Origin of the sequence: Faecalimonas umbilicata, assembly GCF_004346095.1 — a bacterium.
Taxonomy (GTDB): Bacteria; Bacillota; Clostridia; order Lachnospirales; family Lachnospiraceae; genus Faecalimonas; species Faecalimonas umbilicata.
This window is the reverse complement of sequence record NZ_SLZV01000008.1, coordinates 57,672-101,616: the sequence shown is the minus strand read 5'-3', so window position 1 is coordinate 101,616 and position 43,945 is coordinate 57,672. Positions and strand designations below refer to the sequence as shown.

Genomic DNA, 43,945 nt, shown 5'->3' with positions numbered 1-43,945 from the left:
AATAAATACTGAGGAGGAGCGAAGCTGTCAGGGAGATCAATAAAATGAAAAATAAAACAAAAAGTAATTGACAACTAATAGTAATTAGATTATACTAATCAACAGATGAAAATGTTTATCAATTTCAACATAGAAAGAAGATGATAGTATGCCGCTGACGATGGTAAGTGTAAATGAACCGAACACGATCATAAGAATCGGGGGAAAAGAAGAAACACGTCGATTTCTTGAAAATCTTGGATTTGTTCCGGGTGGGGTTGTGACAGTCATTTCTGCAAATGGAGGAAATATGATTGTTGAGATCAAAGGTGCCCGAATTGCGATTGGGAAAGATATGGCGAATAAAATTATTGTTTAAAACACTGTGAGACAAACAATCGTCATAGAAGTGCAGAATAAAACAGATTTAGAAAATAAGATCTGATAGAAAGGAATGAGAAAAATTATGAACACATTGAACAAGATACCTTGCGGCAAGACGGTGAAGGTAAAAAAGTTGACAGGGGAGGGACCGGTCAAGCGCAGAATTATGGATATGGGAATTACAAAAGGGGTAGATGTTTTTGTGAGAAAGGTAGCGCCTCTTGGAGATCCGATTGAAGTGACGGTCAGAGGATATGAATTGTCGCTGAGAAAAGCAGATGCCCAGATGATAGAAGTAGAATAATTTTTTTTGCCCACCGGTTAGCGAATGCTAACGAAAGAAAGGTGAAACAAACAAAGGGAATTAGCAAAAAAAGGAATAAGAAAAAAGGAGAAGTAGTATGTCAGTAAAAATAGCACTTGCAGGAAATCCAAACTGCGGAAAGACAACGTTGTTTAATGCACTGACAGGTTCCAACCAATTTGTCGGGAACTGGCCGGGAGTTACGGTAGAAAAAAAAGAGGGGAAGTTAAAGGGACATAAAGATGTTGTGATCATGGACTTGCCGGGAATTTATTCTTTATCCCCATATACACTGGAAGAAGTTGTGGCAAGAAATTATCTAATCGGGGAGCGTCCGGATGCAATTTTAAATATTGTGGATGGAACGAATATTGAGAGGAATCTGTATCTTTCCACGCAGCTGATGGAACTTGGAATTCCGGTTGTGATGGCAGTCAATATGATTGATGTGTTGGAGAAGAATGGCGATCGTATCCATATTCAGGAGCTCAGCAAAAAACTTGGATGTGAGGTTGTTGAGATTTCTGCATTGAAAGGAACCGGCATCAAGAAAGCAGCAGAGAAAGCGGTGGGACTTGCGCGGCAGAACAAAGCGGTGGTGCCTGTCCACGAGTTCTCCAAAGAAGCAGAGCTGATCATTAAAAAAGTAGAAGAAAAGCTAACCGGAATTGTAGAAGAACAACAGAAACGTTTCTTTGCAATAAAACTGTTAGAAAGAGATGATAAGATTGGATCGCAGATGGAACGCGTTCCGGATGTCAGTACAGAAATCCAGGAAATGGAGAACGTGTTTGATGATGACACAGAGAGCGTGATCACCAATGAACGATATACGTATATTTCCTCTATCATTGGATCTTGTGTGACGAAAGGATCTAAGGAAAAATTGACAACTTCCGATAAGATTGACCGTATCGTGACAAACAGATGGTTGGCATTGCCGATTTTTGCGGCAGTGATGTTTCTTGTCTATTATGTATCTGTGACGACAGTAGGAACGTGGGCGACAGATTGGGCAAATGACGGTGTATTTGGAGATGGATGGAGCTTTTTTGGAATCTCGGTTCCGGGTGTTCCGGTTCTTGTAGAAAGTGCGTTAAATGCAATCGGTTGTGCAGACTGGCTGCAGGCATTGATTCTGGATGGAATTGTTGCCGGTGTAGGAGCGGTTCTTGGTTTTGTTCCGCAGATGCTTGTGCTCTTTGTGTTCCTTGCATTTTTAGAAGCATGTGGATACATGGCGAGAGTTGCGTTTATTATGGATAGAATTTTCCGTAAGTTTGGTTTATCAGGAAAATCATTTATCCCGATGCTGATCGGAAGTGGATGCGGAGTTCCTGGGATCATGGCATCCAGGACAATCGAAAACGACAGAGATCGAAAAATGACAATTATGACAACAACTTTTATCCCATGTGGAGCAAAGCTTCCAATTATTGCACTGATTGCAGGGGCGCTCTTTGACGGTGCCTGGTGGGTAGCGCCGAGTGCTTACTTTGTGGGAATTGCGGCGATTATTTGTTCTGGAATTATTCTGAAAAAGACAAAGATGTTTGCGGGCGATCCGGCTCCGTTTGTTATGGAACTTCCTGCATATCATATGCCGACAGTCGGAAATGTGTTGAGAAGCATGTGGGAAAGAGGATCTTCTTTTATCAAAAAAGCGGGAACGATTATTTTGCTATCGACCATCGTACTGTGGTTTTTGATGAATTTTGGATGGAGTGACGGCTCTTTTGGAATGTTGGAAGCAGAACAGCTTGACAGCAGTATCCTTGCGAAGATAGGAAGTGTGATCGCACCAGTATTTACACCGCTTGGATGGGGAGACTGGAAGATGGCAGTTGCAGCAGTAACGGGTCTGATTGCAAAAGAAAATGTAGTAGGAACCTTTGGTATTTTGTTTGGATTTGCGGAAGTAGCAGAAGATGGAGCAGAGATATGGGGTGCACTTGCAGGAAGCATGACAGCAGTTGCGGCATATTCTTTCCTGGTATTCAATCTGCTTTGCGCTCCTTGCTTTGCAGCGATGGGAGCGATCAAAAGAGAGATGAACAATGCAAAATGGTTTTGGTTTGCAGTCGGTTATCAGACATTGTTGGCGTATGTTGTTTCTCTCTGTGTTTACCAGATTGGAACTTGGATTACTACCGGAACATTTGGAATCGCCACAGCGGTCGCATGTTTGCTTGTGATTGGATTTATGTATCTGCTTGTACGTCCATATAAAGAAAGTAAGACACTTCATGTCAATATGAAAGCAATGGCAGGTGCAAAATAGAAATAAGAAAGACTGCCGGTTCGGAGGAACTCTCTGAGGCAGTCTTTTTTCATAGGAAAGAGATCGGTTATAAACTGAAAAATTATTAAAAAGGAGGAAGGAATATGGGAACAATTGTTGCAGGAATGATCGTTGTAGGGTTAGTAGCGCTCGCAGTGAGAAGCATGGTAAAAGATAAGAAAAATGGAAAATCACTTCACTGTGGCGGAGATTGTAAACATTGTGGTGGGCACTGTCATTAGAGAGAAATAGTTTTCATTTTGGAAAGGACGGTATGAGCCAAAACATGACAGGACAGATTAAAAAAGTAAATGAGACAGGCAACTATCGGCGGACAAAGATGAAAAAAGAGATGGTTCTTCAGAAACTGCGGGAGCAAGGCTGCAGGATTACACAACAGAGGCAGATCCTTTTGGATATTATATTGGAAGAAGACTGTTCTTCCTGCAAGGAAATTTTTTACCGGGCATCTAAGCTTGATCCGGGAATTGGGACGGCAACGGTATATCGTCTTGTCAATAAGCTGGAGGAGATTGGTGCGATTAGCAGGAAGAATATGTATAAAATTGCCTGCGATGAGGAAAATGGCAGCAGAGAAGTATGCAGAATTGAGATGGAGGATCATACTGTACGGTACCTGTCATCAAAAAACTGGAATGAAGTGATTCTTGCAGGGCTGAAAAGCTGTGGATACATCGGAACGCAAAAAGTAAAAGCAGTTGTGATTGAGTCTTGTGTTTGAGACTGATCGTGATAGGACTTTAAAAGATAAAATTTCTCAATAACAGAAAAATAATGGAAATTATCCGCAGGCAGGATTATAATGACAAAAATATTGTAGGAGGGAAGAGGCAGATGAAAAACCATAGATTTTGGGCATGGGCAATGGTCGCATGTCTGTTCATGACACTCTACACAGGCTACAAACATAAATAAATCTAGGAGGGATAAAAATGTTAGATTGTTTTAAATGTATTAACATGAAGAAAACAGGAATCTTTGCGGCAGGAGTTTTGTTTGGTACAGCAGGAGTAAAGCTGCTTGCGAGTAAAGATGCGAAGAAAGTGTATACAAACTGTACCGCAGCAGTACTCAGAGCAAAAGAATGTGTGATGAAGACAGCAACAACAATCCAGGAGAATGCAGAGGATATTTACGAGGAAGCAAAGGAGATTAACGCAAAACGTGCTTCGGAAGAAGAGGCAGACGTATTTGAAGAGGTCGAAGAAGTTGCGTCGGAAACTTGTACTGATGATGAAACGGACAGAGAACTCTAATTGCAGAGAACAGGATGGAATTAACAGAGAGAACACTTGCGGATTTCTTGCCAAAAGGCGAACAGGATCAGCAGGTGTTTCCTTTTAGTTGTTCTACATATGGAAAAGAGGTAAACAGTGAGATTTAAGATAAAACATGAAATAGAGGGACGAATGCGGGTGCATTTTCTGGGAAGTGCAATGACATACCGACAGGCGGATACATTACTTTATTATCTGGAAAATAAAAGTGAAGTAATCTCTGCGAAAGTATACGAGCGCACTGGGGATGCGGTCATTCGTTACAAGGGAAATCGACGTAGAATATTGGAAATGCTGCGTAGCTTCTGTTATGATAAGGTAGTTGTTCCGAATGAAGTACTTGAGACATCAGGGAGGGCGCTGAATGCAGCATATCAGGAAAAAATTATAGATAAAATTTTATTCCGATGGATGCGTAAGTGGTTTCTGCCTTATCCGATGACGGCACTGTATACGGCTGCAATGTCTGTCAAATATATTTATCAGGGATTAAAAATACTGTGTAAAGGAAAAATAGAAGTTCCGGTTCTTGATGCGACTGCCATCGGCGTTTCGATTCTGAGAAATGACTTTGACACAGCATCTTCCATTATGTTTTTCCTTTCTATCGGAGAATTGCTGGAGGAGTGGACACATAAAAAGTCTGTGGATGACCTTGCGCGTATGATGTCGCTCAATGTAGAAAAAGTATGGATAAAAAAGAATGATCAGGAAATCCTTGTTGCGGCATCGGCCGTAAAAAAAGGAGATTTAATCGTTGTACATATGGGAAACGTTATCCCGTTTGACGGTACTGTAATAGAAGGAGAGGCTATGATCAATCAAGCTGCGTTGACTGGAGAGTCTGTTCCGGTAAGGAGAAGCAGTGAAGATTCTGTCTATGCCGGAACGGTATTGGAAGAAGGAGAGATTACCCTGCGTGTGGAGAAGACTGGTGGTTCGAGCAGATTTGAAAAAATCGTGACGATGATTGAAGCATCCGAGAAGTTAAAGTCTTCATTGGAAGGAAAGGCAGAACATTTGGCGGATCAGTTGGTTCCATATACGTTTGCAGGCACAGGACTAGTATACCTTCTGACAAGAAATGTGACAAAGGCGCTCTCGGTACTGATGGTAGATTTTTCCTGCGCGATGAAACTGGCAATGCCGATCTCAGTACTATCAGCTATTCGTGAGGCGAGCAAATATCATCTGACTGTAAAAGGCGGAAAGTACCTAGAAGCTGTTGCAGAAGCAGATACGATTGTTTTTGATAAGACAGGAACGCTCACAAAAGCTCATCCGACGGTTGTGGATGTCATATCGTTTAATGGAGATGATCCGGATGAACTGTTAAGAGTGGCGGCATGTATGGAAGAGCACTTTCCACATTCCATGGCCAAAGCGGTTGTGTATGCGGCCAAGAAGCGGAATCTGGAACATGAAGAAATGCATTCCAAAGTAGAGTATATGGTAGCCCATGGAATCTCAACAGAGATTGAAGGAAAGCGAGCGGTGATAGGAAGCTATCATTTTGTATTTGAAGATGAGAAGTGTCGGATTCCAGAAGGAAAAGAAGAACTTTTTGAGAGTCTTTCCGGGGAATACTCACATCTCTATCTCGCGATGGAACAGGAACTTGCAGCAGTGATCCGCATCGAAGATCCTCTGCGGGACGAAGCAGTGGAAGTGATCCGCCTGCTAAAAGAGGAGGGAATTGCAAATATTGTTATGATGACTGGGGACAGTGAACGGACAGCAGCTTCCATTGCGAAAAGAGTGGGCGTGGATGATTATGATTCGGAGGTGCTTCCGGAGGAGAAAGCGAGATTTGTGGAGAAGGAGAGAGCAAAAGGAAAGAAAGTTATTATGATTGGAGATGGCATCAATGATTCTCCGGCGCTGTCAGCGGCAGATGTCGGCATTGCAATCAGTGACGGCGCAGAGCTTGCAAGGGAGATTGCGGACATTACAATCAGTGCAGATAACTTGTATGAACTTGTTTTGCTGAAGAGACTCAGTGACAGATTGATGCAGCGGATTGGAAGAAATTATCGACTGATTGTTGGAATTAACGCTGCACTCATTGCCCTTGGAGTGGCAGGAATTCTGCAGCCGACAGCCTCTGCATTGTTTCATAATACATCAACACTATTCATTGGGCTGGATAGTATGAAAAATTTAATGGAATAGCATATCAAAAAGCGTGTGAGAGATAAGAAGTATCATTGCTGTCTGTACAGATGGCAGGATACTTCTTTTTTTAACGGAAAGATTATTGAGAAAAATAGATCAATAAAAGTATTGACGAATCAACTTGAATTAGATAATATAAACATAAATTAGAAATAACTAACAAGAGAAGGAGGAAACATGAGTCAGGAAATATTTGAACTTGTGAAGGGGATGGATTTCAAAAAGATCGAAACACAGCTTGCTTTGCAATGCGCACCATTGATCATGGGACTGAAAGTTTCTAATCTTTTTATCATTCCAGCGGAGAATGAAACAGCAGTAAAAATAGTTTTGAAGCACTCAGGAATCTCTTATTTCCGGCTACTTCGGACGACAGAAAAGATCACGTATCTCCTATATCGCAGAAAAGATCTAGAACAAGTGATAGAACATCCAAAGATGAGGGATTTCTTTCAGAAAGAAGGATATGAGCAGCTGACATTAGGAGCTATTTTGTATACCTTTCAGAAACGTTACGAATCTTATATGACAGCAGGAGGAATGTTTCCGCATGAGATGGGGCTGCTTCTTGGATATCCGCTTGATGATGTCACAGGATTTATAGAGCAGAAAGGCAAAAATTATCTTTATGCAGGATATTGGAAAGTATACACGAATATGGGAGAGAAGATTTGCCTGTTTCAGGCATTTGAAGAGGCAAAAGAAGCATTGATCCAAGCGGTTGCCAGAGGGATTCGGATAGAAGAACTAGTCCGGGGATGTGTGGCATAAAAATACATTGTCGATGAAAAAAGAAGCAGAGACAAGGAAAAGATAAGGAGGAAGATCATGGATAAAATTTATGTAGTATATTGGTCACAGACAGGAAATACAGAGGCGATGGCTGAAGCGGTCGCAAGGGGAATCCGTTCAGAAGGAAAAGAAAGTGCGGTTGTAGAGGTGGGGAGCATCTCACCAGAAGAATTAAAGGAAGAGGCAGTGTTTGCACTTGGCTGCCCGGCGATGGGAGCGGAAGTGCTGGAAGAATCAGAGATGGAGCCTTTTGTGGAAACATTGGAAGCATTTGTGAAAGGAAAGACAGTTGGCTTGTTTGGTTCTTACGGATGGGGAGATGGAGAATGGATGAGAGACTGGGAAGCGCGTATGCAGCAGGCGGGAGCAAATGTCATCGGAGGAGAAGGTGTGATCTGTCAGGAGACACCGGATCAGGAGGCATTGGAAAAGTGTGAAGAGCTCGGGAAAAATCTTGCAGCTTTGTAGACAGAAGAGAAAAGAAAGGACAGAAAGATGAGCGTTGTAATTGTAGGAGGCCATGACCGGATGGTTTGTCAGTATAAAAAAATATGTAAAGGGTATAAGTGTAAAGCGAAAGTATTTACACAGATGTCTGCAAATCTAAGTGAACAGATTGGCACTCCGGATCTGCTGATCTTGTTTACGAATACCGTATCTCACAAGATGGTACGCTGTGCAGTTGCAGAAGCAGAGAAATGCAACGCAGACATTGTGCGATGTCATACAAGCAGCAAGAGTGCATTGACAGAGATTCTTGAGAATGTATGTGCTTCTTCTGTTTGCTAAGAGGATAGTAAAAATAAGAAAAAAGTAGTTGTGGGCGGCAGAAGTAACTGCCGCCTTTTGCATTGTGTTTCGTGCCGTAGCGGATCAAAACAGAGTTTTGTGCAAGGAAGTCAGCACATAACAATAATCTTCCTCGGGACGATCTGAGCGGGAATGCTTTTCGTGGCATTTGTGTAATAGACGATTAAAAGGCGATCCACAAGAGAGCAGCGGAATGGCTGCCCATTTGATCCGACGATGTCGGTGGCGGGGGAAACATTTAGTTTTAGTGTATTGTCGTCGTTTGTGAGAGTTTCATCAAAATAGTCTACGGTGATCGTTTCATTTGGCTGCTTTCTCCCAAGGATGACAGCACGGTACTGAGGAGGATAGATAAGTGGAACAGGAACCTGGGCATCGTAAAAAGCCGCGACAGTCATGCCGCGGCGAAGGCGTACTTCACTGATGACATACGTATCACTTGATACGACAACTGTGACAGTACCTTCAGATGTCTGTAAAGTGACAAGGGAGCTGCAACATTCATCGCCGAAAGGGCGAATGTTTTGAATCGTTCCTTCCAGCGGGACAAAAGAAAAGTTAGGCATAAAATATTACTCCTGTTTTTCACCAGTATATGCAGAAGAATATTTTGTGGCACCACTTTCATTCGAATCCAGTTTAGGAGGTTCAAACGGATAGATTGCCTCATAGGATTCCAGTTCAGCAGAGGAGGACGGTGCAGAAGGGATCAGTCCTGTGCAGTCCCATGCAGAAGCTGCAGAAGAAAGATAATCGTAAGAGTCAATGATCTCCTGATTGGTTAGTGTTTGTTCGGAAATTGGCTGAGTATCAGAAGAGATTTTTCCGGCAGGTGCAGCTGTACCGCCTTTTGCAGATTGTTCAGTAATTGGTTTCATAAAAAACTCCTTTCCCGTCTGTAAGTCGTTGATATCCGGTAATAATTTTTTTTAAGATAGAAAAGATATCATAAATAGTATGAGCGGAAAGGAGAAAAATTATGTTTTCAAATGCAGAAAGGCAATGATATAATAAAAACTGTCAAGAGAGAACTCAGGTAAGAAGAATGAGCAAAAATAAAAAAATCGAGATAGAAAAGAGGAAGTATTATGAAGATTGCAATAGATACACATTCACATACGATTGCGAGCGGACATGCATACTGTACGATTCGTGAAATGGCATCGGCAGCTGCAAAGAAGGGATTGCAAGGACTTGCGATTACAGAACATGCTCCAACGATGCCGGGAACCTGTCATCCATTTTATTTTTCTAATTTAAAAGTGATTCCGCGGCAAATGTCGGGAGTGGAGATGCTTTTTGGTGTGGAGTTAAATATTTTAGATGCAGATGGAACAATTGATCTTTCAGAAGCACTGTTAAAAGAGATGGATCTTGTCATTGCAAGTCTGCATCTGCCATGTTTTGCAAAAGGTGCAACTAAGGAAACATATACGGAAGCTTATTTAAAAGTGATGGAAAATCCGTATGTGAATATCATCGGGCATCCCGACGACGGAAGGATCCCGGTAGATTATGAAAAAATCGTGGAGGCTGCTGCAAAGTATGGAAAAATCTTAGAGGTGAATAACTCCTCTCTGACACCGGGAGGGTTCCGTCAGAATGCGCGTGAGAATCAACATACGATTTTGGAACTTTGCAAAAAATATAAAGTACCTGTGACACTTGCCAGTGATGCACATGTAGATAGTGATGTGGGAAATGTGCGTTATTCTCTGGAAGTTGTGCGAGAATGTGGATTCCCGGAGGAACTGATCGTCAATACGTCAATAGAGAAATTGAAAAAGTATATAGGAAGATGTCCAAAGGGATAGGAGTTGTCAGATGAAAAAATCAGTGGACTTTACAAATTTACTGTGATAAAATAGAGGACAGATAAGAGTCTGACAAAGGAGAGAAAAGAATGAGTAAGCAGATTAGGACGGAAGCGACAGATCTATTGTTTGATGCAATTTTGAGTTTGAAAGATAAAGCCGAGTGTTACACTTTCTTTGAAGATATCTGTACGATTAATGAGTTAATGTCATTATCACAGCGTTTTGAGGTGGCCAAGATGCTTCGGGAACAGAAGACATATTTGGAGATCGCCGAGAAGACCGGCGCATCTACAGCGACGATCAGCCGTGTCAATCGGTCATTGAACTATGGAAATGATGGATACGATATGGTATTTGAGCGTATCGGAGAATAGAAAGAGAAAAAAGAACGGAATAAAAGAAGCAAAAGCCTTGCAGGAGAGAATCTTGCAATGGTTTTTGCTTCTTTTTTGGTTCTATACGAGGTTTTTTTGAAGATAAATCATATCTTTTAACTGAATGCCGCATTCATAGATCGCATGGTCGTAGTTTTTAACAAAAAAATCTTTTACTGCATGGGAGCGGACAAATCCGCAGGCTTCATAAAATGGAATGGTAAGCGGACTGTCTCCGGTACCAACCTGGAGGATGGAATACTGATTGTGGTAGGTTTCCTCTATAAATTTGATCAGCATTCTGCCATAGCCTTTCCGGTGGAAATGCGAATCCGTTGCAATGTTTTTTATCTCCAGAATACCATCACCTTCATCGGTGACAACACAGACCCCTTTGACTCCATTGTCGTCCAGTATGTACATAGTACCACGTTCCAGATAGCGATCGATCATATCCTCCTGCTCATCTGCAAGGAGCAGAAGAGGCAGATATTGTTTCTTGTTTGTAGTGACTTTTTTTATCTCTATCATAAAAAACTCCTTTATTCTACTGTTATTACATGTGCATTACTACATTTTTCGAGCAATAGTTTTAGAATAGATTCTGAGTAGCGTACAGTAAACAGACAAGATTGATTTTGATCCATTTTGATTCCTCTTCCCTGCTGTTGGCAATCAGGTAAAACAAAAAGTTTCATGATTCGCTGTTTTGTAGATTGTATCATAAAACGCAGATGAAAGAAATGAAAACCAGATAAAATCTATAAAAAATAAAGGTCGGATTGTATTTTGAATATCCAAAGAAAATCTTTCATTTTTCTTAATAATCCCCTCAAGATAACTTAAATTTATGCTGATATGATAAGGAGTATACAAAAGGGGGTATGTAGATGAGTAAGCGATCAGTGAGATATACGATTCATTTTTTTACAGCAATCAGCATAACAGCAATGGTATTGTTTGTAATATATGGAATGCAGAACGGACTGTTTACAGACCGGACGAAGATGGAAATGTTGATAGAGCGGGGAGGAATCTTTGGACCACTGTTCTTTATCTTCATTCAGATGGTACAAGTGGTAGTTCCGATTATCCCTGGCGGGATTTCCTGTGCAGCAGGTGTGATCTTGTTTGGACCATGGATGGGACTTCTATACAATTATATCGGGATTGTGATTGGATCGATGATTAATTTTTATCTTGCAAGGCGGTATGGACAGTGTTTTGTAAAATATTTTGTCAAAGAAGAAACATATGAAAAATATGCACAATGGCTTGAAAAAGGAAAGAAATTTGATAAGTTTTTTGCAGTTGCGATTTTCTTTCCATGTGCGCCGGATGATTTTCTGTGTATGTTGGCGGGACTTACAAAGATGTCATGGAAGCGGTTTTCTGCCATTATTTTACTTGGAAAACCAGGATCGATTGCCATCTATAGTCTGGCACTTGTTTATGCGGGAACGTGGATCAGTGGTTTGCAGTTGATATAGACAGAAGGAGGAGAGCATTATGAAGATACTTATTACAACAGATTTGTTTAGGCCTGCAATCAACGGTGTCGTGACATCTGTCTTGAATTTGGAGAGGGAATTAGAGAAGAACGGACACGAGGTAAAGATTCTTGCAGTGTCGGATACATGCAGTACCTATCAGATGGAAAATGTGTACTATATTCGTTCTGTTCCGGCAAAAATCTATCCGGATGTGCGAATTCCAGTATCGCGGGGCAGGGCATATGTGCAGGAGATTATCGAGTGGAATCCAGATGTCATTCACAGTCAGTGTGAATTTTTTAGTTTTGGCTTTGCAAAACGAATTGCAAGGAAAACAGGAGCAGTATTGCTGCATACTTATCATACGTTGTATGAGCAGTATACAGAGTATGTTCCGTTTGGAAAAAACGTAAGTCGAGAGATGCTTGGAAAATGGATGAAAATGCGGCTGTCTTGTGTAGATGCTGTGATTGCTCCAACAAAGAAGGTGGAACGTACGCTCAGAGAATATGGATTGACAGAGAGTGAAATTACGGTGATTCCATCAGGAATCTGTCTCGATAAATTTCAGCAATCGTGTGAGGAGGAAAAAATCAAACAGCTTCGGATCAAGTATGATATTCCACAGGAGGCGAGGGTGTTGTTAAGTCTTGGAAGACTTGGATTTGAAAAACGGGTCGATGAATTAATTTATGGCATGTGTCATTTGGTCAAACATGGGGAAAATGTGCGGCTGCTGATTGTCGGGGATGGACCAGCGAGAGAAAGTCTAGAGGAACTGACAGAGAAACTTCGACTTGGAACTTATGTAAAATTTACCGGGATGGCAGCACCGGAAGATATAGCAAATTATTATCAGTTAGGAGATCTTTTTGTCTGTGCATCGACAAGTGAGACACAGGGACTTACCTATATAGAGGCGATGGCGAGTGGATTACCGCTTGTGTGCAGGAAAGATGCCTGCCTGTACGGGGTACTCGAGGAAGGCGGAAATGGTTATTCTTACGAGAACTTAAACGAATTTTCAGAGATAGTCAGCGGTATCTTAAAGGAGCCTTTGTGGATGGAAAAGGCAGCGGAGCATAGCCGGAACAACGCACGGAAATTCGGGACAGAGCAGTTTGGAAATATGGTACTGAACCTGTATCAAAAGGAAGTATGGAGAGGAGGATATGAGAGAAATGAAAGTATTGCTTTACGCGAAAAACGAGAAGATTGTGTCGAGAAGTGGAGTCGGACGTGCAATGTTCATGCAAAAAAATGCTCTTAAGTCGGAGCAGGTAGAACTGACCTGTGATCCTCGGGAAGATTTTGATATTGTGCATCTAAATACGGTATTTCCGAGTGATTATCATATGGCAAAGAAGGCAAAAAGAGAAGGAAAGAAAGTAGTGTATCATGCCCATTCGACAAAGGAAGATTTTCGAAACTCCTTTGTGGGATCCAATCTGACGGCGCCTCTTTTTAAATGGTGGATCATGAAATGTTATCAGATGGCAGATTTGATTCTGACACCGACGGAATATTCAAAATCGCTATTGAACGGATATGGGATCAAGAATCCGATAGAAGTGATTTCAAACGGAGTGGATACTTGTGAATTCCAGAAAAATGTACTGGATCGAGAGTCTTTTCGAAGAAAATATGGATTTCGCAACGAGGACAAGATTGTAATGTCGGTTGGGCTGTACTTTGAACGAAAAGGAATTCTTGACTTTGTGGAACTGGCAGGGAGAATGCCGGAGTATCAGTTTATTTGGTTTGGATATACACCAGAACTTCAGATTCCCAAGAAGGTCAGAGATGCGATTCACACGGATTTGCCGAATCTGACATTTGCAGGATATGTACCAAAGGAAGAGTTAAAGAAGGCGTACAGCAGTTGTGATCTCTTTTTATTTCCATCGTATGAGGAGACAGAAGGAATTGTTGTACTGGAAGCACTCTCCTCGCAGATTCCGGTTATTTTAAGAGATATTCCGGTTTATAAAAACTGGCTTGAGGATGGGCGGGATGTGTATAAATGTAAAAATAACGATGAATTCTGGGTGCGTGTCCATCAGATATTGCAGTGTCAGATCCCGCTTTTGACAGATGGTGGTAGAATGAGAGCAAAGGAGAGGGATGTGCTTTGTCAGGCGAAAAAATTGAAATATTATTACAGTGCACTTTGCAAAAAGAATGCATAGTGAATTTTTTAACAAATAAATTGCATAATACTATGTGAGTGCCACGTAAATAAAGGACAAAAACACATGAGATACAATAAAAATGCAGGAAAATAAAAATAATCCTGCATTTTTCTTAGTTTTTCGATAAATTCAACAAAAAAACGAGGCATAAATGAATGATAAATATTGTAAAATTTCAATAAAAAGATTGACATTTTGAAAACAAAATGAGATAATGAATGCAAATTCGGAATTTAAGGAGGATATCGAATATGTCAACAAAAGCTTATTATCCAATTAACGAAATCGGTGCTGGAAAACCAGGTTTTTCAAAAACACGTTCTATCATCGAAGCTGCATTTTATGGAAACAATGTAGTGAAAGTAAATACTTTAAAAGAAGCTTATGAGTTAGCAAAAAATTCACCAGGAACAATCGTGACAGATATGCCTGTATATAGAGGAGAAGAATTTGGTCTTGAGAAAGATGCAAAAGTTCTTTTATTCAATGACGGAGCAGTAACAGGACGTTACGCAGCAGCTCGCCGGATCAAAGGAGAGCCGGGAGTAGATTCTGCAAAGCTTGACAAAGTAGCGATGGATGCTATCTATGAATCACGTTGGAAAACAATGTACCACGCAGAAGTATTCGTAGGTCTTGACCCAGAATTCATGGTAAAAGCACATCTTCTGATTCCGGAAGGCGAAGAGAATATCATGTACAACTGGATGCTCAACTTCCAGTACATGTCAGATGAATATGTGAAAATGTATAAGAAATCAAAACCAGTCGGAGAGGGAAAAGAACCGGATATTTATATTTTCTCAGATCCACAGTGGATTCCACAGGAAAGACCGGACGTAGATTTCAGCTGTCTGAGTGATCCGCTGACCTTATGCTATTTTGATACTGCAGAGAACTGCGCATGTATCTTAGGTATGAGATATTTCGGAGAGCATAAAAAAGGAACATTGACAATGGCATGGGCAATCGCAAATAGAAACGGATATGCTTCCTGCCATGGTGGACAGAAAGAATACACACTTGCGGATGGTTCTAAGTTCGTAGCATCTGTATTCGGACTTTCCGGATCAGGTAAATCTACACTGACACATGCAAAACATGGTGGAAAATATCCGATTACAGTATTACATGATGATGCATTTATTATCAATACAGACACATGTTCTTCGGTAGCATTAGAACCGACTTATTTTGATAAGACAGCAGATTATCCAACTGGATGCCCGGATAATCAGTATTTATTATCTGCTCAGAACTGTTCTGCTACTATGGACGAAGAAGGACATATCCAGTTAGTGACAGAAGATATCAGAAATGGTAACGGACGTGCAATCAAGTCAAAATTATGGTCACCGAACCGTGTAGATAAGATTGATGCTCCGGTAAATGCAATCTTCTGGATCATGAAAGATCCTACTATTCCGCCGGTAGTAAAATTAAAAGGAGCTGCACTTGCATCCGTAATGGGAGCGACACTTGCAACAAAGACATCCACAGCAGAGCGTGTTGCAGCAGGAACAGACTTAAATGCACTCCGTATCGTTCCATATGCAAACCCATTCAGAACATATCCACTGGTAAATGATTATGAGAAGTTCAAAAAATTAGTGGAAGAAAAGAATGTAGACTGCTATATCGTCAATACAGGTGACTTCATGGGCAAGAAAGTACAGCCAAAAGATACACTTGGAATCTTAGAAGCAATTGTAGAAGGAAAAGCAGAATTCAAACAGTGGGGAGCTTTTGAAGACATTGAGATCATGGAATGGGAAGGATTTGTTCCGGATCTGAATGACGAAGATTACAAGGCACAGTTAAAGAATGCAATGCAGAATCGTGTCAATGCAGTAGAAGGATTTGCCGTAAACAAAGACGGATACGACAAACTTCCGGAGGAAGCATTGGAAGCACTGAAAAAACTGGTAGCAGAAGTTTAGATATTGCCAGTTGACTGTTCGAAAAAAGAATAAATGATTTCATGAAGATACCCTGGCCATACCTTAAAAAAGAGAGGAGGTCAGGGTATTTTTTGTCTATTTTTGGAAAGAGAAGTGAAGGGTAAACATTTTTGTCAGTGTATCAGGATTTTTTATTGACGGAGAGAGCGGTTCCGGTAATAATAAGTATCAACAGAAAAAATAGAAAAGAAATTTTAAGGAAGAAGGAAATAAGATTGAAGAAATTAGGGATTATAGGATATGGTTTGCGAAGTGAAACGATGATGAAAGCATTTCAAGGAATCCAAGCACCAGTTCAGGTTGCTGCAGTTGCAGATCCACTTTGGTGCCAGAAGCAGGAAGCATTTGCACAGACAGCAGAATTTGCACAGACTGTTTTTTATGAAACAGCGGAAGAGATGTTGGGAAAAGAAAGGTTAGATGGTGTGCTGATCGGAACACGCTGCAATCAACATACGAAATATGCGGAGTTGGTATTTCAGAAAAAGATACCATTGTTTTTAGAAAAACCAGTTTGCATTAATGAAGAACAGTACCAGCGCCTGCTGCATGCATCGGAAGGGATGCGCGGACAGACAGTTGTATCCTTTCCGCTTAGGTTTACTTGTATTGTAAAAGAAATGAAAAAATTAGTGGATAGTGGAGAACTGGGAGAAGTTCTGTCCGTACAAGCAACGAATCATGTGCCGTATGGCAGTGTTTACTATCATAGCTGGTATCGGGATGATTCCCTGACGGGAGGGCTGTTTTTACAGAAATCAACACATGACATGGATTATATTACTTACATTTTGGGGAAACGTCCGGTGAGTGTTGTGGCAAAGACTGCAAAAATGTATTTCAAAGGAGAAAAAGAAGCAGGGCTCTGCTGTGAGGATTGCAGCGAATATCATACCTGTCCGGAAAGTAGCTTTGTTGTGAAAACAGAGCGGAAAGAGGAACCTACCGGGAAATATTGCTGTTTTGCAAAAGATACTGGAAATGAGGATGTAGGAGCGGCGATCTTCACTTGTGAAGATGGAACGATTATTTCCTATCATCAGACATTTTTTGTCAAAGATAATGCTGGACGACGGGGAGCGCGCTTTATAGGGTCGAAAGCAAGTGCAGAATTTGACTTTTATACAGCGACACTTCGAGTAGACTATTATGATGCAAAACACAGTGCAGAACATAGGTTTACATATCCAGAAGGCTTGGTACATTTTGGGGGAGATGAGCAGCTTGCAAAAGCTTATGTAGATGTTCTGGAAGGGAAGGAGAGCAGGTCGGATTTATGTGCAGGGCTTGCAAGTGCAGCTGCTTGTCTTGCTGCGAAGAAAGCGGCGGAGAATGGAAAAGAAGAACACATTTTTTATGGATTTTAGATAAAATTTTGAAATCCAACATTTGGACAAATAATACCGACATCTGCAAATTGAACTGGGGACAGATTCCGATATAATAGAAATCAGTAGATGCAGCGATAGGACCGAACAGAGATGGGTGGTGCAGTCCATCAGAGAGGCGGTTGGATGACTTGAGAAGGAGGAGATCAGATGCCAGTAATTTATCATGAGGAAAGTAGAAATTTTCATCTGTTCAACGAAAAAATCAGCTATATTTTTACGATTTTAAAAAACGGACAGCTTGGACAGTTATATTTTGGGAAGCGGCTCAGAGACAGGGAGAGTTTTAATCATCTTTTGGAATTTTGTGACAGACCAATGTCTGTATGTACATTTGAAGATGACAGTACTTTTTCGATGGAACATATCCGTCAAGAGTATCCGGCTTATGGCAGCGGAGATATGAGATATCCGGCCCAGGAGATTTTGCAAAAAAACGGAAGCAGAGTGACAGAATTTGTTTATAAAAGTCATCGACTTTACAATGGAAAGCCAAGGTTAGAAGGTCTTCCGGCCACTTATGTGGAAGAAGAGAAAGAAGCAGTGACACTTGAGGTGACACTGGAAGATTCACTGATTCAGACAGAATTGATCTTGACGTATACAATCTATGAAGAATTTCCGGCTATTGCAAGAAATGCAAGATTTCATCACAAAGGGGAGGAGAGTATTCTTCTTGATCGTGCGATGAGCCTGAGTCTGGATCTGCCGGATAAGCAATATGAGATGATCGAACTGACCGGAGCATGGGGAAGAGAGCGTGCAGTCAAAACAAGGAAGCTGGAGCATGGGATTCAGGCGGTGTACAGCATGAGAGGATCTAGCAGCAGCAATTATAATCCGTTCCTTGCATTAAAGCGCCCGGAGACAACGGAAACTTTCGGGGAAGCGATTGGATTTAGCCTTGTATACAGCGGAAATTTTCTCGCACAGGCAGAGGTGGATACTTATGATGTGACAAGAATTACAATGGGAATCCATCCGGATCGTTTTTCTTGGGAATTAAACAAAGGAGAAACGTTCCAGACACCTGAGGCAGTGATGGTCTATTCTGATGCGGGTCTCAATGGAATGAGCCAGATTTTTCATAAGTTGTACCGGACAAGACTGGTGCGGGGAAAATACAGAGACGAGGTAAGACCGATTCTGATCAATAACTGGGAAGGAACGTATTTTGACTTCAATGAGGAGAAGATTTTAAAGATTGCCGGAAAAGCAAAAGAACTGGGAATTGAACTGTTTGTGCTCGATGATGGATGGTTTGGAGAGCGTAATGACGATTTCACCTCTCTGGGCGACTGGTATCCGAATCTGCAGAAGCTCCCGGGAGGGATTGCCGGACTTGCCAAGAAGATTGAGGCGATGGGATTAAAGTTTGGTCTGTGGTTTGAACCGGAGATGACAAACAAAAAAAGCAGGTTGTATGAGGAACATCCGGATTGGATCTTATCGACACCGGGAAGGAATGTTTCTGTCGGAAGGCATCAGCTTGTGCTTGATTTCTCCAGAGAAGAAGTAGTAGAGGGAATTTACGGTCAGATGGAGAAACTTTTGAAAGAAGCTCCGATTTCTTATGTAAAATGGGATATGAACAGGAGCATTTCGGAAATCTATTCACATGGTTCCGAGGCAGAAAAGCAGGGATCTGTTTTCCATAAATATATTCTCGGAGTATATCATTTATATGAAAAATTGACGGAGCAGTTTCCGGAGATTCTATTTGAGTCCTGCGCCAGCGGAGGTGCAAGATTTGATCCGGGACTTCTATATTATGCGCCACAATGCTGGACTTCGGATGACACAGATGCTGTAGAACGTCTGAAGATTCAATATGGAACTTCATTTGTCTATCCGGTAAGCAGTATGGGATCCCATGTATCTGCTGTGCCAAATCATCAGGTATTGAGGAATACTCCGTTAAACACACGGGCAAATGTAGCTTATTTTGGTACATTTGGTTATGAACTTGACGTTACTTCGATGGAAGAAGCGGAGTTGGAGGAAATCAAAGAGCAGATTGTGTTCATGAAGGCGCATAGAGAATTGATTCAGAAGGGAACGTTTTATCGTCTGAAAAGCCCGTTTGAGGGAAATGTGACAGCATGGATGGTTGTATCCGAAGATCAGAGGCAGGCACTGGTTGGTTATTATCGTGTGCTGGAACCTGTGAATGCAGGATTTGAGCGATTGCATCTGGCAGGACTAAAGGAAGGAGCTGCCTATCAGATCAGTGACCGGAAAGAAATTCTTTTCGGTGATGAACTGATGCAGGCAGGGCTTGTTGTCTCTGATGCAGCTGCAGGGCAGAATGGAGAAAAATATAACGGAAGAAATGGAGATTATCAGTCTCGGTTATATTTCCTTCAGGAAGTGTAAGTCTGATGCTCATTTCGATACTGTGAAGGGCTGATCCCGGTCACTTTTTTGAATGCCTTTGAGAAGGAAGATATATTTGCGTAACCGCAGGAGCAGGCAATGTGTTCTACACTTAAGTCGGTGTAGGTAAGAAAATCAACCGCCTTTGTAATCCGGTATTTCATCAGGAATTGCTGAGGGGACAAATGTAGTGTGCGTACAAACAGCTCTGTCAGATAGCTGCGGTTCAGGGAAAGATAATCTGCAATTTCCTGAACAGACACCGGATTCTGATAGTTTTTATGAATGTAGGAAATGGCGCGGCTTACATAGAGGCTGTTGCCATTTTCTTCTTTCTGTCTTGGATGCGAAGATACTTCGATCAGATAGGACAAAATCTTCATTAAGACCCCTTGAATATGGACTTCACAAGAATAACTTAGTGTATGGTGTGCGATCATATCATCGATATCAGATCGGATCAGATCTACATCAGGACAGCGAAAGACCGGGGTTCGGGAAGAAATGCCTGCAAGGTCAAGATAGTGAGATACCTGTTCTCCAGAAAGTCCAATCCATGCGTAGGTCCACGGATGCGCTTCATCCGCCTGATAGAACGTCAGCTCATTTGGGCAGATCAGAAAGCCCTGTCCTTTTTCAAGATGGTAGTGTTGATCATTTGCATAGAAATCTCCGCAGCCGTCGAGACAGAAGTGGAGCAGATAGCATTCCCTCACCGCGGGGCCGAAAGAATAGAGAGAAGGACATTTCTGCCTTCCGCAAAATAGAGTATAAATATCCCGGAACAAACTGTTAGACACCTCCAGATAGGAGTCAGCAGGAATGTATTCCGGGATTTTTTTTGATAGCTTCATAGTAAAAATAGGACCTCCTGAATAAATGAGAAACATGTGTACAGTCTGGATGAAATTCCAGTAGAAAAGAATATACTGTGGATATCTGTGATTAGTGAAAGAAGGACTTTTTCTGCAGTGTTTCAAAATCTTTCTTCCATTCTAAACCGGAAACACGAAATCCTAAAAATCCGTGTTTTCCTCCTGGCCTTACGACGTATACTATTTTTAACAAGTCGGATGTCCGAATGATGCGTCGGGAAATACCATACTTTTCGCAAAAAAGCCGGATGGCATGTCTTGGAGAATTTGCTTCGATATAGATGGTATCAAAATGTGCCGGAATGCCAAAGTCACGTTCGATAGCACATAACTTTTCCGCATTTAATTCTACGCCAAAGGTAATTTTATATTGTTGCATGATGGCCTCCTAAGTGCATGATTTTATATAGAGGGATTCAGAGTATTCTTGTACAATCGCTTCTGCTTGAAAAATGGCAGTAATTCAATATTCATAAATTTGATCAGCTCCTTAAAGTTATTATGAAAGCTGGTATGTATAAGTCTCTTCTCCAGTTTTTACAAAACCGATAGACAGAAACATTTTCTGACTCTGAGTGTTAAAAGGATAGATCTCTGCGGTAATCTGATCCATTCTTTTTTCTTTTGCAAGTTCAATCATTTTTAGGATACAGCGTCTTCCAATCCGCTTATTTTGATAATCTTTGCATACAACAATGCAAACCTCCTGATCATTGCGGAGTGTGACATCACCGACAAGCACTCCCCGATATTGGATATAGAAGCAGTCTCCGTGGGTGCTGAGAAATGAATACATTTTTTGCAGCCGTTCAAGAGAATAGGTACAATCAATGTTGTCAACCTGCCTGCATACATCCAGATCTTGATACCATGGGAGCGCAGTATCATAGTTTGGATAGTAAGGAATTAAAGTGATTTCGGAATCAATTATAAGAGGCTTCATAATTACCTTCCTTTCTCGGTTATCTAATGTGTCGTAAAACCGCTTGCTTTAGCGATAGGGAGTGTCGATCAGATAGAAAAAAATAGTATGAACCATTTACATTTATAATTTTTACACCAGTTCTTATTCTTACAAATCAATATCAATTGCATATTTCTCATCAATGAGTATGTAATTCACATGACAGGACTTTGCCATTTCTAATATCTGTGCATTATCTGCCAGTACATTTTCTAATGTACAGCAGGTATCATCGAGGCGGTTTTCAATGATGTTTGCATAGTTTTTGATATCACCAAAATGATTCCGGATATAGTTTTCACTTAGCACAAGACAGTAATATCGTATTTGCTTCCGGTAGTCTTCTGTGAAATCATTTTCCCAGTCAAAAGGAATATAGCATCCTTCCACAATCAGATTTTGCCTGTTTTCGAGGGCAGTTTTGATCATTTCTCGGACAATGGGCCATAAATATGCAGTAAGATCCGCATGGTCGCTCATCGGAGTCAGTTCGGTCTGCTTGCTGCGGATCAGTCCCATTTTTAAATGATCGATAGAAAGATAAGGGTAATGGTATTTTTCCAGCAGCCTCTGAGCAAGCACGGTTTTGCCGGTATGAGAGGCGCCAGTGATTAAAATGATCATTGCAATCCTCCTCTGCAATTCTTTTTATAAACAATTATACCATGTTCAAATGAAGGAGTCATTTGTTTTATATTCGAAAGAGATAAAAAATTTCATCAGAGAATTTTTGTATAAATTATTTTCGGGTGTTGCCGATAACTGCTCTTTTGTTATACTCCATGACTAAAGCAAGAGAGGGTACGGCACATTGGAAATTATTTATCCCATACTGTTTTATCTGGCGGAAGTGGAACTTACTGTGTAGGATTCTTCGGTAGCAGGAATCAGCAGAAGGAAGGTACACCCGCCTCCTTCTGTGTCTGTTACAGTCAGTTTTCCTTTCTGGAGTTCAGCCAGTTCTCTTGCGATGGAAAGCCCGAGGCCGAAGTGTTCTTTTTCTTTTCTTGCTCGGTCACTCTGGTAGAAACGGTCGAAGATCCGTTCTTTTTCTTCGTCGGGAATTCCTTTTCCATGGTCGGCGACCAGATAGCAGATTTTCCGTTTCTTTATAAAAACCTTGAGATCAATGGTTCCGCCGGAAGGTGTATAGGTGACGGCATTGTCTAAAAGGATGGTAAGGATCTGTATCACACGGTTTTTGTCACAGTGGATCCGCGGTAGTTCCATGTCCGGCAGTGTCAGATGAAGTGCCATGCCTTTGCTGCGGCAGACGGGTTCAAATGTTTCGTAGACATCCAGAAGCAAGGTGTCGCTGTCGTGATTTCCGATAGTCAGCTGCCATTTTTTTGAGTCTGAGGCTGCGAGAACAAGGAGGTCTTTGATCAGGTTTCCCATGCGGGAACATTCTTTTTCAATGTTGGAAAGCATCTGTTCTGTAGTTTCTGGGGAAGTCCGTGCCGCAGAGGCGCTTGCCTGAATGACTGCAAGCGGGGAGCGCAGCTCATGGGAGGCAGCAGCGATAAATTCAGCCTGCTTTTTCTGATTTTCTTTTAGTGGAAGCAGTGTTTTTCCGACTGTGTGCCAGCTTGCGAGGTAGAGAAAGAAAATACCTGCCAAATCAGCAAGCAGAAAGAAAAAGATCTGCCAGGTCAGCTGACTGGATAAGGAGGTCACATCTTGCAGGACAAGCAGGGATTTATGATGGAACACAGTAGTTTCGATCAGATATATGCCGAGATAGGTATCGTTATGCGCTCCTTTTATCTGGAAGACAGACGACTGCAGAGGGGAGAGAGACGTGGCTGCCTGCAATGTGACTCCGTCAGTTGCCGCCTCTTTTTCGGCTATTTCAAAGAGGAGATTCCGATCCGTTTCAGCAGGAAAAGCTCCCGGAAACTGCAAGGCGGCGCCATTTTCCTCAATCCGGATCAGCAGCTTGTTATCCAGTTCCATCTGGGATAGCCAGGAATCAGTGAAAAACGTTTCTGTCCGAAACCGGTTGGAAATAGTGAAAAACAAGTCGGAAAACTGGGACTGGTATCTGGATTCCACGGAAGTCTTCATATAGAAGAAACAAACGATCAGAATCACAGTGAGAATGGTTCCAGTTGTTATGGTATATAAAAATGTCAGTTTTTTCTGCAGAGTCCGGAACATCAGGCTTCCTCCTGTAATTCTTCGAGGCGGTATCCTACCCCATGGATTGTTTTGATCTGCACCCGGCTTTTCAAGACGCGTAGTCTCCGTCTTAGAAAATAAATATAGTTGTCCAGGTTTCCTTCTTCTACTTCTGCATCGGCGCCCCAGACATAGGAAAGAATCAGGCTGCGGCGGAGATTTTGCTCCTTGTTTTTGATCAGATATTCAATCAGACTGCCTTCTTTTTTAGACAGTGATAAAGTTTTTTCATTTGTGGACAGTTCCAACTTTTCTGGGTCGAAGCACAGATCTCCATAGGAAAGAATCGGGGATTCTTTGAAAAGCGCCGGACGCCTTGCGAGTGCGCGGATGCGCGCTAAGAGTTCTTCGGCATCAAAAGGTTTTGTCAGGTAGTCATCGGCTCCGCAGTCCAGACCGCTGATTTTATCCTGGAGTGAGTCCATGGCAGTGGCCAGGATCACCGGAGTGAAAATGTTTTTCCTGCGGATGGCGGACAGAAGTGTCAGACCATCCAGCTCCGGAAGCATCCGGTCTAAGATCATGACATCGTAAGTATTTTGAAGCGCGTAGGAAAGACCGTCCGTGCCGTTGTGGCAGACATCGGTTTCATATCCCTGACTGTTCAGATGGATCATCAGTGCCTTGCACAGAGAAATGTCATCTTCCACTAATAAAATTCGCATAAAATAAATCCTCCCAAGCTGTTTTGATGTTGGTTTTGTATCTGTGTACATTGTAGCATACAAATCTCTAAAAAATCTCCAAAAACATCTTGGATCTTTTCAAGATTTTTAGAGATTTCCCTGCTATGATAAATACAGAAACAACAGAACAGAGAGGAGATAAGAAGCATGAAATGGAAGAAAATGACCGCGCTTTTCCTTTGCGGGGCAATGACTGCCGGATTGTTTGCAGGATGTGCAAAAGGAGAAGAGAAAAAAGGGGAGAACAAAGATAAAAAAGAAGTAAGAGGAGGATATGTAGAAGAAGAGCTCAAAGGTCCGTGGGGCGAGGAGGAGATCTATCTCGGGAGTTTTTTAAATAAAGAAAAACAGCTGTCCGTCTATACACAGAAAGAGCAGGAAGGAGAAGGGATAAAAGTATATTCTTACACGCAGCAAGGAAAGGATGACTGGAAGAAGCAAGAGGAAACATGGGTGGAAGAGCGAATTGACGCGGACACGTATGTAAATTATCTTTTGCAGGGGGAGGATCAGAATTTATATCTGATGACCAATGATGTTGTGGAGATGGATGAGTCTGGCATGACAACATCGGAGGATGGGGAAGTGATTCTTCCGCCACAGCCGACATATCTGTACCGTCACACATCGGAGGGAGAGACCCAGGAAGTGCCGGTGGAAAGTCTGGACCTGGAATATCAGGAGCAACATGGAGGATTTATGCCGTATTATCTAGGCGTTGCAGAGAATGGAACGATTGCGCTAGTCGAAGCAATTTCCTCCAATATTGTATTGTATGACGGGGCGACTGGGAAAGAAACATATACGTTGCCAAGTCATCAGATCCTTACGAACAGTGATGGCATGATCTGTCTCAGCGGCAATACAGTCACAACACTTGGGCAGGATCAGAAAAGTTTGGTGAGTTATGATGTGACAACGGGAGAAGAAACTTCCCACACAAAAGTGGAAGGAGCAGAATCAGGATTTGGATTTCTGGATGTGACAGAGGATGGAACATACTATATTGCAAGTGACAAGGGGATCTCTGTCTACAAGGAAAACGGAAGTATTGGAGAGCAGATTTATGATGGCAGCAGAGGAAGCATGGGAGAAACAGCAGGGTCACTCACGATCAAAAATTTCCTGGCAGCCGGAGAGCAAGAATTCTACGGAGTCTATGAGAGCTATCCGGCGAATACATTTTCTGTCTGCCGTTACTATTATGATAAACATATGAGTACGAAGACAGAGAAGACACTGTCGGTATACGGTCTGTATGAGAGTGGTATGGCAGAGGCGGCAGTCAGAGCCTTTGAGAAAAAGCATCCGGAAGTAGATGTAGACTATCAGTATGCGATGAAGCGGGAAGAAGAAGGAAATCCGGAAGACTATATCGACGCGTTGAATACAAGTCTGCTAAATCAGGAAGGCGCAGATGTACTGTTTCTCGATGATCTTCCGGTCGATTCTTATATAGAAAAAGGAATTCTGGAGGATCTGACAGCATTTGCAGATCAGAAAGTGAAGGAACAGACGTTGGTATCCGGCGTGGCAGAAGGAATGAAGAAGGACGGTAAACTTTATGAGCTCCCGGCAACTTTCCGGCTTCCGGTATTTTATGGTACGGAGGAAGCAATCGCAAGACTTGACAGCCTGGAGTCGGTCAAACAGTTTCTGAAGGCACATCCGGGAGAAAAGATTGTCGGTGCAGCGGCTTATGAGCAGATTGCTTATCTTTTATTTGCGGTAAATTATGAGCAGTTGAAAAAGGAAGATGGAACTTTTTCGCAGGAGAAGATCGCAGAGCTTCTGGAATTGTCCCGACAGCTTATCGATGAGAGTCAATCAGAAGATATGGAAATGCAGTGGGGTACCTACTTTAAAAACCGCATTGTATCTGGAAATACCATGTCTCCATTTTCCGGTATCGGCATGATGGAACTATATGAGGATACAAGTTTTACGGGGGTAGATGATCTATATGGACTGGCACAAATTTCACTTATCTGTGATGTATTGGAAACACAGCCAGGGCTTTCTATCCGGAATCCACATCAGTTGTATTTGCCGGGAAACCGGATGGGAATCAATGCTTCCTCTAAAGAAAAAGAACTGGCAGAAGAATTTATGGAAATCATGTTAAGTGATGAAATTCAGCAGCAGGATTTTGTGGAAGGACTTCCGGTCCGCACAGAAAGTCTGGAGAAGCTGGCGGACATTGCAGAAAAGGGAGCAGGGGAAGAAATGTTCAGCATTGGATTTACCGGAGGAGAAATGCATTCCTACGGATATCCGACAAGGGAACAGATCACACCGGTGCTTGAGATGGCAAAGGAGGTCAAGACGCCTCTGGTTATAGAACTGTCAGTGCGAAAGACATTCCTTGAATGTGCAGAACAATATTTTGGAGGAACAATTAGTGCAGAAGAAGCAGCGAAGACATTGGGTGAAAAAATGGACATCTATCTTTCAGAATAGAAGAGAGCGGATCACTCCGTGGATATTGCTGGCGCCGAGTCTTTCCGGAGTATGTATATTTGTTCTGCTCCCATTTGCAGACGTTGTGCGCAGATCTTTTTTAAATGCGGTGGGCAGTGAATTCGTCGGGCTGAAAAATTATAAAAGTGTTCTGCAAAATACCGCTTTTGAGCTGGCGGCAGGCAACACGGTCAGGTTTCTGGCCGTCTGCCTTCCGCTTCTGCTGAGTATTTCACTTTTCCTGGGGCTGTTGCTTTTGCGTGCAGGGGAAAAGAGTGGGATTTTAAAAAGCGGATTTTTGCTTCCGATGGCAGTGCCGGCAGGATCTGTCGTTTTGTTCTGGCAGCTGTTCTTTGATAAGGGAGGGATTCTGAATGAACTTCTAGAGCAGGCAGGGGTCCGGGGAGCGGATTATATGAATACGCCAAAAGCTTTTGGGGTTCTTGTGGCAGTGTATCTCTGGAAGAATCTTGGATACGATATGATTTTGTGGATTTCCGGCCTGCTTGGGATTCCGGACAGTCTTTATGAGGCGGCAAAGATGGACGGCGCGAATGGAGTTATGTGCTTTGTACATATTACTTGTCCTCTACTGCTTCCTACCGCATTTCTGACTGGAATCTTGTCTTTGGTCAATGCATTTAAAGTATTCCGTGAGGCATATATGATTGCAGGGAATTATCCGCATGACAGTATTTACATGTTGCAGAATCTGTTTAACAACTGGTTTTTGAAACTGGATATGCAGAAGATGACGGCGGCAGCGGTGATGCTGGCGCTGATACTTGGGCTAATCCTGATTGGCAGCCAGAAGATCGAGGAGAAATGGGGGAGAGGAATGTGAAGAAACGAAAAGTAGCAGTTAGGATCTTGTTAACACTGTTTGTTGTGAACCTGATTTTTCCGGTTCTGCTTCTGGCAGCGGGTTCCTTCATGGGGCCGGAGGAACTAAAAGAAAGTTATGGGAGTGTTCTATATGGCATAGACGGAGAACTTCAGTGGAAGTTATTCCCGCTTTATCCTACTTTGAAGGCATATTTACAGCTCCTTTTGGACAGTCCGGATTTCTTTGTGATGTTCTGGAACTCGTGCAGACAGACCTTTTCTGTGCTGGCAGGACAGCTGCTGTTTGGACTTCCGGCGGCGTGGGCGCTTGGCAGATACCGGTTTCCTGGAAGAAAGGTTATTTTGTATCTGTATATGATCCTGATGATCCTTCCGTTTCAAGTGACGATGGTATCAGGATATACCGTATTGTCCTTTTTTTCTGTGCTGGATACGCACTGGGCAGTGATCCTTCCGGGGGTCTTTGCCACCTTTCCGGTATTTTTGATGACAAAATTTTTTCAGCAGATACCGGATTCGCTTCTGGAGGCGGCGAAAGTAGACGGGGCAGGGGCGGCGGCATCTTTTTTCTATATCGGCCTGCCACTTGGAATGCCGGGAATTGTATCTGCTTTGATCTTGAATTTTCTAGAATACTGGAATGCAATCGAGGCGCCGATGACATTTCTAAAGACAAAGAGTTTGCTTCCGGTCTCTCTGTATTTATCAAATATCACGGTCAGCGATATGGGGAGCGCATTTGCGGCATCCATTCTGATCATGGCGCCTTCGATATTTTTATTTGCCTGTGGGCAGAATTATTTAGAGCAGGGGATTCTTGCATCAGGATTAAAGGAGTAGAAGCATGAAGAAAATGAAAATCAGCAAAAAACAACTGGCAGCGGCAGCATTTGCAGCATTTTTCCTGATTATGGCTGTCTGTACGGGAATCTCAAGAATCGCGGCATCCATTCTTGTGCCGAAAGTGACGACCGAAAGTGTGCAGGAGGGAAAGTTAAGCGTAGTCATACAAGGTAAAGGGATTGTTGAGACGAGGATGGAAAGCCTCATCTCGCTGGAGAAGGGGCTGCGGGTAGAAAAGGTACTTTCTGCGGGGACAGTGGTAAAGAAAGGAGATGTTCTTTTACAGTATGACAAAGCCTATCTGCAGGAATCTGTCGATAAGAAACGGGCGGAGATTCAGAAGCTGGAGCTGGCAGTACAACAGGCAAGGATTACCGGACAGCCTCCGGCAAGGGCAGCAGCCACAGACGGAGCGGCACGGGATGTGCAGTTATCGGAAGAAAATTATGCGAGGGCGGAGGAAGGATATTCCATGGCTGCGGCAAACTATGAGGAAGGGATCTTGCATTTGCAGCAGACACTGGAGAGAGAGAAGCAGGCGGCAGAGGAAGAGAAAATGGGGGCTATGAAACAGGCGCAGGAGCTGGAACAGGCAGGAAAAACAGAGGAGGCAGAGCTGTTGCGCCGGCAGGCAGAAGAAGCAGCGCAGCAGAGGATCGCACAGGCACAGACGGTATATGACGGATCTGTACAAGAACTGGAGATTCAAAAACAGCAGGCGCTGGCAGATCTGCAGATGCAGGAATCTGCACGGGATCAGGCGTACAATACCTATGAAAGCGCCAAGGAGCAGGATGCCGTGGCAGCTGCAAATGATCAAAAGACGGCAGAGGCAGGCGGTTATACGATCCAGTCTGTCCAGGTGGATTTAGATATGGCAAAAAAGGAACTGGCAAAACTTGAGCAGGCACAGGCAGAAAATGCAGAGGTAAAGGCATCCGAAAACGGGGTTCTGAGAGAGAGCAGTGTGACGGCAGGGGGAGTGACCGATGAGACCTCTTTTTTGGCGATTGGCTGGGGTGGCTACCGCATCAAAGGAAGTCTGGCGGCAGAAGATCTGTCAAAGGCAGAAGTGGGAGACGAAGTAAAAATCACAGTTCCTGGGCAGGGGAAAACATTGAAAAAGAATATAGAAGAAATTCTTTCAGGTACTGCCGGTTCCGGGAAAATACTGGGAAGCGGAGCAGAAAATGGAGGTGCGAACTCATCTGGGAATACAGTTGCGGCGGGAAGTTTTTATGCCTTTCTCAATGAGAATGAGGCTGTATATGGAAGTGAAGTATCCTATGAGATTAACAGACAGACCGAATCTGCCTACAAGCAGGTGCTCCCACTCTCCGCGGTGCGGAAAGATGTAGATGGAACATATTGCCTCGTGGCAGAAAAGGAGGAGACAATTCTTGGTGCAGAATACAAGGCAAAGCGCATTCCGGTTACAGTGGCAGAGAAAGACGGCACGCATGCAGCAGTTGCTTCCACATTGACGGATGAAGATAAGGTGATTGTGGGGAGCAGTAAGGAAATTGCCCCGGAGGATAAGGTGAGACTGAAAGAATGAAAATGAGAAAAAGAAAATGGGGCAAAGCAGGAATCATTCTGACCAGTGCGTGCTGCTGGTGTCTGTCGCTGCTGCTCCTAAATAAGATTGAACAGAGGGCGGGTTGCTTTAATGGGTATTTTTCTTCCCCTGCGGTAACTTGTGAAGGAGTCCGGAGATTTCAGGAGCAGTCACAAAATCCGGAAATACTGCCGGAGATCACAGCATGGTCAAAAGAAGAGGGGCAACAGATTCGCGGAGAAATACGGGAAAGTGTCACAGAAGATGTATGGAAACTTTCGGGAAATATGGAACATTTCTTTGTAGGATCGCTGGCGGGAGGGAGCTATCCGTGGGAAAAAGACGAGGAAGGATGTATGGTCAGTACTGCGCTTGCAGAAGAATTATTTGGTACACAAATGATAGAGGGAATGCAGGTAGAGATTGCGGGAAAAGAATATTGGATTCGCGGCTGTATTAAAAGCGGAGAAGCATTTGCAGCTGTTCACGCGGAAAAGGGAGATGTCATGCAGGGAATCTTTCTGAGTTATCAGGATCGGAGTGTGTCTGGCTCTTTGGCAAAGAATCTTCTGGGACAGATTGTGGGAAGAGAGCCGGATGGATTTTGGGAAGGAAATCTGTACAGTGCAGCTGCAAGAATTATAGTGACAATCCCTGCCTGGGTACTGGCAGCGATCTGTATGAGCGGAGTATGGAGCCTGACTGGCAGAATCACAGATTTTCGCCTGCGTCTGATCATAAAACTGACTGTGGCTGCGGGAATCTGCGTTCTGACTGCCTTTGGTCTCTGTCTCACCTTCCGGTTTTCTCCAGATTATCTTCCGGTGATGTGGTCAGACTTAGAATTCTTCCCGAGTCTGATCGAAAAAAAGTGGGGAGAATTTCAGAATGTCTGCCAGTTTGCACTTTGCCCCGGGGATGCGGGGATGCTTGGAAATTTCAGAAATATAATGTTTGCAGTAGCTGGAAGCCTGCTAGCGTCGATCAATATTTCGGCAGACATAAAAGCCGTACTGATTCAGAAGTGTCAGAACTGTCTTGAACCAGACAATCCCTCCGAAGAGTGCAAGGATCGTTACTCCGATGTTGATTGCACGAGATGCATTCATCATCGGGCGGATTAGTTCGATCAATGCCCAGATCGGAGCCAGAGAGAGGGCAAACAGAAGAAGGAATCCGGTGATCCCATGTTTTTGTGTGATCTTTGGAAATTCAAATCGGATCTTGCAGTTTGTACAGGAGTCCGGAAGACCGAATTTTAAATCAATTTTTCTGCCGCAGTTGGCACAGTAAAGTTCTTTTTTTGTAAACATATTTTCATTCCTCCATTGTGTCCGGTCACGGACAAAATTATATAAAAATATCATACCATTTCCATACAGGAACGTCACGAATTTTATAATAAATTTAGAAATGGCTGGTGAAAGGATCGCTACATTGACAATTGGAGATAAAAAAATTGAAGAAGAAAAGCGAATGTAAGAAAGCCGTGAGAAGAGCTCATAGTATGAGGGACTGCTCACGGCTTTTGTATGAATGTTAAAGGTGATTTTTGTCAGTATTTTTCTTATTCTTACGATGTTTTTTGATTGCTCTGTTTCTGAGAGGAATACCGATACCTAAAAGCAATCCAATTGCCAGAATAGTCAGATCCATAAACACACCTCACTTTTAAAATTCTTTTTTGTTCAGGATAGATTGGCTGACAAGGCATGAGACAGCCAAAGCAGTGATTGCAAGAAACAAAAAGAATAAAATATAAACACGCGGATCGATTTGTGAAAGTCTTTTTACAAGTGGATAGAAATCTATTTTCATATATTCAGCTATTTTTGTAAGAAGGATTCCTGCCACAAATAGAAATCCCATCATACCTAAGATAGCGATTCTTCCTTTTTCACCGCCAAATTTTAAAACGAAAGGAAGCATGATTGACAGAAGCAAAAGGATGACAGGAAGCAGAGTACATGCGGTCAGAAACATTTCCCGGAGATTGCCTTTGTCTGTAATGAGGATGGAAAAAAAGCTGATGAGTGTTCCTAAAAATAAAAAAGCGATTCCGCAAAGGACTCCAAAAGTATATTTTTCTAACACATACTCTTTGCGTGTGATCGGCAGAGAGAACAGAAACGCATTTCCGTTGTCAAATTCGTCGTAGCTGATGGAACTCAATGAAAATAGTGAACCGACAAAACCTAAGAAGCCGATTGCAAATGAAGTTCCCGGCGATAGTGTGATCATTGCCAGAGCAATGGCGACGATAGCCAAAAAGAAATTTTTCTGTCCTTTCATTAATTTAAAATCTTTGATTAATAATCCTTTCATTATGCAGCACCTCTGATCATCATTGTGATTACTTCGTCTATAGTTCCTTTTTCAATTGCGATTTGCGGATAGTTTTCGGCGTAATACTGCTTTTGATCAGTCAGACAGCTATATCCGTAACTTTCCTTTTTGGAGCGCAGCAGATATTGTTTATCTAGTCTGGCATATGCTTCGTCATCAACTTTAAGCAGTGCATAATCGCTTAACAATACATCGGTGTCCTCATGCAGGATGATCGTCCCCTGATGTATCATATAGAGATCATCGCAGATTGATTCCAGATCGCTGGAAATATGAGAACTGATTAAAATGGAGTTTCCTTCCTCTTTTGCCATAAAATCTCTTAAGAGTTCCAGTAATTCATCTCTGGCTATCACATCCAGTCCTGCCGTTGGCTCATCGAGAATTAACAGTTTTGCATGGTGTGAGATCGCGGTTAAAACTTTTACTTTTGCTTTCATGCCTGTTGAAAAATCCTTGATCTTTTTGTCACATGGAAGTTGAAATTTTTCTACTTGTTCCAGGAAGAATGATTTGTCAAAATTTTTATATAGGTTTTCCATGATAGGGAGGATGTCGTTGATGGTCAAATATCCGCTGAAACCAGAATCAGAAAGGACTACTCCCAAATCTTGCTTATCTTTTGCTGTAAACTGAGCAAGTGGTTTTCCGAGGATTGTGATATCACCATGTTCATAAGAAATCAGCCCTAAAATGGCTTTAAAGGTAGTGCTTTTTCCGGCACCATTTTGACCGATCAGCCCAGTGACGTGACCTCGCTTTACTTCCAGGGAGCAGTCTAGTGAAAAGTTTTCATAGCTTTTTTTTAAGTGTTCAATTTTTAACATAGTTATCCCTCCAAAATCAGTTCAAATAAGCTTTTGATATCTTCATCACGGATGCCGTAACGCCTGCCTTTTTGAATGGCCTGCTCTAAGTCAGCTTCTAATTCTTTTTTTTGTTCTTCCAGTAAAAGTTCCGGATTTGTTGCGGCAACGTATGTTCCTTTTCCGTGGACGGTCACTGTAAATCCTTCACTTTCTAAGTTGTCGTATGCTTTTTTTACAGTCAAAGCACTTATTTTTAATTCTTTTGCAAGTGAACGGACAGATGGAAGATTATCATTTTCTTTTAGTTTTTCATTTCGAATCAATGTTTTCACTTGTTCTACAATTTGCTCATAGATAGGTGTCATTGAAGAATGATTTATAATAATTCTCATTTTGTACCCCTTTCTTTATAAACAGTATATAACAGATATAAACTGTTGTCAAGTGTTATATACTGTTTACGAAGAAGTTAAATTTTAAGGTGCAGAAAAGATAAAAGATGCAGAAATAGTGGGGGAATGCTATACTAAAAAGAAAGGTCAGGGGGATGGTCGTATGCAGTATATGGAACTGGCGCAGGATATAATAAAAGAAGTAAAAAGAGTAGTGATCGGAAAGGATGAGTGTATCTGGAAGGCGCTTGCTGCGATTCTTGCAGGGGGACATATTCTGATTGAAGATATTCCGGGAGTAGGAAAGACGACATTGGCACTTGCGCTTGCAAAAAGTATGGGACTGGACTGGAAGCGGGTACAGTGTACACCAGATATCCTTCCATCAGATCTTGTCGGATTTTCAATGTACCAGAAGGAGAGGGACCAGTTTGTTTATCAGGCGGGAGCGGTGATGTGTAACCTATTTCTTGCAGATGAACTGAATCGAACATCGCCGAAGACACAGTCGGCACTTCTTGAAGTGATGGAGGAAGGGACAGTCACAGTAGATCAGGTCACACGGGAAGTTCCGAAGCCATTTTTTGTCATTGCGACGGAGAACCCGATGGGTTCCACCGGCACACAGATGTTGCCGGAGTCACAGTTGGATCGCTTTATGATCTGTATGACGATGGGATACCCGGATATTCGCTATGAGATTGAAATTGTAAAAGGGAATCAGAAACGGCAATCGGAACGGTTGGTGCATTCCGTGATCTCTGCATCAATGCTTCAGCGGATGCAGGAATATGTGGAGGAAATTTACGTCCATGACCGTGTCTATCAGTATATCGGAAGTCTGATACAGATGACGAGGGAACATCCTATGATTGCATATGGTGTCAGCCCCAGAGGAACGATCGCTCTTGCGAAGATGGCGAAAGCGACCGCATTTTTACATGGGCGGGAATACTGTACTCCGAAAGATGTGCAAGATGTGTTTTTGGCGGTGACGGCGCATAGGATTTCTCTGAATGCAAAAGCGAGAGCGCAGAGAGTGGACAAGGAAGAGGTGCTTTGGGAAATTCTCCGTCAGGTTTCGGCTCCGCTGCCGAATCGGGGATAAAAGACCAAAGGCAGTGTGTGGAAAGGAGATACAGCAGATGAGAGGAAAAATAGTCTATGCGGGAATACTGGCAGTGACGGTATATTTGAATATGCTGTACCATTGGGAACTTGGGAATTTTGTCCTGGCATTTGAAGGAATGTTTCTGCTTCTTTTGCTTTGTAATGCAGGAATCTCGTGGAGTGGTGTGTCGGCAGAGTGGAAGCATACGAAACTGTTTGTGGAGGAGGGGGAAGCACTACAAAGTCAGATATTTGTCAGAAATCGTCTGTGTATTCCAGTATGTAAGTTGCGGATAGATCTGAGTTATCAGTATGCGGGAGAGGAAAAGAAGAGGAAAGAAAGACTGTGGGTTGCAGTGCGTGCAAAAGAAAAGAAACAGATTGCTGTCAAACATTTGCAGAAATATTCGGGCAAAGTATGTGCAGAGTTAGTAGACTGCCGTGTATATGATGTGTTGGGAATCTGGTCATTTCGGAAACGAATGAAAAAGAAAGCAGAAATATTGATTTTTCCAAAGACATATCCGATTGTGACAGAAGTGACTGTTCAAACAAGTAATTTTTCTCTGGAAGGTGAGCGATTTTCAGAAGAGGTGAGCGGCGATGATCCGTCGGAACTTTTTGCATTGCGGGACTATCAGCCGGGTGACCGGATGGCACGCATCCATTGGAAACTTAGTGCAAGGAAGGGAGAATGGTATGTGAAAGAATTTGGCAGACCTGTTGGAACAGCGGTGCTGCTTTTATTGGAACCTGTGTGGAAAGAAGGGGGACAAAGTGCCGCAGAGATCAGCAGGTATCTGCAGACAGCGGTATCGCTTGTAAGAAGTCTTTTGAATGCGGAATGCAGCCATGTAGTGAGCTGGATCATGGAAAATGGGGAACTAGAGCGGGCGAGGATTTTTACAGAAGAAGATGTTTATTTGTTTGCAATCCGATTTCTTGAAACATGGGGAGCAGGAAGAGCGTCACAAGAGAGCCTTACAGAAAGTTACAGGAGTATTTATCCACAGGAGCGGTATCATACGATACTTTCCTGGCGAGGAGAAGGCGGTTTTTTCAAAAATGAGGAACAAGTTTTTGCAGGTCACCTGATAGAAAGTCAGGAGTGGCTAAGACAGTGTGTGTTGGAAGTATGAGGGAGGGGTGCAAGATGGAAACAGCGTGGAGTGTGTTCTATGGAGCAGTAGGGACGCTTGGCGTGTTGCATGGAATCGCAGATGCGTTTCAGATTCCATATGATCAAAAAATGATTTTCATCTGGATTGTACTCTCCTCTGTGATCTGGGGCATTGCGTTTGGCTGGAAACGGAACAGAAAATATCTGTTTCCAGCGGCAGTGGGACTGTTTGTATGGATCGGACTTTGGAGATGGAAGGAAATCTGTGAGGGGATTTGCCGCAGTATGGAGCGAATGACGGAGGCGGTCAATGCGTATTATCAGTTCTCATGGGATGCTGTGCAGTATGTGAAGACAGGGGGGATTTCTACCGAGCAGACGGCAATCCTTGCGGCGGGAGTCCTTGTGAGTGGTCTTCTTGTTGGAGGATTTTTACAAAAGAAGGGCAGAATACTTTTGGCAGTGTTGTTTGCATTTGGTTTTCTCGCGCCATTCCTAGTTGGGAAAGTTCCGGAAAATCGTACGGTGTGGGAGTTGCTGATAGGAATCATGGGACTTCTGGCAATGCAGACTGCGCTGCCGGGAAAACAAAGGCAGATAAAATTTTTCGGAACGGCAAACGGAATGCTGATCGGAATCGCGGCGCTTGCATTTGTAGGAAGTGCGTGTATTCTGGAACCGTTGCTACAAACAATTTTTCCGCCGGACAGTCCAAAACAAAAACTCGTATTAGAAGAATTGTGGCAGGATATCGGAAGAAGTATCAGAGCGAATGGAAGGACAGATATTGCAGCAGGAGGTATTGGAAATGGAGACTTATCTGCGGCGGATCGGCTGGAACCGGGAAAAGAGCCCCAGCTGAAAGTGACAGTCGGGGAAAAACCACAGACGGATCTGTATTTGTATGGATATATTGGAGCAGATTACAATAGAAAACAGTGGGAAAGACTGGAGAGTAGTGCGAGAGATCAGCTTGGAAGGCGAGAGGCACTGGAAGAGAGAAAAGGGGATGTCTATCGCTGGCTGAAGAAAAAGAAGGATGAAAAAAAACTATCTGTGGAGTATGAGGATACAGAGAAGGCATATGAATATCTTCCATATGGAAGCAAGATCAGAAATGAGCAGGAAGTATGGGGAGATACCTATGTGAAAGGAACCGGGAGAACGACGTATACGACTTCTTTTTGCGAACTATCAGAGTCTGACTGGCAGGAACGCACCGGAAAAAAGTGTGAGGAGATTCTTAGAAAAACGTCAGAGTATGATTTGTTTGTCAGCAAACAGTATCTTAAGATCGATGCAGAACAAAAGAAAAAACTGCAGCAGATCCCACTGGAGGGTGAAACTCTCTTTGAAATTTCAGCAGCGATGGAGCAATGGCTGGGCGCGCATACAAGTTATAGTCTGTCACCGGGAAAGGTTCCGTGGGGAAAAGAATATGTAGAATATTTTCTGTTTGAGAACAAAAAAGGATATTGTGTGCATTATGCGACGGCGGCAACATTGCTCTTCCGCAGTCATGATATTCCGGCGCGATTTGTTTCCGGATACCTGATTGGTAAGGAGCAGTGGAAGACTTCCGATGATGGAACTTATCAGGTGACTGTAACCGGGGCAGATGCCCATGCATGGACAGAAATTTACACGGGTGACGGAATCTGGATCCCAGTGGAACTGACACCAACTTACGGAAGAGACGATACATCAAAAGCGCATGGGACAGATTTGGCAAATGTTTCCCCGGAAGTATCTGGTGAGGATTCGCAGAGAGTCAGTTCTGACAGCCAGATGACAGAATCCAATATTCCAAAAGAATATGAGAGCGGGACAAAAGAAGCGAATGATAAAAATGTGGAGAATCAGCAGCAAGGTACAGAAAAAAATGCTGCAACAAATGTGGATGTAGAAAAAGAAGACAATGGAACGAAGCGTAATTTGTTGATAAAACGAATAAAACAGCTTCTGTTGTTGATACTGATGAGTATCATAAGTTTTGGCGCATGGCGCTTTTACAAGGTGCAGCAGCGCCAGGGGATATTTGCAAAGAACAGAAATGAGAAAGCACAGAAAATCTTTTCCAGTCTCTATGAAGTACTCCGGTTTGCCGGGATGGCAGAGAATGACTGCCTCGGGGATGAATTTGGGCAGGAGGCAAAAAAAGTCTGTGATAAAATGGAAGTGCAGATAAAAGCGGCACAGCAGACAGCGCTTAAAGCGTGGTATAGCGGGGACACCATTTCTGCTAAAGAAGAAAGAGAACTCTGCAGAATATATCGGAACGTGTGCAGAATGATTGCGGAAAAATTGACTTTCCGGGAAAAGATTTTGTTTTATTTTACAAAATGTTTTTTGTAAAAGATAGTTTTTGTAAAAACAAAATGAAAACTGAAAAAAATCTAAGTAAGAAGCAGTTGAAATCTTGAAAGACATCATGTATAATGTACCTAGAACAAAAGAGAAATACCTGGGATGTTCGACAATTCTGTTATTTTGAACCTACAATACTTTAAACGGGATTCTTATATCTCTGTAATATGTCAGGCCACCGATCGAAGCAGTGGAAGACAGAAAAGCAGATGCGGTTGCCCACCTAGCGGAATGCTAGGAGTCAAAAGACAGAAAACGGCACCTCCGGGGAAAGCTTACAAAAGAGAAAGGCAGTCGTGAAAGCGGCTGCCATTTTTGTATGAGAAAGAGTGAAAATAAAGATGAAATGGATAGAAAAATATAAATATCATATGTTGGCATTTCTGTTGGGGTTATCTATTTTTGCCTGTCTGATGAAAAGTATTTCTAACAATCAGCAGAAAGAGGTGAAAAAGGACAGAAATTCAAACGTGACAGAGGAAGAAAAGAAAAGTAAGGGAAAAGGAACCGAAAAAGAAGTGGAAGATTCCGTTGTCCGTGTGGTATTAAAGACAGATGGATTTGCAAATGTGGCACATCCCGAAGCGGGATTTCAGGCAGCAGGCGGTCTGAAAATCCAAAGTGGAGATGAAGTGCGCGAGAGCGCTCCAGGAGAAGTGGTCACAATCTGTCCGGATGATGCAATGTTTGCGAAGGGAACGATACATATTGAGCCGAAAGAAGAAGGAGATTTGATCGCGGTTGTCACATTGAACCGAGGATGCGGTGTTCCAAATTATCGTGGGAAAATCGAATTGTTTCAGACAGCGGAAGGAGTTGTGATCGTCAATGAACTCTCAATGGAACAGTACTTATATGGGGTTGTGCCGTCAGAAATGCCTGCATCCTATGAGCCGGAAGCGTTGAAAGTGCAGGCGGTCTGTGCGCGCAGCTACGCATATAAGCAGACACAGGGGTTTGGATATCCGGAATATCAGGCACATATTGATGACAGCACTGCCTTCCAGGTATATGGTAATTCTGGAGAGCAGGCGAGCACAAACCGAGCGGTGGATGAGACGAGAGGACAAAAATTATGGTATCAAGATCAGGTGATCACGGCTTATTATTTTTCTACCTCCTGCGGAAAGACGACAACGGCGGAGGCGTGGGGAAATGTTTCGCCGGAGAAAGGCTATCTACAGAGTGCAGAGATCAAAGATGCGGAGCGCGATTACGAAGCAGACCTTCCATGGTATCGATGGCGGGCAGTCATTCCGACAAATGTACTGACAAATATGATCAATCTAAATACACAGACCAATATCGGAAATGTAACTTCGATGGAAGTGACAAAATACGGTCCCGGTGGTGTGGCACAGCAGATTGTGGTGACTGGGGGGTTGGGAAGTGTGACCATTGATACGGAAAATAAGATACGGACGGCGCTTGGCGGAAACGGGTATACGATTGAGAAGCAGGATGGGACAGTGATAGATAGTATGGCACTGCTTCCGAGTGCATTTTTTACTGTAGAGTATCAGGACGGCAATTATGTACTGGACGGCGGAGGGTTCGGACATGGCATCGGAATGAGCCAGAATGGCGCAAACGAGATGGCGAAAAAAGGAAAGAATTATCTCGAGATTCTGACAACATTTTATCACGATGTAGAAGTACGGTGAAATTTACGAAAAGCAAACCGGCCGGTATTCAGGATACCATATCACAGTGCCATATAAAAATGCAGAAAAAACAGATTGCATTTTGAGAGAAAAGCATGGTAAGATTGTGTGTTAGAAAAAATAAGGAGAAGTCCGATGAAAGAAACGATAATGAAAAAATACCGGTTATTGAACCGGATTATGAATAGGATTTCAGAGAATCATACAGGTGCATATGCTGCACAGTCAGCCTTTTTTATAGTGCTGTCAATGATTCCTTTTATCATGCTGCTTCTTGCTCTGGTACAGTATACGCCAGTGACGAAAGCAGACGTCATACGTGCGGTGACACATGTACTTCCAAAGACCATCTACCCGATGATTGTTTCTATTGTCAATCAGGTGTACAATCAGTCTCAAGCGATGATCTCTCTGACTGGGCTTGTAGCAATCTGGTCTGCAGGCAGAGGAGTTCTTGCAATGAGTGCGGGGCTTAACAGTGTCTATGGAAGTAAGGAAACGAGAAATTATATTTACCTGCGCCTGCGCGCAGCATTTTACACAGTACTATTTATTATTGCGATCGTACTTTCCCTTGTTATACTTGGTTTTGGTGATCGGTTGAGCATTTTTATTGTCAATCACTATCCTTTTATGAAGGGAATCATAGATCTGATCATCAATATCCGTGCAGTGGCATCGATTGTAGTATTGACGGTGTTTTCTATGACAATCTATCATTTTCTTCCAAATAAGAAAACAAAATTTATCAGACAGTTTCCGGGAGCATTTCTGACTGCGATCGGATGGGCGGCAGCTTCTTATATCTTTTCAGCATACGTCAATATTTTTACCGGATTTTCTACGATGTATGGAAGTATGACGACAATTATGCTGATCATGCTCTGGCTGTATGCATGTATGTATATTATGCTGCTTGGCGGCGAAGTAAACGAGATGCTGGCAGAAGATTTTTTCACATCTATGTAGGAAGATGGCAGATACAGTGGAAAAAAACCGATACATTTGTTAAATTTTTTTAGAAGAGAGTGATTTTGGAAAAGGGGGATTCAAGATGAAAGAATTAAGCACGTTGTGTTACATAGAAAAAGACGGAAAATATCTGATGTTACATCGTACAGTAAAGGGAAATGACGTCAATCGGGATAAGTGGATCGGTGTTGGCGGGCATTTTGAGAAAAATGAAAGTCCGGAAGAGTGCCTTTTAAGAGAAGTCAAAGAAGAAACCGGGTACACACTGACTTCATGGCAGTACCGGGGAATTGTAACTTTTGTATACGGAGAAGACACGATCGAATATATGTTTCTTTTCACGGCAGACGGTTTTGAGGGGACACAGATTTCCTGTGATGAAGGGGAGCTGGAATGGGTAGAAAAAGCAGCGATTTATGATTTGAATTTGTGGGAAGGTGATAAGATTTTCCTGCGGCTTCTGGAAGAAAATCATCCGTTCTTTTCGTTAAAACTAGTCTACGATACGGATGATGTATTACAATATGCAGCTTTGGATGGAAAGCGGCTTTGGCTGTAAATCGTCAGGTATCTTGCATTCTGAGATTCTGTTTTATGAAATACCACTTGACATCACAAAAACCTATGATAAAATAATAAGTGATTCAGACAATCAAATGAGTTATTGATAAATCAAAGGCGTTGAACGTGTCAGTAGAGAACTATTTTCTAACAGAGAGAGGAAATCATCGGCTGGAAGTTTCCTTTAGTTCAGATAGGGATCGAATTTCCCACGGGAGCTGCATTTTGGAAAGGATTCCAGGGGATTGATGCCCGGAGCTTAGTAGAAGATGACGTATCTGCACGTTACGCAGTCCGAGAGCCTGACTCTTATGAGCAGGAATTAGGGTGGTACCGCGATAGACCTCGTCCCTTTTTGGGACGGGGATTTTTTTATTTAGGAGGAATCAGAAAAGATGAAGGAAAAATTACAGAGCATCCAAGAAGAAGCAGTCAGACTGATCCAGGCTGCTGATGCACCGGAAAAACTGAATGATGTAAAAGTCAGATTTCTTGGGAAAAAGGGAGAACTGACAGCAGTTTTAAAAGGGATGAAAGATGTTGCCCCGGAAGACAGACCGAAGGTTGGACAGCTTGTCAATGAGACGAGAGAGGCAATTGAACAGTTATTAGAAGAGACAAAGACAAAGATGGAAAGAGCACTTCGTGAGGAACAGTTAAAATCTGAAGTCATTGACGTGACACTGCCATCGAAGAAAAATATGGTCGGACACCGTCATCCGAATACGATCGCATTAGAAGAAGTGGAACGCATCTTCATTGGAATGGGATATGAGGTTGTGGAAGGACCGGAAGTAGAATACGATGAATACAACTTTGAGAAGTTAAATATTCCGGCAGATCATCCGGCAAAAGATGAGCAGGATACTTTCTATATCAATAAAGATATCGTACTTCGTACACAGACTTCCCCGGTACAGGCGCGTGTGATGGAAAAGGGAGAACTTCCGATCCGTATGATCGCTCCGGGACGTGTATTCCGTTCAGATGAAGTGGATGCGACACACTCTCCGTCTTTCCACCAGATTGAAGGACTTGTGATCGACAAAAATATTTCTTTTGCAGACTTAAAAGGAACACTGGAAGTATTTGCGAAAGAATTATTCGGACCAGAGACAAAGACAAAATTCAGACCGCATCACTTCCCATTCACAGAGCCGAGCGCTGAGGTGGATGTGACATGCTTCAAATGTGGCGGAAAGGGATGTCGTTTCTGTAAAGGATCCGGTTGGATTGAAATCTTAGGATGTGGTATGGTTCATCCACATGTACTGGAAATGTGCGGAATTGATCCGGAAGAGTACAATGGATTTGCATTCGGTGTCGGTCTGGAGCGTATCGCGCTGTTAAAATATGAGATTGACGACATGCGTTTGCTCTATGAAAATGACATCCGTTTCTTAAAACAGTTCTAAAACAGATTGGGACTCATCAGAAAAAGGCGGAGAAATATGTGCAGAGAGGAAGACGCAATTCTCCGGAAAGTCAGTTTTCAGGAAAATGGAAAAGTGAGAAAGACAGAAATATCGAAGTGAGAAAGGAATAGAAACATGAATACATCATTATCATGGATAAAAGCATATGTACCGGATCTGGATGTCACAGCGCAGGAATATACGGATGCGATGACACTTTCCGGAACAAAGGTAGAAGGATATGAAGTGCTTGATGCAGATTTGGAAAAAATCGTGATTGGGCAGATTGAGAAGATCGAGAAACACCCGGATGCAGATAAACTTGTTGTATGCCAGGTAAATGTCGGATCAGAAACCGTACAGATTGTAACGGGAGCAAAAAATGTATTTGAAGGAGCAAAAATTCCAGTTGTATTGGACGGCGGACGTGTAGCGGGAAGCCATGACGGAAAGCAGGTTGCAGGTGGAATCAAGATCAAAAAAGGAAAATTGCGTGGGGTAGACAGCTTCGGTATGATGTGTTCTATCGAGGAACTTGGATCTACAAAGGACATGTATCCGGAAGCAGCAGACAATGGAATCTACATTTTTGAGGAGGATGCTGTTGTAGGAAGCAGTGCAATTGAGGCACTTGGAAGAAATGATGTCGTATTTGAATATGAAGTGACATCAAACCGTGTGGACTGCTTCAGTGTGGTTGGAATTGCAAGGGAAGCAGCAGCTACATTTGGAAAAGAATTTCATCCACCGGTTGTGACAGAGACTGGAAACAGTGAGGATGTCAATGATTATATTAAAGTAACTGTGGAAGATGCAGATCTCTGCCCGCGTTACTGTGCAAGAGTTGTAAAAAATGTCAAAGTGGGACCATCTCCGAAATGGATGCAGAGAAGATTGGCATCAGTAGGAATCCGCCCGATCAACAACTTAGTTGATATCACAAACTATGTGATGGAAGAGTACGGACAGCCAATGCATGCTTATGATCTGGAAAAGATTGCAGGAAAAGAAATTGTTGTGAAGACTGCCAAGTCAGGAGAAAAGTTTGTGACATTGGATGGTCAGGAGAGAGAGTTGGATGAATCTGTTCTGATGATCTGTGATGGAGAGAAATCTGTTGGAATCGCCGGAATCATGGGCGGAGAAAATACG

General features: G+C 42.8%; 44 protein-coding genes, 1 other RNA gene and 1 other annotated feature (1 of these 46 running past the window's edge). Of the genes, 33 read left to right on the top strand and 12 right to left on the bottom strand.

Annotation, left to right across the window (positions count from 1 at the left end; genetic code table 11):
* The first annotated feature begins 148 nt into the window (after positions 1 to 148).
* From EDD74_RS05500 to EDD74_RS05455, 10 genes are all read left to right on the top strand, one after another.
* A complete protein-coding gene (locus EDD74_RS05500; protein ID WP_008974994.1) occupies positions 149 to 358 on the top strand; it encodes a FeoA family protein in 210 nt (69 codons plus the stop codon).
* Between the two features lie 87 nt (positions 359 to 445).
* A complete protein-coding gene (locus EDD74_RS05495; protein ID WP_008974995.1) occupies positions 446 to 667 on the top strand; it encodes a FeoA family protein in 222 nt (73 codons plus the stop codon).
* A 97-nt stretch (positions 668 to 764) separates the two neighbouring features.
* Positions 765 to 2,948, top strand: coding sequence for a ferrous iron transport protein B (feoB, locus tag EDD74_RS05490; protein ID WP_016440828.1), 2,184 nt, complete (start codon positions 765 to 767; stop codon positions 2,946 to 2,948).
* A 104-nt stretch (positions 2,949 to 3,052) separates the two neighbouring features.
* Positions 3,053 to 3,190, top strand: a complete 138-nt coding sequence (locus EDD74_RS05485; RefSeq protein ID WP_008974998.1) for a FeoB-associated Cys-rich membrane protein — start codon at positions 3,053 to 3,055, stop codon at positions 3,188 to 3,190.
* Positions 3,191 to 3,222: 32 nt separating this feature from the next.
* Positions 3,223 to 3,690: a transcriptional repressor gene (locus EDD74_RS05480; RefSeq protein ID WP_008974999.1), complete on the top strand. Its 468-nt coding sequence runs from the start codon at positions 3,223 to 3,225 to the stop codon at positions 3,688 to 3,690.
* Between the two features lie 211 nt (positions 3,691 to 3,901).
* Entirely contained in the window at positions 3,902 to 4,225 is a 324-nt protein-coding gene (locus tag EDD74_RS05475) for a DUF6110 family protein (protein WP_116441321.1), read from the top strand.
* 153 nt (positions 4,226 to 4,378) lie between these two features.
* A complete protein-coding gene (locus tag EDD74_RS05470; RefSeq protein ID WP_116441411.1) occupies positions 4,379 to 6,418 on the top strand; it encodes a heavy metal translocating P-type ATPase in 2,040 nt (679 codons plus the stop codon).
* 180 nt (positions 6,419 to 6,598) lie between these two features.
* The gene (locus EDD74_RS05465) at positions 6,599 to 7,192 is read left to right on the top strand and encodes a DUF3793 family protein (protein ID WP_008975000.1); all 594 of its coding nucleotides are present in this window, start codon (positions 6,599 to 6,601) and stop codon (positions 7,190 to 7,192) included.
* Positions 7,193 to 7,249: 57 nt separating this feature from the next.
* Positions 7,250 to 7,681, top strand: a complete 432-nt coding sequence (locus EDD74_RS05460) for a flavodoxin (RefSeq protein ID WP_008975001.1) — start codon at positions 7,250 to 7,252, stop codon at positions 7,679 to 7,681.
* A 27-nt stretch (positions 7,682 to 7,708) separates the two neighbouring features.
* Entirely contained in the window at positions 7,709 to 8,002 is a 294-nt protein-coding gene (locus tag EDD74_RS05455) for a DUF2325 domain-containing protein (RefSeq protein ID WP_008975002.1), read from the top strand.
* 110 nt (positions 8,003 to 8,112) lie between these two features.
* Here EDD74_RS05455 and EDD74_RS05450 read toward each other — a convergent pair whose 3' ends face one another.
* Positions 8,113 to 8,589: a hypothetical protein gene (locus EDD74_RS05450; RefSeq protein WP_008975003.1), complete on the bottom strand. Its 477-nt coding sequence runs from the start codon at positions 8,587 to 8,589 to the stop codon at positions 8,113 to 8,115.
* A gap of 6 nt (positions 8,590 to 8,595) precedes the next feature.
* Positions 8,596 to 8,901 carry a hypothetical protein gene (locus tag EDD74_RS05445; RefSeq protein ID WP_008975004.1) on the bottom strand — a complete coding sequence of 102 codons (306 nt, stop codon included), beginning with the start codon at positions 8,899 to 8,901 and terminating at the stop codon, positions 8,596 to 8,598.
* Between the two features lie 210 nt (positions 8,902 to 9,111).
* Between EDD74_RS05445 and EDD74_RS05440 the strand changes: the two genes are divergently transcribed.
* A complete protein-coding gene (locus EDD74_RS05440) occupies positions 9,112 to 9,837 on the top strand; it encodes a phosphatase (protein WP_008975005.1) in 726 nt (241 codons plus the stop codon).
* An 89-nt stretch (positions 9,838 to 9,926) separates the two neighbouring features.
* On the top strand, positions 9,927 to 10,214 hold the full coding sequence (locus EDD74_RS05435) for a YerC/YecD family TrpR-related protein (protein ID WP_008975006.1): 288 nt from the start codon (positions 9,927 to 9,929) through the stop codon (positions 10,212 to 10,214).
* An 81-nt stretch (positions 10,215 to 10,295) separates the two neighbouring features.
* On the opposite strand, the gene EDD74_RS05430 is transcribed toward EDD74_RS05435, so the two are convergent.
* Positions 10,296 to 10,745, bottom strand: a complete 450-nt coding sequence (locus EDD74_RS05430; protein WP_008975007.1) for a GNAT family N-acetyltransferase — start codon at positions 10,743 to 10,745, stop codon at positions 10,296 to 10,298.
* Between the two features lie 359 nt (positions 10,746 to 11,104).
* Between EDD74_RS05430 and EDD74_RS05425 the strand changes: the two genes are divergently transcribed.
* The 6 genes from EDD74_RS05425 to EDD74_RS05400 all read left to right on the top strand — a co-directional run bounded on the left by EDD74_RS05425 (position 11,105) and on the right by EDD74_RS05400 (position 19,624).
* Complete coding sequence (locus EDD74_RS05425; RefSeq protein WP_116441322.1) at positions 11,105 to 11,704, top strand: TVP38/TMEM64 family protein; 600 nt, start codon at positions 11,105 to 11,107, stop codon at positions 11,702 to 11,704.
* Between the two features lie 19 nt (positions 11,705 to 11,723).
* On the top strand, positions 11,724 to 12,977 hold the full coding sequence (locus tag EDD74_RS05420; RefSeq protein ID WP_116441323.1) for a glycosyltransferase family 4 protein: 1,254 nt from the start codon (positions 11,724 to 11,726) through the stop codon (positions 12,975 to 12,977).
* Positions 12,880 to 13,896 (top strand): LTA glycolipid anchor biosynthesis glycosyltransferase, IagA/BgsA family, encoded by a 1,017-nt coding sequence (locus tag EDD74_RS05415; RefSeq protein WP_242990092.1) that lies wholly within the window; start codon positions 12,880 to 12,882, stop codon positions 13,894 to 13,896. Before EDD74_RS05420 ends, EDD74_RS05415 begins: the two co-directional genes overlap by 98 nt.
* Positions 13,897 to 14,150: 254 nt before the next feature.
* Complete coding sequence (locus EDD74_RS05410) at positions 14,151 to 15,839, top strand: phosphoenolpyruvate carboxykinase (ATP) (RefSeq protein WP_008975012.1); 1,689 nt, start codon at positions 14,151 to 14,153, stop codon at positions 15,837 to 15,839.
* Positions 15,840 to 16,075: 236 nt separating this feature from the next.
* Positions 16,076 to 17,227 (top strand): Gfo/Idh/MocA family protein, encoded by a 1,152-nt coding sequence (locus tag EDD74_RS05405; protein WP_116441412.1) that lies wholly within the window; start codon positions 16,076 to 16,078, stop codon positions 17,225 to 17,227.
* Between the two features lie 171 nt (positions 17,228 to 17,398).
* Entirely contained in the window at positions 17,399 to 19,624 is a 2,226-nt protein-coding gene (locus tag EDD74_RS05400; protein ID WP_116441325.1) for an alpha-galactosidase, read from the top strand.
* Here the strand turns inward: EDD74_RS05400 and EDD74_RS05395 are convergent.
* From EDD74_RS05395 to EDD74_RS05370, 6 genes are all read right to left on the bottom strand, one after another.
* Complete coding sequence (locus EDD74_RS05395) at positions 19,612 to 20,478, bottom strand: AraC family transcriptional regulator (RefSeq protein ID WP_016440808.1); 867 nt, start codon at positions 20,476 to 20,478, stop codon at positions 19,612 to 19,614. The genes EDD74_RS05400 and EDD74_RS05395 overlap by 13 nt on opposite strands.
* Before the next feature lie 91 nt (positions 20,479 to 20,569).
* Positions 20,570 to 20,878 carry a hypothetical protein gene (locus EDD74_RS05390; protein ID WP_116441326.1) on the bottom strand — a complete coding sequence of 103 codons (309 nt, stop codon included), beginning with the start codon at positions 20,876 to 20,878 and terminating at the stop codon, positions 20,570 to 20,572.
* 120 nt (positions 20,879 to 20,998) lie between these two features.
* On the bottom strand, positions 20,999 to 21,442 hold the full coding sequence (locus tag EDD74_RS05385) for a GNAT family N-acetyltransferase (RefSeq protein ID WP_116441327.1): 444 nt from the start codon (positions 21,440 to 21,442) through the stop codon (positions 20,999 to 21,001).
* A gap of 129 nt (positions 21,443 to 21,571) precedes the next feature.
* Positions 21,572 to 22,087, bottom strand: coding sequence for an ATP-binding protein (locus EDD74_RS05380; protein WP_116441328.1), 516 nt, complete (start codon positions 22,085 to 22,087; stop codon positions 21,572 to 21,574).
* Positions 22,088 to 22,300: 213 nt separating this feature from the next.
* Positions 22,301 to 23,623 carry a sensor histidine kinase gene (locus EDD74_RS05375; protein WP_116441329.1) on the bottom strand — a complete coding sequence of 441 codons (1,323 nt, stop codon included), beginning with the start codon at positions 23,621 to 23,623 and terminating at the stop codon, positions 22,301 to 22,303.
* Entirely contained in the window at positions 23,623 to 24,309 is a 687-nt protein-coding gene (locus EDD74_RS05370; RefSeq protein ID WP_008975025.1) for a response regulator transcription factor, read from the bottom strand. The genes EDD74_RS05375 and EDD74_RS05370 overlap by 1 nt, the downstream gene beginning before the upstream one ends.
* 168 nt (positions 24,310 to 24,477) lie before the next feature.
* Between EDD74_RS05370 and EDD74_RS05365 the strand changes: the two genes are divergently transcribed.
* From EDD74_RS05365 to EDD74_RS15230, 6 genes are read left to right on the top strand one after another with little or no spacing between them, the layout of a single operon-like run.
* A complete protein-coding gene (locus EDD74_RS05365; protein ID WP_116441330.1) occupies positions 24,478 to 26,790 on the top strand; it encodes an ABC transporter substrate-binding protein in 2,313 nt (770 codons plus the stop codon).
* Positions 26,732 to 27,634 carry a carbohydrate ABC transporter permease gene (locus EDD74_RS05360; protein ID WP_116441331.1) on the top strand — a complete coding sequence of 301 codons (903 nt, stop codon included), beginning with the start codon at positions 26,732 to 26,734 and terminating at the stop codon, positions 27,632 to 27,634. Before EDD74_RS05365 ends, EDD74_RS05360 begins: the two co-directional genes overlap by 59 nt.
* Positions 27,631 to 28,476 (top strand): carbohydrate ABC transporter permease, encoded by an 846-nt coding sequence (locus EDD74_RS05355; protein ID WP_116441413.1) that lies wholly within the window; start codon positions 27,631 to 27,633, stop codon positions 28,474 to 28,476. The genes EDD74_RS05360 and EDD74_RS05355 overlap by 4 nt, the downstream gene beginning before the upstream one ends.
* A gap of 4 nt (positions 28,477 to 28,480) precedes the next feature.
* Positions 28,481 to 30,037 carry a hypothetical protein gene (locus EDD74_RS05350; RefSeq protein ID WP_116441332.1) on the top strand — a complete coding sequence of 519 codons (1,557 nt, stop codon included), beginning with the start codon at positions 28,481 to 28,483 and terminating at the stop codon, positions 30,035 to 30,037.
* The gene (locus EDD74_RS15235; protein ID WP_174704838.1) at positions 30,034 to 31,161 is read left to right on the top strand and encodes a hypothetical protein; all 1,128 of its coding nucleotides are present in this window, start codon (positions 30,034 to 30,036) and stop codon (positions 31,159 to 31,161) included. Before EDD74_RS05350 ends, EDD74_RS15235 begins: the two co-directional genes overlap by 4 nt.
* On the top strand, positions 31,121 to 31,330 hold the full coding sequence (locus EDD74_RS15230) for a hypothetical protein (protein WP_039861193.1): 210 nt from the start codon (positions 31,121 to 31,123) through the stop codon (positions 31,328 to 31,330). Before EDD74_RS15235 ends, EDD74_RS15230 begins: the two co-directional genes overlap by 41 nt.
* Positions 31,331 to 31,708: 378 nt before the next feature.
* Here the strand turns inward: EDD74_RS15230 and EDD74_RS05340 are convergent, their stop codons facing one another.
* The 3 genes from EDD74_RS05340 to EDD74_RS05330 are packed head-to-tail and all read right to left on the bottom strand — an operon-like array spanning position 31,709 to position 33,584.
* Positions 31,709 to 32,362 carry an ABC-2 transporter permease gene (locus EDD74_RS05340; protein WP_116441333.1) on the bottom strand — a complete coding sequence of 218 codons (654 nt, stop codon included), beginning with the start codon at positions 32,360 to 32,362 and terminating at the stop codon, positions 31,709 to 31,711.
* On the bottom strand, positions 32,362 to 33,210 hold the full coding sequence (locus EDD74_RS05335; RefSeq protein ID WP_116441334.1) for an ATP-binding cassette domain-containing protein: 849 nt from the start codon (positions 33,208 to 33,210) through the stop codon (positions 32,362 to 32,364). Before EDD74_RS05335 ends, EDD74_RS05340 begins: the two co-directional genes overlap by 1 nt.
* 2 nt (positions 33,211 to 33,212) lie before the next feature.
* Entirely contained in the window at positions 33,213 to 33,584 is a 372-nt protein-coding gene (locus EDD74_RS05330; protein ID WP_009262289.1) for a GntR family transcriptional regulator, read from the bottom strand.
* A 163-nt stretch (positions 33,585 to 33,747) separates the two neighbouring features.
* Between EDD74_RS05330 and EDD74_RS05325 the strand changes: the two genes are divergently transcribed.
* From EDD74_RS05325 to pheT, 9 genes are all read left to right on the top strand, one after another.
* Positions 33,748 to 34,692 (top strand): AAA family ATPase, encoded by a 945-nt coding sequence (locus EDD74_RS05325; RefSeq protein ID WP_008975034.1) that lies wholly within the window; start codon positions 33,748 to 33,750, stop codon positions 34,690 to 34,692.
* Between the two features lie 37 nt (positions 34,693 to 34,729).
* Complete coding sequence (locus EDD74_RS05320) at positions 34,730 to 35,833, top strand: DUF58 domain-containing protein (protein ID WP_116441335.1); 1,104 nt, start codon at positions 34,730 to 34,732, stop codon at positions 35,831 to 35,833.
* Positions 35,834 to 35,847: 14 nt separating this feature from the next.
* Positions 35,848 to 38,169, top strand: a complete 2,322-nt coding sequence (locus EDD74_RS05315) for a transglutaminase domain-containing protein (protein WP_116441336.1) — start codon at positions 35,848 to 35,850, stop codon at positions 38,167 to 38,169.
* A gap of 103 nt (positions 38,170 to 38,272) precedes the next feature.
* Positions 38,273 to 38,456, top strand: a non-coding RNA gene (ssrS, locus tag EDD74_RS05310) — 6S RNA.
* Positions 38,457 to 38,522: 66 nt separating this feature from the next.
* A complete protein-coding gene (locus EDD74_RS05305; protein ID WP_116441337.1) occupies positions 38,523 to 39,845 on the top strand; it encodes a SpoIID/LytB domain-containing protein in 1,323 nt (440 codons plus the stop codon).
* A gap of 135 nt (positions 39,846 to 39,980) precedes the next feature.
* Complete coding sequence (locus EDD74_RS05300) at positions 39,981 to 40,814, top strand: YihY/virulence factor BrkB family protein (RefSeq protein WP_116441338.1); 834 nt, start codon at positions 39,981 to 39,983, stop codon at positions 40,812 to 40,814.
* Positions 40,815 to 40,899: 85 nt separating this feature from the next.
* Complete coding sequence (locus EDD74_RS05295; RefSeq protein WP_116441339.1) at positions 40,900 to 41,376, top strand: NUDIX hydrolase; 477 nt, start codon at positions 40,900 to 40,902, stop codon at positions 41,374 to 41,376.
* Between the two features lie 113 nt (positions 41,377 to 41,489).
* Positions 41,490 to 41,734 (top strand) — a binding site (T-box leader).
* A 39-nt stretch (positions 41,735 to 41,773) separates the two neighbouring features.
* Positions 41,774 to 42,793 carry a phenylalanine--tRNA ligase subunit alpha gene (pheS, locus tag EDD74_RS05290; protein ID WP_008975052.1) on the top strand — a complete coding sequence of 340 codons (1,020 nt, stop codon included), beginning with the start codon at positions 41,774 to 41,776 and terminating at the stop codon, positions 42,791 to 42,793.
* Between the two features lie 135 nt (positions 42,794 to 42,928).
* Positions 42,929 to 43,945, top strand: partial view of a phenylalanine--tRNA ligase subunit beta gene (gene pheT, locus EDD74_RS05285; RefSeq protein ID WP_116441340.1) — the beginning only. Its footprint extends 1,401 nt past the window's final position; the window shows 1,017 of its 2,418 coding nt (coding positions 1–1,017); its start codon is at positions 42,929 to 42,931; its stop codon lies off the right edge, out of view.

Excerpts from the sequence above, each read along its gene's own strand:
- EDD74_RS05330 (WP_009262289.1), bottom strand. The coding sequence starts at position 33,584 with ATGAGAATTATTATAAATCATTCTTCAATGACACCTATCTATGAGCAA.
- EDD74_RS05425 (WP_116441322.1), top strand. The coding sequence starts at position 11,105 with ATGAGTAAGCGATCAGTGAGATATACGATTCATTTTTTTACAGCAATC.
- EDD74_RS05390 (WP_116441326.1), bottom strand. The coding sequence starts at position 20,878 with ATGCAACAATATAAAATTACCTTTGGCGTAGAATTAAATGCGGAAAAG.
- EDD74_RS05340 (WP_116441333.1), bottom strand. The coding sequence starts at position 32,362 with ATGAAAGGATTATTAATCAAAGATTTTAAATTAATGAAAGGACAGAAA.
- EDD74_RS05380 (WP_116441328.1), bottom strand. The coding sequence starts at position 22,087 with ATGATCATTTTAATCACTGGCGCCTCTCATACCGGCAAAACCGTGCTT.
- EDD74_RS05410 (WP_008975012.1), top strand. The coding sequence starts at position 14,151 with ATGTCAACAAAAGCTTATTATCCAATTAACGAAATCGGTGCTGGAAAA.
- EDD74_RS05455 (WP_008975002.1), top strand. The coding sequence starts at position 7,709 with ATGAGCGTTGTAATTGTAGGAGGCCATGACCGGATGGTTTGTCAGTAT.
- EDD74_RS05375 (WP_116441329.1), bottom strand. The coding sequence starts at position 23,623 with ATGTTCCGGACTCTGCAGAAAAAACTGACATTTTTATATACCATAACA.
- EDD74_RS05475 (WP_116441321.1), top strand. The coding sequence starts at position 3,902 with ATGTTAGATTGTTTTAAATGTATTAACATGAAGAAAACAGGAATCTTT.
- EDD74_RS05500 (WP_008974994.1), top strand. The coding sequence starts at position 149 with ATGCCGCTGACGATGGTAAGTGTAAATGAACCGAACACGATCATAAGA.
- EDD74_RS05370 (WP_008975025.1), bottom strand. The coding sequence starts at position 24,309 with ATGCGAATTTTATTAGTGGAAGATGACATTTCTCTGTGCAAGGCACTG.
- EDD74_RS05325 (WP_008975034.1), top strand. The coding sequence starts at position 33,748 with ATGCAGTATATGGAACTGGCGCAGGATATAATAAAAGAAGTAAAAAGA.
- EDD74_RS05420 (WP_116441323.1), top strand. The coding sequence starts at position 11,724 with ATGAAGATACTTATTACAACAGATTTGTTTAGGCCTGCAATCAACGGT.
- EDD74_RS05395 (WP_016440808.1), bottom strand. The coding sequence starts at position 20,478 with ATGAAGCTATCAAAAAAAATCCCGGAATACATTCCTGCTGACTCCTAT.
- EDD74_RS05365 (WP_116441330.1), top strand. The coding sequence starts at position 24,478 with ATGAAATGGAAGAAAATGACCGCGCTTTTCCTTTGCGGGGCAATGACT.
- EDD74_RS15235 (WP_174704838.1), top strand. The coding sequence starts at position 30,034 with ATGAAAATGAGAAAAAGAAAATGGGGCAAAGCAGGAATCATTCTGACC.
- EDD74_RS05470 (WP_116441411.1), top strand. The coding sequence starts at position 4,379 with ATGCGGGTGCATTTTCTGGGAAGTGCAATGACATACCGACAGGCGGAT.
- feoB (WP_016440828.1), top strand. The coding sequence starts at position 765 with ATGTCAGTAAAAATAGCACTTGCAGGAAATCCAAACTGCGGAAAGACA.
- EDD74_RS15230 (WP_039861193.1), top strand. The coding sequence starts at position 31,121 with ATGTTGATTGCACGAGATGCATTCATCATCGGGCGGATTAGTTCGATC.
- EDD74_RS05335 (WP_116441334.1), bottom strand. The coding sequence starts at position 33,210 with ATGTTAAAAATTGAACACTTAAAAAAAAGCTATGAAAACTTTTCACTA.
- EDD74_RS05465 (WP_008975000.1), top strand. The coding sequence starts at position 6,599 with ATGAGTCAGGAAATATTTGAACTTGTGAAGGGGATGGATTTCAAAAAG.
- EDD74_RS05315 (WP_116441336.1), top strand. The coding sequence starts at position 35,848 with ATGGAAACAGCGTGGAGTGTGTTCTATGGAGCAGTAGGGACGCTTGGC.
- EDD74_RS05295 (WP_116441339.1), top strand. The coding sequence starts at position 40,900 with ATGAAAGAATTAAGCACGTTGTGTTACATAGAAAAAGACGGAAAATAT.
- EDD74_RS05430 (WP_008975007.1), bottom strand. The coding sequence starts at position 10,745 with ATGATAGAGATAAAAAAAGTCACTACAAACAAGAAACAATATCTGCCT.
- EDD74_RS05400 (WP_116441325.1), top strand. The coding sequence starts at position 17,399 with ATGCCAGTAATTTATCATGAGGAAAGTAGAAATTTTCATCTGTTCAAC.
- EDD74_RS05495 (WP_008974995.1), top strand. The coding sequence starts at position 446 with ATGAACACATTGAACAAGATACCTTGCGGCAAGACGGTGAAGGTAAAA.
- EDD74_RS05320 (WP_116441335.1), top strand. The coding sequence starts at position 34,730 with ATGAGAGGAAAAATAGTCTATGCGGGAATACTGGCAGTGACGGTATAT.
- EDD74_RS05385 (WP_116441327.1), bottom strand. The coding sequence starts at position 21,442 with ATGAAGCCTCTTATAATTGATTCCGAAATCACTTTAATTCCTTACTAT.
- EDD74_RS05450 (WP_008975003.1), bottom strand. The coding sequence starts at position 8,589 with ATGCCTAACTTTTCTTTTGTCCCGCTGGAAGGAACGATTCAAAACATT.
- EDD74_RS05300 (WP_116441338.1), top strand. The coding sequence starts at position 39,981 with ATGAAAGAAACGATAATGAAAAAATACCGGTTATTGAACCGGATTATG.
- EDD74_RS05440 (WP_008975005.1), top strand. The coding sequence starts at position 9,112 with ATGAAGATTGCAATAGATACACATTCACATACGATTGCGAGCGGACAT.
- EDD74_RS05350 (WP_116441332.1), top strand. The coding sequence starts at position 28,481 with ATGAAGAAAATGAAAATCAGCAAAAAACAACTGGCAGCGGCAGCATTT.
- EDD74_RS05460 (WP_008975001.1), top strand. The coding sequence starts at position 7,250 with ATGGATAAAATTTATGTAGTATATTGGTCACAGACAGGAAATACAGAG.
- EDD74_RS05305 (WP_116441337.1), top strand. The coding sequence starts at position 38,523 with ATGAAATGGATAGAAAAATATAAATATCATATGTTGGCATTTCTGTTG.
- EDD74_RS05485 (WP_008974998.1), top strand. The coding sequence starts at position 3,053 with ATGGGAACAATTGTTGCAGGAATGATCGTTGTAGGGTTAGTAGCGCTC.
- EDD74_RS05480 (WP_008974999.1), top strand. The coding sequence starts at position 3,223 with ATGAGCCAAAACATGACAGGACAGATTAAAAAAGTAAATGAGACAGGC.
- EDD74_RS05435 (WP_008975006.1), top strand. The coding sequence starts at position 9,927 with ATGAGTAAGCAGATTAGGACGGAAGCGACAGATCTATTGTTTGATGCA.
- EDD74_RS05415 (WP_242990092.1), top strand. The coding sequence starts at position 12,880 with ATGAGAGAAATGAAAGTATTGCTTTACGCGAAAAACGAGAAGATTGTG.
- EDD74_RS05445 (WP_008975004.1), bottom strand. The coding sequence starts at position 8,901 with ATGAAACCAATTACTGAACAATCTGCAAAAGGCGGTACAGCTGCACCT.
- pheS (WP_008975052.1), top strand. The coding sequence starts at position 41,774 with ATGAAGGAAAAATTACAGAGCATCCAAGAAGAAGCAGTCAGACTGATC.